The organism is Methylobacterium sp. 275MFSha3.1 (assembly GCF_900108435.1).
GTDB lineage: Bacteria > Pseudomonadota > Alphaproteobacteria > Rhizobiales > Beijerinckiaceae > Methylobacterium.
In genome coordinates this window covers 1-55911 of record NZ_FNWP01000013.1, presented here as the reverse complement: position 1 = coordinate 55911, position 55911 = coordinate 1, and the positions used below count along the sequence as shown (strand labels likewise).

General features: G+C 72.9%; 53 protein-coding genes and 1 pseudogene (1 of these 54 only partly in view). 33 read left to right on the top strand and 21 right to left on the bottom strand.

Annotated elements, in window-relative coordinates; all coding sequences use genetic code 11:
* The 3 genes from BLW78_RS16815 to BLW78_RS16805 all read left to right on the top strand — a co-directional run.
* Positions 1 to 55 carry the final stretch of a BatD family protein gene (locus BLW78_RS16815; RefSeq protein ID WP_091680952.1) on the top strand. 1247 nt of this gene lie to the left of the window's left edge, so 55 of the gene's 1302 nt are visible here — the last part of the coding sequence; its start codon lies beyond the left edge, outside the window; it ends in the stop codon at positions 53 to 55.
* A gap of 96 nt (positions 56 to 151) precedes the next feature.
* Positions 152 to 622, top strand: a complete 471-nt coding sequence (locus tag BLW78_RS16810; RefSeq protein WP_170855175.1) for an EF-hand domain-containing protein — start codon at positions 152 to 154, stop codon at positions 620 to 622.
* Positions 623 to 801: 179 nt separating this feature from the next.
* Positions 802 to 1311 carry a hypothetical protein gene (locus BLW78_RS16805; RefSeq protein ID WP_042672382.1) on the top strand — a complete coding sequence of 170 codons (510 nt, stop codon included), beginning with the start codon at positions 802 to 804 and terminating at the stop codon, positions 1309 to 1311.
* Between the two features lie 113 nt (positions 1312 to 1424).
* On the opposite strand, the gene BLW78_RS16800 is transcribed toward BLW78_RS16805, so the two are convergent.
* Entirely contained in the window at positions 1425 to 2255 is an 831-nt protein-coding gene (locus tag BLW78_RS16800) for a pyruvate, water dikinase regulatory protein (protein WP_020094046.1), read from the bottom strand.
* A 487-nt stretch (positions 2256 to 2742) separates the two neighbouring features.
* Here BLW78_RS16800 and BLW78_RS16795 point away from each other — a divergent pair, with 487 nt between their 5' ends.
* The 3 genes from BLW78_RS16795 to BLW78_RS16785 all read left to right on the top strand — a co-directional run bounded on the left by BLW78_RS16795 (position 2743) and on the right by BLW78_RS16785 (position 4804).
* Positions 2743 to 3933, top strand: a complete 1191-nt coding sequence (locus BLW78_RS16795) for a uroporphyrinogen decarboxylase (protein WP_170855174.1) — start codon at positions 2743 to 2745, stop codon at positions 3931 to 3933.
* Between the two features lie 8 nt (positions 3934 to 3941).
* Positions 3942 to 4373, top strand: a complete 432-nt coding sequence (gene hemJ, locus BLW78_RS16790) for a protoporphyrinogen oxidase HemJ (protein ID WP_091680950.1) — start codon at positions 3942 to 3944, stop codon at positions 4371 to 4373.
* Between the two features lie 65 nt (positions 4374 to 4438).
* Positions 4439 to 4804, top strand: coding sequence for a lysozyme inhibitor LprI family protein (locus BLW78_RS16785; RefSeq protein ID WP_020094049.1), 366 nt, complete (start codon positions 4439 to 4441; stop codon positions 4802 to 4804).
* Positions 4805 to 4814: 10 nt separating this feature from the next.
* Here BLW78_RS16785 and BLW78_RS16780 read toward each other — a convergent pair whose 3' ends face one another.
* The 7 genes from BLW78_RS16780 to BLW78_RS16750 all read right to left on the bottom strand — a co-directional run bounded on the left by BLW78_RS16780 (position 4815) and on the right by BLW78_RS16750 (position 11626).
* Positions 4815 to 5555 carry a cysteate racemase gene (locus BLW78_RS16780; protein WP_091680948.1) on the bottom strand — a complete coding sequence of 247 codons (741 nt, stop codon included), beginning with the start codon at positions 5553 to 5555 and terminating at the stop codon, positions 4815 to 4817.
* A gap of 96 nt (positions 5556 to 5651) precedes the next feature.
* Positions 5652 to 6503 (bottom strand): LysR family transcriptional regulator, encoded by an 852-nt coding sequence (locus BLW78_RS16775; protein ID WP_091680946.1) that lies wholly within the window; start codon positions 6501 to 6503, stop codon positions 5652 to 5654.
* Positions 6504 to 6526: 23 nt separating this feature from the next.
* On the bottom strand, positions 6527 to 7519 hold the full coding sequence (gene hisG, locus BLW78_RS16770) for an ATP phosphoribosyltransferase (RefSeq protein WP_091680945.1): 993 nt from the start codon (positions 7517 to 7519) through the stop codon (positions 6527 to 6529).
* Positions 7516 to 8658, bottom strand: coding sequence for an ATP phosphoribosyltransferase regulatory subunit (locus BLW78_RS16765; RefSeq protein ID WP_091680943.1), 1143 nt, complete (start codon positions 8656 to 8658; stop codon positions 7516 to 7518). Before BLW78_RS16765 ends, hisG begins: the two co-directional genes overlap by 4 nt.
* 184 nt (positions 8659 to 8842) lie before the next feature.
* Positions 8843 to 9085, bottom strand: a complete 243-nt coding sequence (locus tag BLW78_RS16760; protein WP_091680942.1) for a hypothetical protein — start codon at positions 9083 to 9085, stop codon at positions 8843 to 8845.
* 92 nt (positions 9086 to 9177) lie between these two features.
* Positions 9178 to 10725: a histidine--tRNA ligase gene (hisS, locus tag BLW78_RS16755; protein WP_091680940.1), complete on the bottom strand. Its 1548-nt coding sequence runs from the start codon at positions 10723 to 10725 to the stop codon at positions 9178 to 9180.
* A 397-nt stretch (positions 10726 to 11122) separates the two neighbouring features.
* Positions 11123 to 11626: a DUF3429 domain-containing protein gene (locus BLW78_RS16750; RefSeq protein ID WP_012321210.1), complete on the bottom strand. Its 504-nt coding sequence runs from the start codon at positions 11624 to 11626 to the stop codon at positions 11123 to 11125.
* A 502-nt stretch (positions 11627 to 12128) separates the two neighbouring features.
* On the opposite strand from BLW78_RS16750, the gene rho reads away from it, so the two are divergent.
* The 12 genes from rho (at position 12129) to BLW78_RS16690 (ending at position 22997) form a co-directional block, all read left to right on the top strand.
* Positions 12129 to 13415: a transcription termination factor Rho gene (gene rho, locus BLW78_RS16745; protein WP_085986776.1), complete on the top strand. Its 1287-nt coding sequence runs from the start codon at positions 12129 to 12131 to the stop codon at positions 13413 to 13415.
* Between the two features lie 359 nt (positions 13416 to 13774).
* Positions 13775 to 14386 (top strand): Maf family protein, encoded by a 612-nt coding sequence (locus BLW78_RS16740; RefSeq protein ID WP_091680938.1) that lies wholly within the window; start codon positions 13775 to 13777, stop codon positions 14384 to 14386.
* A gap of 12 nt (positions 14387 to 14398) precedes the next feature.
* The gene (locus tag BLW78_RS16735; protein WP_091680937.1) at positions 14399 to 15394 is read left to right on the top strand and encodes a cation diffusion facilitator family transporter; all 996 of its coding nucleotides are present in this window, start codon (positions 14399 to 14401) and stop codon (positions 15392 to 15394) included.
* Positions 15391 to 16239 (top strand): shikimate dehydrogenase, encoded by an 849-nt coding sequence (locus BLW78_RS16730; RefSeq protein ID WP_091680935.1) that lies wholly within the window; start codon positions 15391 to 15393, stop codon positions 16237 to 16239. The genes BLW78_RS16735 and BLW78_RS16730 overlap by 4 nt, the downstream gene beginning before the upstream one ends.
* Positions 16236 to 16874 (top strand): dephospho-CoA kinase, encoded by a 639-nt coding sequence (gene coaE / locus BLW78_RS16725; RefSeq protein WP_091680933.1) that lies wholly within the window; start codon positions 16236 to 16238, stop codon positions 16872 to 16874. Before BLW78_RS16730 ends, coaE begins: the two co-directional genes overlap by 4 nt.
* A 66-nt stretch (positions 16875 to 16940) precedes the next feature.
* Positions 16941 to 17156, top strand: coding sequence for a hypothetical protein (locus tag BLW78_RS16720; protein WP_091681050.1), 216 nt, complete (start codon positions 16941 to 16943; stop codon positions 17154 to 17156).
* Positions 17157 to 17275: 119 nt separating this feature from the next.
* On the top strand, positions 17276 to 18001 hold the full coding sequence (gene dnaQ, locus BLW78_RS16715; RefSeq protein ID WP_056533619.1) for a DNA polymerase III subunit epsilon: 726 nt from the start codon (positions 17276 to 17278) through the stop codon (positions 17999 to 18001).
* Between the two features lie 223 nt (positions 18002 to 18224).
* Complete coding sequence (locus BLW78_RS16710) at positions 18225 to 19457, top strand: extracellular catalytic domain type 1 short-chain-length polyhydroxyalkanoate depolymerase (protein WP_091680932.1); 1233 nt, start codon at positions 18225 to 18227, stop codon at positions 19455 to 19457.
* Between the two features lie 116 nt (positions 19458 to 19573).
* Positions 19574 to 20464: a TIGR01459 family HAD-type hydrolase gene (locus BLW78_RS16705; RefSeq protein ID WP_091680930.1), complete on the top strand. Its 891-nt coding sequence runs from the start codon at positions 19574 to 19576 to the stop codon at positions 20462 to 20464.
* Positions 20465 to 20708: 244 nt separating this feature from the next.
* Positions 20709 to 21107: a DUF350 domain-containing protein gene (locus BLW78_RS16700; protein ID WP_020094066.1), complete on the top strand. Its 399-nt coding sequence runs from the start codon at positions 20709 to 20711 to the stop codon at positions 21105 to 21107.
* Between the two features lie 7 nt (positions 21108 to 21114).
* Positions 21115 to 21837 carry a DUF1190 domain-containing protein gene (locus BLW78_RS16695; RefSeq protein WP_091680928.1) on the top strand — a complete coding sequence of 241 codons (723 nt, stop codon included), beginning with the start codon at positions 21115 to 21117 and terminating at the stop codon, positions 21835 to 21837.
* On the top strand, positions 21837 to 22997 hold the full coding sequence (locus tag BLW78_RS16690) for a glutathionylspermidine synthase family protein (protein ID WP_091680926.1): 1161 nt from the start codon (positions 21837 to 21839) through the stop codon (positions 22995 to 22997). Before BLW78_RS16695 ends, BLW78_RS16690 begins: the two co-directional genes overlap by 1 nt.
* A 22-nt stretch (positions 22998 to 23019) precedes the next feature.
* Here the strand turns inward: BLW78_RS16690 and BLW78_RS16685 are convergent, their stop codons facing one another.
* A complete protein-coding gene (locus BLW78_RS16685) occupies positions 23020 to 23616 on the bottom strand; it encodes an HD domain-containing protein (RefSeq protein ID WP_091680925.1) in 597 nt (198 codons plus the stop codon).
* A gap of 289 nt (positions 23617 to 23905) precedes the next feature.
* Between BLW78_RS16685 and BLW78_RS16680 the strand changes: the two genes are divergently transcribed.
* Positions 23906 to 24883, top strand: coding sequence for a YiiG family protein (locus tag BLW78_RS16680; RefSeq protein ID WP_091680923.1), 978 nt, complete (start codon positions 23906 to 23908; stop codon positions 24881 to 24883).
* 21 nt (positions 24884 to 24904) lie between these two features.
* Here BLW78_RS16680 and BLW78_RS16675 read toward each other — a convergent pair whose 3' ends face one another.
* Both BLW78_RS16675 and BLW78_RS16670 read right to left on the bottom strand, forming a co-directional pair.
* The gene (locus BLW78_RS16675; RefSeq protein WP_091680922.1) at positions 24905 to 25741 is read right to left on the bottom strand and encodes a lysozyme inhibitor LprI family protein; all 837 of its coding nucleotides are present in this window, start codon (positions 25739 to 25741) and stop codon (positions 24905 to 24907) included.
* Positions 25742 to 25817: 76 nt separating this feature from the next.
* Positions 25818 to 26888, bottom strand: a complete 1071-nt coding sequence (locus tag BLW78_RS16670) for a DUF4424 domain-containing protein (protein ID WP_091680920.1) — start codon at positions 26886 to 26888, stop codon at positions 25818 to 25820.
* 483 nt (positions 26889 to 27371) lie between these two features.
* Here BLW78_RS16670 and BLW78_RS16665 point away from each other — a divergent pair, with 483 nt between their 5' ends.
* The 8 genes from BLW78_RS16665 to BLW78_RS16630 all read left to right on the top strand — a co-directional run bounded on the left by BLW78_RS16665 (position 27372) and on the right by BLW78_RS16630 (position 40258).
* Positions 27372 to 27950 carry a peroxidase-related enzyme gene (locus tag BLW78_RS16665; protein WP_056533601.1) on the top strand — a complete coding sequence of 193 codons (579 nt, stop codon included), beginning with the start codon at positions 27372 to 27374 and terminating at the stop codon, positions 27948 to 27950.
* 304 nt (positions 27951 to 28254) lie between these two features.
* A complete protein-coding gene (locus BLW78_RS16660) occupies positions 28255 to 30510 on the top strand; it encodes an ATP-binding protein (RefSeq protein WP_091680919.1) in 2256 nt (751 codons plus the stop codon).
* Complete coding sequence (locus tag BLW78_RS16655; RefSeq protein WP_020094074.1) at positions 30510 to 30971, top strand: response regulator; 462 nt, start codon at positions 30510 to 30512, stop codon at positions 30969 to 30971. The genes BLW78_RS16660 and BLW78_RS16655 overlap by 1 nt, the downstream gene beginning before the upstream one ends.
* On the top strand, positions 30968 to 32695 hold the full coding sequence (locus tag BLW78_RS16650; protein WP_091680917.1) for a hybrid sensor histidine kinase/response regulator: 1728 nt from the start codon (positions 30968 to 30970) through the stop codon (positions 32693 to 32695). Before BLW78_RS16655 ends, BLW78_RS16650 begins: the two co-directional genes overlap by 4 nt.
* 199 nt (positions 32696 to 32894) lie before the next feature.
* A complete protein-coding gene (locus tag BLW78_RS16645) occupies positions 32895 to 36134 on the top strand; it encodes a PAS domain-containing protein (RefSeq protein WP_091680916.1) in 3240 nt (1079 codons plus the stop codon).
* 162 nt (positions 36135 to 36296) lie between these two features.
* Positions 36297 to 36914 (top strand): SOUL family heme-binding protein, encoded by a 618-nt coding sequence (locus BLW78_RS16640; RefSeq protein ID WP_091680914.1) that lies wholly within the window; start codon positions 36297 to 36299, stop codon positions 36912 to 36914.
* 291 nt (positions 36915 to 37205) lie between these two features.
* Positions 37206 to 39812 carry a TonB-dependent receptor gene (locus BLW78_RS16635; RefSeq protein ID WP_091680912.1) on the top strand — a complete coding sequence of 869 codons (2607 nt, stop codon included), beginning with the start codon at positions 37206 to 37208 and terminating at the stop codon, positions 39810 to 39812.
* Positions 39813 to 40027: 215 nt separating this feature from the next.
* Positions 40028 to 40258 (top strand): DUF6894 family protein, encoded by a 231-nt coding sequence (locus tag BLW78_RS16630; RefSeq protein WP_091680910.1) that lies wholly within the window; start codon positions 40028 to 40030, stop codon positions 40256 to 40258.
* A 32-nt stretch (positions 40259 to 40290) separates the two neighbouring features.
* Here BLW78_RS16630 and paoC read toward each other — a convergent pair whose 3' ends face one another.
* From paoC to BLW78_RS16600, 6 genes are all read right to left on the bottom strand, one after another.
* Positions 40291 to 42510 (bottom strand): aldehyde oxidoreductase molybdenum-binding subunit PaoC, encoded by a 2220-nt coding sequence (gene paoC, locus BLW78_RS16625; protein ID WP_091680908.1) that lies wholly within the window; start codon positions 42508 to 42510, stop codon positions 40291 to 40293.
* A gap of 3 nt (positions 42511 to 42513) precedes the next feature.
* Positions 42514 to 43464, bottom strand: a complete 951-nt coding sequence (locus BLW78_RS16620) for an FAD binding domain-containing protein (RefSeq protein ID WP_020094081.1) — start codon at positions 43462 to 43464, stop codon at positions 42514 to 42516.
* Positions 43461 to 44036, bottom strand: a complete 576-nt coding sequence (gene paoA / locus BLW78_RS16615; RefSeq protein ID WP_020094082.1) for an aldehyde dehydrogenase iron-sulfur subunit PaoA — start codon at positions 44034 to 44036, stop codon at positions 43461 to 43463. The genes BLW78_RS16620 and paoA overlap by 4 nt, the downstream gene beginning before the upstream one ends.
* 269 nt (positions 44037 to 44305) lie before the next feature.
* Positions 44306 to 44503: a hypothetical protein gene (locus BLW78_RS16610; RefSeq protein ID WP_012321181.1), complete on the bottom strand. Its 198-nt coding sequence runs from the start codon at positions 44501 to 44503 to the stop codon at positions 44306 to 44308.
* A 138-nt stretch (positions 44504 to 44641) separates the two neighbouring features.
* Entirely contained in the window at positions 44642 to 47101 is a 2460-nt protein-coding gene (locus BLW78_RS16605) for a bifunctional diguanylate cyclase/phosphodiesterase (RefSeq protein WP_091680906.1), read from the bottom strand.
* Between the two features lie 213 nt (positions 47102 to 47314).
* Positions 47315 to 47785 (bottom strand): NUDIX hydrolase, encoded by a 471-nt coding sequence (locus BLW78_RS16600; protein ID WP_091680905.1) that lies wholly within the window; start codon positions 47783 to 47785, stop codon positions 47315 to 47317.
* 245 nt (positions 47786 to 48030) lie between these two features.
* Between BLW78_RS16600 and BLW78_RS16595 the strand changes: the two genes are divergently transcribed.
* Together BLW78_RS16595 and BLW78_RS16590 are read left to right on the top strand one after the other, a co-directional pair.
* A complete protein-coding gene (locus BLW78_RS16595; protein ID WP_056533583.1) occupies positions 48031 to 48504 on the top strand; it encodes a CYTH domain-containing protein in 474 nt (157 codons plus the stop codon).
* Between the two features lie 89 nt (positions 48505 to 48593).
* On the top strand, positions 48594 to 48842 hold the full coding sequence (locus tag BLW78_RS16590; protein WP_020094086.1) for a hypothetical protein: 249 nt from the start codon (positions 48594 to 48596) through the stop codon (positions 48840 to 48842).
* Between the two features lie 42 nt (positions 48843 to 48884).
* Here BLW78_RS16590 and BLW78_RS16585 read toward each other — a convergent pair whose 3' ends face one another.
* The 3 genes from BLW78_RS16585 to BLW78_RS16575 form a co-directional block, all read right to left on the bottom strand.
* Entirely contained in the window at positions 48885 to 49493 is a 609-nt protein-coding gene (locus BLW78_RS16585; protein ID WP_091680903.1) for a hypothetical protein, read from the bottom strand.
* A 283-nt stretch (positions 49494 to 49776) separates the two neighbouring features.
* Positions 49777 to 50004 (bottom strand): hypothetical protein, encoded by a 228-nt coding sequence (locus tag BLW78_RS16580; protein WP_020094088.1) that lies wholly within the window; start codon positions 50002 to 50004, stop codon positions 49777 to 49779.
* Between the two features lie 227 nt (positions 50005 to 50231).
* Positions 50232 to 50840, bottom strand: coding sequence for a PAS domain-containing protein (locus BLW78_RS16575; protein ID WP_056533577.1), 609 nt, complete (start codon positions 50838 to 50840; stop codon positions 50232 to 50234).
* Between the two features lie 170 nt (positions 50841 to 51010).
* Here BLW78_RS16575 and BLW78_RS16570 point away from each other — a divergent pair, with 170 nt between their 5' ends.
* From BLW78_RS16570 to BLW78_RS16555, 4 genes are all read left to right on the top strand, one after another.
* Complete coding sequence (locus BLW78_RS16570; protein WP_056533575.1) at positions 51011 to 51316, top strand: hypothetical protein; 306 nt, start codon at positions 51011 to 51013, stop codon at positions 51314 to 51316.
* An 84-nt stretch (positions 51317 to 51400) separates the two neighbouring features.
* Positions 51401 to 52972, top strand: coding sequence for an ABC transporter substrate-binding protein (locus BLW78_RS16565; RefSeq protein ID WP_091680902.1), 1572 nt, complete (start codon positions 51401 to 51403; stop codon positions 52970 to 52972).
* A gap of 495 nt (positions 52973 to 53467) precedes the next feature.
* Positions 53468 to 54790 (top strand): MFS transporter, encoded by a 1323-nt coding sequence (locus BLW78_RS16560; RefSeq protein ID WP_020094092.1) that lies wholly within the window; start codon positions 53468 to 53470, stop codon positions 54788 to 54790.
* A gap of 143 nt (positions 54791 to 54933) precedes the next feature.
* On the top strand, positions 54934 to 55347 hold the full coding sequence (locus tag BLW78_RS16555) for a VOC family protein (RefSeq protein WP_020094093.1): 414 nt from the start codon (positions 54934 to 54936) through the stop codon (positions 55345 to 55347).
* A 155-nt stretch (positions 55348 to 55502) separates the two neighbouring features.
* On the opposite strand, the pseudogene BLW78_RS16550 reads toward BLW78_RS16555, so the two are convergent.
* A pseudogene (locus BLW78_RS16550) lies at positions 55503 to 55911 on the bottom strand (outer membrane beta-barrel protein); the annotation flags it as partial.

Genomic DNA, 55911 nt, shown 5'->3' with positions numbered 1-55911 from the left:
AGCCGCGCCCGCCGCGGCGGACCGGCTCGCACCGCTCGACGGCCCGATCCGCTGAGCGCGGCGCGGCTCCGCATCTCGTGAAGGCGGGCGCGGGAACGCCCGCCGGGATCGGGATTTGGGCTGCCGGAACCGACCGGCACCGGAGAGCCCCATGCCCGCGACCCCGCACCGATCCGCCCGCGCCGCCACGCGCCGCCCGACCATGGGCGCCCCGACCGTCGCCCTCGCCACCGCCCTCGTGACCCTCCTGGTCCTGCCGGCCGCGCTGCCGTCGGCGGCCCTCGCCCGGTCCTCCGGCACCGAGCGCGCGCTGAAGATGGTCGACACCGACCACGACGGCACGATCGACCTGGCCGAGGCCCAGGCCGCCGCCGGCAAGGTCTTCGACGCCGCCGAGACCGACAAGGACGGCACCGTCGACGCCAGGGAGCTGAAGGGCCGGCTCAGCAAGAAGGACTTGAAGGCCGCCGACACCGATTCCGACGGCACCCTCGACCGCAAGGAATACCTAGCCCTGGTCGCGCAGCGCTTCAAGGCGGCCGATCCCGACAACGACGGCACCCTCGACGCCGAGGAGCTCAAGACTCCGGCGGGGCGCAGCCTCCTTCAGCTCCTGAAGTAAGCGCACCTCCCGGACCTGCCGCCGTTGCACAGTTCATGAGCAAGTATTATTCCTGTGCAACGGCTCACGTTCTGAGCAGGCATCAATATTTTGCACTATCTTGCGTCATCTGAATTGGCCTCGTAGGTTTCGGTTATCCGAGCGGTAAAGCATCGGGTGAACCACCAGGGAGGAGCGCGATGGCACGCGCCAACGAGGTCAAGGACAGGTTTCGCGCGCGGCTGCAGGCGGCCGACGAGCGCAGCAACGACTTCCGGCGGAAGCTGCTCGAGGACGGGTCCCGGGCGCTCCAGCCCGTCATGGGCGTGCTGAACCTGATGGCCGAGGTCCTCAACGAGGAGGACAACGTCCACGGCAGCATCACCGGCCTCGAGGCGAAGATCGATCAGGACAACTTCATCAGCCTGTGCGCGCAGCTGCGCGGCACCGAGTCCGAGCAGAAGATCAAGATCAAGTACGGTCCGGAACTCGGCGGCAGCAACTACATCTCGGTCTCGGGCCTGAACCAGCGCTACAACGAGCGCCTCGTGCCGGGGGCGGCGAGCTGCTCCATCGGCCGGACGGTCGGCAGCGACATCCAGCTCGACGAGCACCGGGGCGACGAGCTGGCCGAGGTGGTCCGCGAGGTCGTCGAGGACTTCTACGCGGCCCAGATCGAGCAGCGCAGCCACTTCGCCTACGCGCGCTGACACCGGCGGCGCCGCGAACCGATCCGCGCGCCGCCGGCATCCGCCGGCCCGCCCCCGTCCTCGGGGGGACGGCCGGACCCCGCCGAAGGGTCAAGCCCTTCGGAGGCCCCGCCTCAATCGGCGATGAACTTCAGCCGGTGGTCGCGGTAGAGGTCGACGATCGCCGCGGCGGTCTCCTCGATGGACCGGCGGGTGACGTCGATCGTCGGCCAGCGGTTCTTGGTGAATAGCCGGCGGGACATGGTGATCTCGTCCGCCACCGCCGAGCGGTCGACGTAGAGGGACGATTCGTCGGCGTTGAGGCTCGACAGCCGGTTCTGCCGGATCTGCACGATGCGCTCGGGCGACGCGAACAGGCCGACCACGAGAGGCTTGCGGGCCCGCTCGATCGCCGGCGGCAGCGGCATGCCCGGCACCAGCGGCAGGTTGGTGGTCTTGAGGCCGCGATTGGCGAGGTAGATCGAGGTCGGCGTCTTCGATGTCCGGCTGACGCCGAGCAGGATCACGTCGGCCTCCTCCAGATTGTCCGGCAGGTTGCCGTCGTCGTGGGCCAGCGTGAAGTTCATCGCGTCGATGCGCTTGAAGTACTCGGCGTTCAGCATGTGCTGGGCGCCGGGCCGCGCCGTGGTCTCGGCGCCGAGATACGCGCGCAGCAGGTCGTGGACCGGCCGCAGCACCGACAGGCACGGCGAGCCGGTCTCCCGGGCGACCTCCTCCAGCCGCTCGCCGAGGTCTCCCCCCACCAGCGTGTAGAGGACGAGGCCCGGCGCGGCCCGGATCTCCGAGATCACCCGGTCGAGCTGCGCGGCCGAGCGCACCAGCGGGTAGACGTGCTCGATCGCCGACACGCCCTCGTACTGGGCGGCGGCCGCGCGCCCGACATTGATCAGCGTCTCGCCGGTGGAGTCGGAGACGAGGTGGAGGTGGAAGTAGCTGCGGCCCATTCCGATCGCCTCTGCGGTCGACCTCTCGGCCGACTGTGCGGTCGCCTCGCGCGGCGCCCACGTTGTCCACCGCCGGCCGCCAGGGGAGTCGATGAGTGTGGATAGGATGCCCCGCCGGGCCGGTCCAGGGCGATCCCGGTGCGCGCTGTCGACTCCGCCGTTCACAGGCAGATGATCGGGACGCGCCGAATCCGGCTCTCTGGACGAATCGGCCGCGAATCCGGCGCCCGTACACGACTCGGCGTTGCCAAGGCGCTGTCGGACCATCCGGTTCTCGCAAGTTGGCGGAAATCCTTTAAAGCCCCGTTAACGGCGCGGCGGCGGGGACCGCCTGTGGACGCTTTTGTGCCCCCGAGATTCGGCCCCCCAGAAGAAAAAACAGACTCCAAGATTCTCTCTTATCTTTTCGAAGGGGCCTGTGTGGGGATCGGCGCGCCTCGACTCGACAGGACGCCCGCCGACGGGCATGCGGGGTGAGGGATACGGGATGGGAGCGACCATGACGGGGACGGAGCGCGAGCCCGGGCAGACGACGTCGGGGACGACGTCCGAGCGCAAGGTGCTGCGGGTCCTCGAGGGCGAGGCGATCGGGCCGCCCCCCGCCTGGATGATGCGCCAGGCCGGGCGCTACCTGCCGGAATACCGGGCGACCCGGGCCGAGGCCGGCTCGTTCCTCGACCTCTGCTACAGCCCGGACTTCGCCGTCGAGGTGACGCTCCAGCCGATCCGGCGCTTCGGCTTCGACGCGGCGATCCTGTTCTCCGACATCCTGGTCGTCCCCCACGCGCTCGGCCAGGACGTGCGCTTCGTGGAGGGCGAGGGACCGCGCCTCGACCCGCTCGACGGTCGGGACGCGTTCGCGCGCCTGCGGGAGGCCGGCGACCCGGCGATCATGACCCACCTCGCGCCGGTCTTCGAGACGGTGACGCGGCTGCGGGCCGAATTGCCGGGCGAGACGACGCTGCTCGGCTTCTGCGGCGCGCCCTGGACGGTGGCGAGCTACATGATCGGCGGCCGCGGCACGCTGGACCTCGCCCCCGCGCGGGCGCTCGCCGAGGGCGACACCGCCCTGGTCGACACCCTGATCGACCGCCTCGTCGCCGTGCAGACCGAGTACCTCGTGCGCCAGCTCGAGGCCGGTGCCGACGCGGTGCAGATCTTCGAGTCCCACGCCGGCACCCTGCCGCGTGCCGTGCCCTCTGCCGTTCCGGCCTCGGGCGGCACGGTCGAGCCCGTCGGCGATGTCGCCGAGAGCGCCTTGCCGGGCGCACCTGCCTCCGATGCCCTCACCCGCTGGTCGCTGCGGCCGATCGCCCGCATGGTGGCGGGCGTCCGCGCCCGGGTGCCGGGGGCGAAGATCATCGTGTTCGCCCGCGGCTCGGGCCTCGACGGCCACGCCCGGGTGGTGCCGGAGACCGGCGCCGACGCCGTCGGCGTCGACTGGGGCGTGGACCTGAAGGCCCTGCGGGACACGGTGCCGGCCGCGACGGTGACGCAGGGCAACCTGCATCCCGACACGCTGATCGTGGGCGGCGCGGCCCTCGACGCGGCGGTGGACGCGGTGCTCGCGGCGACCGCCGGCCAGCCGCACATCTTCAACCTCGGCCACGGCATCACGCCGCAGACGCCGGTGGCCCATGTCGAGCGGATGCTCGCGCGGCTGCGTGGCCAGGGCTGAGGCCGCGCGTGCTGTACGACTGGATCAAGGCCCTCCACGTCATCAGCCTGATCGCCTGGATGGCCGGGATGCTCTACCTGCCCCGGCTGTTCGTCTACCACGCGAGCCTGCCGCCCGGCGCGGAGGCGCAGTCCGCGACCTTCAAGGTGATGGAGCGCCGCCTGCTCAAGGCGATCATGAACCCCGCCATGATCGCCACCTGGGCGTTCGGGCTGGCGCTCGCCTGGATGAGCGGCTTCTACGCGAGCGTCTGGCTGCAGGCGAAGTTCGCGCTGGTGCTCGCGATGTCGGGCATCCACGGCTGGCTCGCCCGGATGGTCAAGGATTTCGCCGCCGACCGGAACACCCGTGGGCACAAGTTCTACCGGGTACTCAACGAGGTGCCGACGCTGCTGATGATCGGCATCGTCATCCTGGCGATCGTCAAGCCGGGCCTCTGATCCCGCGATCCGGCGATCCTGTGATCCCGGCCGGAGCCTTTCCGCGGCCGGCCCGTTGGGAGGCCATGTCGAAGCCTCTCGTCCTCGCCCTCGCGCTGGCCGCCCTCGCGGGCCCGGTCGCCGGCGCGATCACCGCGTCTCCCGCCCGGGCCGCGAGCTTCCCGTGCGACAGGGCCGAGGCCCCCGACGAGAAGGCGATCTGCGCCCATCTCCCCCTCAACGACCGGGACGTCGAGATGGCGACCCGGTTCGAGATCCTGAAGAGCGTGCTTCCGATGGGCGGCCAGGCCAAGCTGCGCGACGACCAGGAGGCGTGGCTGACGGAGCGTCGCGCCTGCGGCGGCGACGTCGGCTGCCTGACGGCCGCCTACGACGCCCGGCTGAAGGTCCTGCGCGGGGTCCTGGCGGAGTTCGCCAAGCAGGGCCCGTGAGGTCCCGCGCTCAGGCCGCGCGCGGCAGGGCCGCGGCGTCGACGCGGCAATCCGGCCGGCACGCCGCCACGCAGGCGCGCGCCAGCGCCTCGGTGGCGTCGACCAGCAGGCCCGACGGGTCGCTCCCGGCGAGCGCGAGCGGGATCTCCGTGCAGGCCATCACCACCCGGTCGCAGCCGGCCTCGGCCAGCGCCCGGACCTGCGCCTCCAGCAGCGGCGTCGCCTCGGCCACCCGGTGCGCCTTCACCAGCCGGATCGCCGCCGACACCGCGGCCTGACCCGCCTCATCGGGCGCGCGGCACGCGAGCCCGTGCCGCGCCAGCCGCTCCGGGTAGAGCCCGGACCGCAGGGTGCCGTCGGTGGCGAGCAGGCCGATCCGGCCGCCGCTCCCGGTCCGCGCCAGGGTCTCGGCCAGGGTCTCGGCCAGGGTCTTGGCCACCGCGTCGACGATGTGGAGGATCGGCAGGGCGGTCGCGGCCTGCAGCGCCGCGTGCCAGTGATGAGCGGTGTTGCAGGGGATCGCGATCCGGGTGGCGCCGCCGGCCTCGAGGCGCGCCAGGGCGGCGCGGAGCGCCGGCAGCGGGTCCGGGCCGGTGCCCAGGATCGCGTCGGCGCGGTCGGGGATGTCGACGGCCGAGCAGACCAGGGTCGGGATGTGGTCCTGATCGCGCCCCGCGGGCGTCGCCCGCACGAGCTTGGCCAGGAAATCCACCGTGGCCATCGGGCCCATCCCGCCGAGTACACCGAGCATCGCCGCCTCCGACCGTCGCGGCCGCCGTGATGGGCCGCGGCGGGGCGGGAATCCAATGCCGTGTCGGCACCGGCCATGCCGATCTGGCACCGGTTCCTAGAGTTCGGCCGCTAGGGCGGCGGCCGCGGCCCAGACCGCCGCGACCGCGCCGCCGCGACCGGCCCTGCAGTAGAGCCGGATCTCCAGCGGCGTGCCCGGCCCGGCCGCCACGAGGCTGCCGTCGGCGAGCTCGCGGGCGACGAGGCTCTCGGGCAGCCACGCGCGGCCGTGGCCCGCGAGGACCATGAACTTCAGGGCCTCCGCCATGGCGTTCTCATTGACGTGAGCGGCCGCCGCCCCGTCACCGGCGAGCGCCGCGACCCGGCCCAGGAACGAGTCCCGGGGGTAGCCGAGCCCGGGCCGGTCCGCGGCCGGCCCCGGCCGGTGCACCGGCACGAGGCTGTCCCGGCCGATGGTCAAGTGCGGGAAGGCGGCCGGGTCGAGGGGGATCGGCACCAGGGGATGGTGGTAGGTCAGCAGCAGGTCGTAGCCGCCCTCGGCCAGCGCCTGCACGCAGGCGTGGAAATCGTCCGGCAGGAGCCGGCTGCCGAGCGGCCCGGTGCGGGCCTCGACGTCGCGGAACCAGCCCGGGAAGACGGTCAGCGCCAGGGTGTGGAGCGCCGCCACCGAAACGGTCCGCGGCGGCGGCCGGATCCGGGCGCGGAGCGCGTCGCGGCTGCCGTGGAGCCGCCGCACGGTCTCCTCGGCGGTCTCCAGGAACAGCCGGCCCTCCGGCGTCAGGGCCGTCGGGTAGGTGCTGCGGTCGACCAGCGCGACCCCGAGCCAGCCTTCGAGCGCCCGGATGCGGCGGCCGAAGGCCGGCTGGGTGACGTGGCGCTCGACCGCCGAGCGCGAGAAGCTGCCGGTGCGCGCGAGGCTCAGGAAGTCCTCGAGCCATTTCAGCTCCATCTCGGCTCCATCGCGCGGCGGTCTCAGAGCCGCGCCAGGAGCCGCTCCGCCAGCGGGTTCTCGGCCGCGAAGGCGTAGTCGACCCGCCGCACCGTGACGGCCCGCGCGCCGGCCTCGACCAGGGCGCCGGCGAGCTCGAACACCGCGGCCTCCCGGCAGCGCAGGACGATCTCGCCCTCCGGCCCCCGCGGCGCGCCGTAGGGCAATTCGGCCTCGTGCAGGCCCGCGATCGTGGCGAGGTCGATCGTGCCGCTCTCCGGCAGGGCGGCGCGCACCTCGCGGGTGGTCCGGGCGCGCTCCTCGGCGGCGATGCGGCCGAGCACCGTGCGGAGCGCGGCCCGCTGGCCCTCGCCCCAGGGGGCCTTCAGCGAGGCGACGAGGTTCGCCTCCGAGCGCAGGATGATGCCGTCGTCCAGCACCTTCAGGGCGTTGGCCGAGAGCGTCGCCCCCGTGGTGGTGATGTCGACCACGATCTCGGCCGAGCCCGCCGCCGGCGCCCCCTCGGTGGCGCCCAGGCTCTCGACGATCCGGTAATCGGCGACGCCCTTCTCGGCGAAGAACCGGCGGGTCAGGTTCACGTACTTGGTGGCGACCCGCAGGCGCCGGCCGTGGCGGGTCCGCATGCCGGCCGCGACCTCGTCGAGGTCGGACATGTCGCGCACGTCGATCCAGGCCTGGGGCACGGCCACCACCACGGTGGCGTTGCCGAAGCCGAGCGGCGTCAGCAGCTCGACCTGGTCGCGCACGTCCGGCAGGGTCTCGCGGATCAGGTCCTCGCCGGTGACGCCGAGATGGGCGGCGCCCGAGGCGAGCTGCGCGGCGATCTCGGAGGCCGAGAGGTAGCGCACCTCGACGTCGGGCACGCCGATGAGCTTGCCCCGATAGTCGCGGGCGCCCGCGCCCTGCGCGAGCTTCAGCCCGGCCCGGCCGAAGAACGCGCTGGCATTCTCCTGCAGGCGGCCCTTGGACGGGACGGCGAGGATCAGCGGCATGGCGGCCGCGTCCGAGGCACTCATCGGCCGGCTCCCGCCACGCGCTCGATCCAGAAGGTGCATCCCACCGCCGGCAACGGCGCCGGGCTGCCGAGATGGCCGAGCAGGCCGTCGTAGCGGCCGCCGCCGACCAGGGTCGGGCCGTCCCGCTCGGTCACCTCGAAGATGAAGCCGGTGTAGTAGTCGAGGTTGCGGGCGAAGCCGCCCTGGAAGCGGAAGCGCTCGATCGGCAGGCCGCGGGCCGCGATGAAGCCGGTGCGCTCCTCGAACAGGTCGAGGGCGGCCGCGAGGGCGTCGTGCCGCAGGCCCGCGTCGGCGACGAGCGCCCGCAGGTCGCGGGCGGCGGCGTCCGGATGGCCGGCGATCGCCCGGTAGCGGTCGAGGAGCGCGCGGTTCTCCGCGTTGAGCCCGGCGCCGCCATGGGCCTGCGCGGCGGCCTTGGCGAGGAAGCGCTCGGCGATCTCGCCGGCGCTGCGCCCGCCCACCGCCGAGATCCCGGCGATCGCCAGCACGTCCTCCACGAAGGCGCGCACGCCCCGCGGGTCCTGGCCCTGGATCGCCGCCAGCAGGCCCGCGTGGGGATCCTCGGGACGGGTGCCCTCGGCGCCGTTGGTGACGGCGTCCAGCGAGCGCCCGGCGGCCAGCGCCCGGAGCGTCCGGCGCTTGGCGGCGGGCGGGACCGCGAGCCCGTCGAGGAGCGCCACGGTCAGGCCCATATCGCCGAGCCGCACCGCCGGGTCGGTCCGGCCGAACAGGGCGAGGCCCTCCAGGGCGAGGCCCAGCACCTCGGCGTCGGCCGCCGGCGTGTCGGTCCGCCCGATCGACTCGATCCCGGCCTGGAAGAACTCGTCGGGCTCGTCGGCGGCGAGCCGGAAGACCGGGCCGCAATAGCTGTAATCGGCCGCCTGCCCGTCGGCCTCTGCCCGGTGCAGGCGGCAGACCGGGATGGTGAATTCGGGCCGCAGGCACAGCTCGGCGCCGCCCGCATCCTGGGTGACGAAGATCCGCCGGCGGATATCCTCGCCCGAGAGTTCGAGGAACGGCTCCAGCGGCTGCAGCACCGGTGGCGTCACGGGCCGGTAGCCCGCCGCCGCCAGATGCGCGGAGAGCCGCGCGCGCGCCGCGTCCCCCGCCCCCGTCTCGCCCGCCTCCGGTCGTGTCATCGCGATCCACCTCGCGGGGCAATCCACCTCGCGGGCGCTCTGTAGCAACCGCGACCGGACTTGGCGACACGCACCCGGGAAGCGTGGGGCCGGCGCGCCGCGCAGGACTGCGCAGACCCCGCGCCGCGGCCGGATTCCGCTACGGCGTCAGTGACCGGACCGGCTCAGAGCGGCTCAGAGTGGCTCAGAGTGGCCGGAGGCTGCCGAGGCGCGCGCCGCGCGGGCGCCGGACCGGCTTGCGGCGGGCGAGCACGGTCAGGGCGGGCGCCCCCGCCATCCCGGCGCTCAGGATCGGCGCGCTGCCGGTCCCGGGCGTGGCCTGCGCGACGGCGCTGGGCAGCCGGCCGAGGACCGGCCGGGCGGCCCAGACGGGTCCCGCGCCGGCGCAGACCAGGCCGAAGGACAGGACGAGGATCTTCGCGCGCATCCCGACATCTCCGCGGCACCGACCGACGACAACGCCGCCGGAGCCTCTGCGTTCGACGTGCGGTTCGACTTACGGTTCGATGCGCGAGTGTCTCAGATCTCCGTTGACGGAAAATGCCGGGCCAGCACGGCGCGGACCTGCGCCACCAGGTCGGCCTCGGGACACGAGAATTGCGCGGGCCGCGCGGCCTTCCACTCGGCGTTGCTGGCGATGGACTCGGCCGCCCGGGCGCCCTCGATCAGGTCCTTGATCTGGACCTCGCCGGCCAGGCGCTCGTTCGAGCCCTGGATCACCGCCACGGGCGCGCGGCGGCGGTCGGCGTACTTCATCTGCGCCTTCATGCCGGCGGCGCCGAGGTAGAGCTCGGCCCGGATGCCGTCGGCGCGCAAGAGCGCGACGAGCCGCTGGTAATCGGCCATGTTCTCCCGGTCGAGGACCAGCACCACCACCGGCCCGGGGGCCTCGGCGCCGGCGATCAGGGGGCTGCCCACGAGCTGGAGCGCCGAGAACAGCCGCGAGACGCCGATCGAGAAGCCGGTGGCCGGGACCGGCTCGGCCCGGAACCGCCCGACGAGGCCGTCGTAGCGCCCGCCGCCCGCCACCGAGCCGAAGCGCACGGTCTGGCCGTCCTCGTTGGTGACCGGGAAGGTCAGCTCGGCCTCGTAGACCGGGCCGGTATAGTACTCGAGGCCGCGCACCACGCTCGGATCGGCCCGGATCACGTCGTGGCCGTAGCCGGCGGCGGCGCAGAGGCGCATGATCGCGTGCAGCTCGGCGATGCCCTCGCGGCCGGTCTCCGAATCGCCGACCGCCTCGTGCCAGCCGGCGAAGAACTTCTCCCAGAACGCCACCTTGTCGGCGCCGTCGCCGGCATCGGCCTGGAACGACACGTAGGCGAGGATCCGGCCGATCGCCGCGGCGTCGAGGCCAGCGCCCTTGGTGAAGTCGCCGCTCTCGTCCTTGCGGCCGCCGCCGAGGAGGTCGCGCACCCCGTCGACGCCCAGCCGGTCGAGCTTGTCGATCGCCCGCAGCACGGTGAGGCGCTGCCCGGCCTTGTCGGGACCGGCGAGCCCGATCGCCTCCATGACGCCGTCGAGCACCTTCCGGTTGTTGACCTTGACCACGTACTGGCCGCCGAGCCCGAGGCGGTTCAGCGTGTCGGCCATCAGCATGCAGGTCTCGGCATCGGCCGCGACGCTGCCGGCGCCGACGATGTCGGCGTCGAACTGCATGAACTGGCGGAAGCGGCCCGGCCCCGGCTTCTCGTTGCGGAACACGTAGCCGACCCGGTAGCTCCGGTAGGGCTTGGGCAGCCCGTCGTAGTTCTCGGCCACGAACCGGGCCAGCGGCGCCGTCAGGTCGTAGCGGAGCGACAGCCACGCCTCGTCGTCGTCCTGGAACGAGAACACGCCGGCGTTCGGGCGGTCGAGGTCGGGCAGGAACTTGCCCAGGGCCTCGGTGTACTCGACGAACGGCGTCTCGAGGGCTTCGAACCCGTAGAGCTCGAAGCTCCTGCGGATCGTCTCCAGCATCCGGCCCTGCGCGGCGATCTCGCCGGCGCGGCGGTCGACGAAGCCGCGCGGCAGGCGGGGCTTCAGGGTCTCGGCCTTCTCGGCCTTCGGGGTCTCGGGCTTGGACATGGGCGCATTCGCTCTCGCGGACCCGGAATCCGGGTCCCGCATCGAATCTTCGATCGTCTCCGGCGGGCGGAGATCCTGCGGCCGGGCTCTAGAGCATGCCGGGCGAAAGGGGAATTCGGTTCGTGGGCGCTCTGGCCGCCCGATCATCCAGCCCGATCATCCAGCAATGTCGTCCTCGCGAGCGGAGCGAAGCGATCCGGGCAGCGCCACGCTTGTCGAGGTCGCGCCGCCCTGGGTCACGTCGCTGCGCTCGTGATGACGGAAAGGGCGCATCGACCGGAGCGGTGCAGCGGAACCCTGCCGGAACTCCGCGCGCGCGCATGCGCCTCTTCCCGGATCGGGTTCCGCTTCGCTCCCTCGGTCCGGCACAGGGCGCGGTTCACCCGGACCAAAGACCTCAGTACGGCGCCGTCAGCTTGAGCCAGAGCAGCGCCGCGAGACTCACCACGGCGATCGGCATCTGCAGCGGGCGCAGGCGGGCATGCGACAGCGGCACCTCGCCGGCGCGCGCCGCGATCGGGTCGAGGATCCCGATGGCCGCGTAGCCGAGGATCAGCATCGCGAGGGCCGGCACCGCCTTGCCCATCACCGCCGCGAACAGGCTGCCCAGCCCGAGGCCGTAGAGGACCAGCATGGTGACGATCTGCGACACCTGCGGGCCGCCCTCGGTCCGGAAGCTGACGCCGCGGCGCACGCCGGCCAGGAACAGCAGGATCGAGGCGGCGTAGAGCAGGGTGAACAGCGCCACGAGGTAGTCGAGGGGTTTGCCGTTCAGCCACCATGCCACGGCGGTGCCGACGGCGATCGGCAGCATCGGGCCGAAGCCGAAGACGATCTCGAGCCAGGGGATCCGGCGCGGCTCGTGCGTGGTGAGGGTGCGTCCGGTGGCGTCGTCGCGCATGGCGGTCTGGGGGAACTCTCGATTCGACGGTCTGCTGCGCCGCAGCACCGGGACAGGGAACGGCCGCGCACCGGCCCGGTTCCGAAACCCGGGTCCGGGCCCGGTTCGACGCGGTCCGTGTAGCGCCGCCGCGGCGCTCCGGCGAGGCCCCGCCGGTCCGTAAACGCGTCACCCGGTCGCCCGCGTCCCCGTCGGCGTCCCGGGCCAATGTCCGGGCCCTTGAGTGCGGGCGAGAAAGGCGTTATCTGTGTGGGGCCCTCATCACAAGGTCTGCGCCGCAGCGCGCCCGTGAGCCGCGAGGGTCCTGCCTCATCGGTTTCGCCAACCTGACCCCGGGCCCCTCGCCGCAGCGCGGCCCGCTCTCCGGTGCCCATCCCCCGGGCACCTGGCACTGAACCGGCCCTCCCACCACCTCCGTCGGTTGCAAGATACCCCCATGACGCCAAATCCCGACGCCCTCGCCGACGATATCGAGACCGCGGAGCCGGCCGACGCGCCGACCATGCCCGCCGCCCTCGAGGGCGTCCGCGAGGTCAAGCTCCAGGACCTCAAGTCGAAGACGCCGACCGACCTGACGGCCTTCGCCGAGGAGGTCGAGGTCGAGAACGCCTCGACCATGCGCAAGCAGGAGTTGATGTTCGCCATCCTGAAGCAGCTCGCTGCCAAGGAGGTCGAGATCATCGGCTCGGGCACCGTCGAGGTGCTGCAGGACGGCTTCGGCTTCCTGCGCTCCTCCGACTCGAACTACCTGCCCGGCCCGGACGACATCTACATCTCGCCGACCCAGATCCGCCGCTTCGGCCTGCGGACCGGCGACACCGTCGAGGGTCCGATCCGCGGCCCCAAGGACGGCGAGCGCTACTTCGCGCTCCTGAAGGTCAACACGATCAACTTCGAGAATCCTGAGAAGATCAAGCACAAGGTCCACTTCGACAACCTGACGCCGCTCTTCCCGACGAAGCGGTTCAAGCTCGAGCTGGACAACCCGACCAAGAAGGATTTCTCGCCGCGGATCATCGACATCGTGGCGCCGATCGGCAAGGGCCAGCGCGCCCTGATCGTGGCGCCGCCGCGCACGGGTAAGACCGTGCTGATGCAGAACATCGCGCAGTCGATCACCCTCAACCACCCCGAGTGCTACCTGATCGTGCTGCTCATCGACGAGCGGCCCGAGGAGGTCACCGACATGCAGCGCTCGGTGAAGGGCGAGGTCATCGCCTCGACCTTCGACGAGCCGGCCACCCGCCACGTGCAGGTCGCCGAGATGGTGATCGAGAAGGCCAAGCGCCTCGTGGAGCACGGGCGCGACGTGGTGATCCTGCTGGATTCCATCACGCGCCTCGGCCGCGCCTACAACACCGTGGTGCCGTCCTCCGGCAAGGTGCTGACCGGCGGCGTCGACGCCAACGCCCTGCAGCGGCCCAAGCGCTTCTTCGGCGCGGCCCGCAACATCGAGGAGGGCGGCTCGCTCTCGATCATCGCCACCGCGCTGATCGACACCGGCTCGCGCATGGACGAGGTCATCTTCGAGGAGTTCAAGGGCACCGGCAACTCCGAGATCATCCTGGACCGCAAGGTCTCCGACAAGCGCATCTTCCCGGCGATCGACATCACCCGCTCGGGCACCCGCAAGGAGGAGCTGCTGGTCCCGCCGGACTCGCTCAAGAAGACCTACGTGCTGCGCCGCATCCTCAACCCGATGGGCGTCACCGACGCGATCGAGTTCCTGCTCGACAAGCTGCGCCAGACCAAGAGCAACGGCGACTTCTTCGACTCGATGAACACCTGAGGCCGTCCCCGGCCGCGGGCATCGCCGCCGTCCCCGCGAGCGGAGCGATCCAGGCAGCGCCGCGGTGGCAAGCCGCGCGCTGGCCTGGGTCACGTCGCTGCGCTCCGGTCCCTCAGGATCGGGGAGCGGATGGGACGGGGGTCGCGCCCGCCGTGCGGGACGCCTGTCCCGCGGCGGCACGAAACGCGATTCCGGCCCGATCGGTCCGTTGACCGTCTCCTAACCGGCCTCTGCCAAGGTTCCATCCGGGCGCCAGGTAGCGTATCGGCCCCGCGACAGCCCCGCCGGCCGGTCCATCCCGGCGGCGGGGCTCGTCGCAGCCGGCTTGCACCGATCCCCGGATCCGTGACACTGGCGCGATGCCCCGCTCGCCCTGGACCGGTCCGGATCCGCTCCTCCTCGCCTCGACCAGCCCGACGAGGCGCCTCCTCCTGGAGAGCGCCGCCCTGCCGGTCGAGACCGCCGCCCCGGACGTCAACGAGCGCGCCCTCGAGGCGGCGAGCGCCGGCCTGTCCCCGCCCGACCTCGCCCTGCACCTCGCCCGCGCCAAGGCCGAGTCGGTGGCGGCGCGCCATCCCGGGCGGATCGTCCTCGGCGCCGACCAGGTGCTCGACCTCGACGGCACCGTGTTCCACAAGCCGGCCGACGGCGCGTCGGCCCGGGCCCAGCTCGCCCGTTTGTCCGGCCGCACCCACGCCCTTCATTCCGCCGTGGTCCTGGCCGGGGCGGTCGAGGACGCCTTCGTGGAGACCGCGCGGCTGACCCTGCGCCCCCTCGATGAAAGGGCGATCGCGGCCTATGTGGACTGCGCCGGCGCGGAGCGCGTGCGGGCGAGCGTCGGCGGCTACCAGCTCGAGGGGCCGGGGATCCACCTGTTCGAATCGGTCGCGGGCGATCACAGCACCGTGCTGGGCCTGCCGCTTCTGCCGCTCCTCGCGCGGCTGCGCGCCGCCGGGCTTCTGGCTTTCTGAGGGAGTACCGCCTTGGCGGGACACGACCATTCGCACGGCGGCCACGGGGGGCATTCCCACGGCGGCCACGCCCAGGGCGGTCATGCCCATGGCGGCCTCGGCGGCCACGCGCACGCGCCGAAGGATTTCGGCACGGCCTTCGCCATCGGCATCGTGCTCAACACCGCCTTCGTGGTGATCGAGGCGGCCTACGGCTACCTCAGCAACTCCATGTCGCTGGTGGCCGATGCCGGCCACAACCTCTCGGACGTGCTGGGCCTCGCGGCGGCCTGGATCGCCGCGATCCTGGTGCGCCGTCGCGCCAGCGCGCGCTTCACCTACGGCTACCGCGGCTCCTCGATCCTGGCCGCCCTGTTCAACGCCGTGTTCCTGCTCATCGCCATGGGGGCGGTGATCTGGGAGGCGCTGGTCCGGCTGGTCCACCCGGAGCCCGTCGCGGGCACGACCGTGATGGTGGTGGCGGCGGTGGGAATCCTGGTCAACGGCCTGACCGCGTGGCTCTTCGCCAGCGGCGCCAAGGGCGACATCAACGTCCGCGGGGCGTTCCTCCACATGGTGGCCGACGCCGCCGTCTCGGCCGGGGTCGTGGTGGCGGGCCTCGTGATCCAGCTCACCGGCCTCGCCTGGCTCGACCCGGCGGTCAGCCTCGTCATCGCCGCCCTGGTGGTCTGGGCGACCTGGGGCCTGCTGCGCGACAGCGTGGCCATGTCCCTCGACGCCGTGCCGCCGGAGATCTCCCCGGACGCGGTGACCGGCTTCCTCCTCGAGCGGCCGGGCGTCGCCGGCCTCCACGACCTGCATATCTGGCCCATGAGCACCACCAGCGTCGCCCTGACGGTCCATCTCGTGATGCAGGAGGGGCATCAGGCCCACCGCCAGCCCAGTAACGGCTTCCTCGCCGAGACCGCCGAGGGCCTGCGCGACCGGTTCGGCATCGGCCACGCCACCCTCCAGGTCGAGGAGGCCGGCGGCCCGGCCTGCCGCCTCGCTCAGGATTGCGCGGCGTGAGCGGCGCCCAGCCCCGCGCCTTCGTGGTCGGCCACCCGATCGCCCACTCGCGCTCGCCGCTGATCCACGGCCACTGGCTCGCCGTGCACGGGATCCCGGGCTCCTACGAGCGGCTCGACGTGGCCCCGGAGGCCTTTCCGGACTTCATCCGCGCCCTGCCCGCGTCCGGCTACCGGGGCGGCAACGTCACCATCCCCCACAAGGAGGCGGCCTTCGCGCTGGTGGACACGCTCACGCCGCGGGCGAAAACCATCGGCGCGGTCAACACCCTGGTGGTCGGGCCGGACGGGCGGATCCGCGGCGACAACACCGACGCGCCGGGCTTCTGCGCCCATCTCGACCACAGCCTGGGCGCGGCCTGGCCGGACCGGGCGGGCGGCACCGCCCTGGTGCTCGGCGCCGGCGGCGCGGCGCGGGCGATCGTGGTCGGGCTCGCCGAGCGCGGCCTGCGGTGCGTCTGGGTCGCCAACCGCACCGCGGCCCGGGCCGAGGCGGTGGCGGCCCTCGCGCCGGGCGTCGGGGCGGCGCTCGCCTGGGACGACCTGCCGGCGGCGCTTCCCGGGACAGGCCTCCTCGTCAACACCACGTCCCTGGGCATGAAGGGCCAGCCGCCCCTCGCCGTCGACCTGTCGCCCCTGCCGGCGGACGCGGCCGTGGCCGACATCGTCTACGCGCCCCTGGAGACCGAGCTCCTGGCGGCGGCGCGGCGGCGGGGGCTCGCCGCCGTGGACGGGCTCGGCATGCTGCTGCACCAGGCGGTGCCGGGCTTCGCGGCGTGGTTCGGCCCGCGCCCCGCCGTCACCCCCGAGCTGCGCGACCGGATCGTGGCGGACCTCGCCGGATGACCCCGAAGGCCGGATCCGGACCCGTCATCCTCGGGCTCACCGGCTCGATCGGCATGGGCAAGTCGGCCACGGCCCGGATGTTCGCGGAGCGCGGCGTCCCGGTCCACGACGCCGACGCCGCCGTCCACGCCCTCTACGGGCCGGGCGGCGCGGCCGCCGCGGCGATCGGCGCGGCCTTTCCCGGCGTGCTCGGCGACGACGGCGGCGTCGACCGGGCGCGGCTGCGCGCCGCGGTGCTCGACGCGCCCGACCGGATGGCGGCGCTGGAGGCCATCGTCCATCCCCTGGTCCGGGCGGCCAGCACGAACTTCCTGGCGCGGCACGCGGCGGCGCCGCTGGTCGTCCTCGACGTCCCGCTCCTCTACGAGACCGGCGGCGAGGGCCGCTGCGACGCGGTCGCGGTGGTGAGCGCCCCGCCCGAGATCCAGCGCGACCGGGTGCTCGCGCGTCCCGGCATGACCGAGGCGGCCTTCGCGGCGATCCTGGCCAAGCAGATGCCCGACGCCGAGAAGCGCGCCCGGGCAGATTTCGTCATCGACACGGGCCGGGGTTTCGCCGCCGCCGAGGCCGCGGTCGCGCGGATCGTCGCGCGCCTGACGGCGCACCGTGCGCCGCCGCACCGCGGCGACGGATGAAACGCCCGGAGGATTGAATATCTGCGGTTGTGTTCCGGGGGGAATACGGACGGCAGGATGGACGTGATGGCGCGGCGCTGGGGCGGGATTGATCGCATTCGGTCGGGCGGCATCCGGGCCGCAACCCTTCTCGCGCTGCTGGCGGCCGGGCCCGCGCAGGCCCAGTACGCCGCCAACTGCCCGCCGCCGAAGAAGGTCGCGGCCGGCGCCTGCGTCACCGCCTGCCCGGGCGGCTACGAGGACCGGGGACCCGTCTGCGTCTACCGCAACACCTCTCGGTAGGGCGAGGCGCTCGACGGTTGGTCGACGGTGATGGACGGGGACGGCCGTGCAGGGCGGGTTAACCGCTCGGGCTTATCCCGCTAGGGTCCGCCCCCACCCCCCCGCGAGTCGCGAGACCCATGCTGCGCGAGATCGTCCTCGACACCGAGACCACCGGCACGGAGGCGAAGGGAGGCGACCGGCTGATCGAGATCGGCGCGGTGGAGCTCCTCAACCACATCCCCACCGGCCGGACCTTCCACCGCTACTGCAACCCGCAGCGGCCGGTCTCCGAGGGCGCCTTCAACGTCCACGGCCTGTCCGACGCGTTCCTCGCCGACAAGCCGCTCTTCGCCGAGATCGTCGGCGAGTTGCTGGCCTTCCTGGCCGACGGGCGGCTCGTGATCCACAACGCGCCCTTCGACGTCGGCTTCCTCAACATGGAATACGCCCGGCTCGGCGCGAACGCCCCGCCGCCGATCCAGCTGGAGGACGTCGTCGACACCCTGCCGATGGCCCGGCGCAAGCACCCGGGTGCGGCCAACAACCTCGACGCCCTCTGCAGCCGCTACGGCATCGACAACACCCGGCGCACCAAGCACGGGGCGCTCCTCGACGCGCAGATCCTGGCCGAGGTCTACGTCGAGCTGCTCGGCGGCAAGCAGACCAGCCTCGGCCTCCTGGAGGCCGCGACAGCCGCCCCGGTGGCCGGCTCGGCGGCCCTGGCGTCGGCGGCTCCGGCGGCGCCCCGCCCCTACCGGTCTCGCCTCACGGATGCAGAGCGCGCCCGGCACGACAGCTTCCGCGCGAGCCTCGGTCCTGCCGCGATCTGGGCCGAGTATATCGGGGCGGACGATCCGGCCTGATCGCCGGTCCGTCCCGCTCTCCGATCCGCACGCCTGCCGCGCGCCGCCGGCTGTTGCCGCATCGCACAGGGGCGTTTATTGCAATGCACAAAACGCCGTCGACGGAGCCTCTCGCGGGGTGACGGAGGCTGGCCCGCGCGGTGCCGGTGCGCTCCCTCGGGGGAGGCACGGGCGCGCCGGATCCGGCCGTGACGGAGATGCTGAGGCAGTGAGGCGCGCACGCATGACCGAGGATTTCGGCAGTCGCGACGGACAGCGCGACGACAAGACCGGCCCGTCACCCTTCGCCGACATGATCGAGGCCACCCGCCTGACCGGCCTCGGCCGGCTTGAGGAGGCGACCGCCCTCATCCAGCGCAGCCTCGGGGGGCAGAAGGCTCCGCCCGCCGATCCGCCGGCCGCGCCGCAGCCTCCCGCGCGCCGCGACGCGCCGGCCGCCGAGACGCGCAGTCCCGCGGCGGAGTCCGGGACGCGGATGCGCGAGGTGGTGGGGCAGGTCGTGCGCGGGCTCGCGCCGGTGCTGAAGGGCCTGGGCAACCCGCTCCGGTCGCCGGCCCCGCCGCCCGCCGACCGGGCGGGCGGGACCGGGGGCCGCTTCGTGTCCCTGACCCATGCCGAGCCCGCCGGCACCCGCGAGTACAAGCTGTTCATCCCGAGCCACCCGGACCGGGCGGCGCCGCTGATCGTGATGCTGCACGGCTGCACGCAGAACCCGGACGATTTCGCCGCCGGCACCGGCATGAACACCCTCGCCGAGCGCGCCGGCGTGTTCGTGGCCTACCCGGCCCAGAGCCGCCAGGCCCACGCCCAGCGCTGCTGGAACTGGTACGAGCCCCGGGACCAGGGCCGCGGCGCGGGCGAGCCGGCGATCATCGCGGGCCTCACCCGCGCGATCATGGCGGAGCACCCGATCGACCCGGCCCGGGTCTACATCGCCGGCCTGTCGGCCGGCGGCGCCGCCGCCCTCAACATCGCTCGCGCCTACCCGGATCTCTACGCCGCCGTCGGCGTGCATTCGGGCCTCGCGGCCGGCTGCGCCCGGGACCTCGGCTCGGCGCTGATGGCCATGCAGGTCGGCGCCCCCGGTCTCGGCACCCCGACATCCTTCGGTACGCCCGCGCCCGCCACCCGCGTCCCGACGATCATCTTCCACGGCGAGGACGACGGTACCGTGAGCGTGCGCAACGCCGATCAGGTGCTCGCCCAGGCCAAGGTCGCCGGGCTGACGCCGCGGTCGGAGACCTTCGAGGGCCGCGGCCACCCCTTCACCCGCACCCGCTACCGGGACGAGGCGGGCCGGGTCGTGGTCGAGGATTGGCGGGTGCGCGGCGCCGGCCACGCCTGGTCCGGGGGCCGCCCCGACGGCAGCTATACGGATCCCGAGGGGCCCGACGCGTCCCGGGCGATGCTCGACTTCTTCGCCGAGCACCGGCTGGGACCGGCGGGGCGCCCGTAAGGGGTTTCCGGAGGGCTGCGCGCGCTGGCGGGTTGTCAGGGCGCGGCCCTGCTGTATCGCAGGGCGCTGCCCCGCCTCCACAAAAGGTCCCGGACCTTTTGCATCCAGGACCTCCCATGAGCACCACCCCCGCGCCGATCCCGACCCTCCAGGGCCTCGCCGAGGTCGCCGACCGGTACGACCTGATCCTCTGCGACGTCTGGGGCGTGCTGCACGACGGCCAGAAGGCCCACACGGCCGCCGGCGAGGCGCTGATCCGCTTCCGCGGCCTCCCGGGCGCGCGGCCGCGCCGGGTCGTCCTCGTCTCGAACGCGCCCCGGCCCGGCGACGGCGTCGGCCGCATCCTCGACCGGTTCGGCGTGCCGCGGGAGGCCTACGACGCGATCCTGACCTCGGGCGACCTCACCCACGACCTGATCGCCGCGCGCCCGGGTGCCCGGATCCGGCATCTCGGGCCGGAGCGCGACCTCGGAATCTTCCAGGGGCTCGACCTCAGCCTCGTCCCGGAGACGGAGGCCGACCTCGTCGTCTGCACCGGCCTGTTCGACGACCGCAGCGAGACCCCCGACGATTACCGGCCAGAGCTGGAGCGCCTGGCGGCCCGCGGGCTGACGATGATCTGCGCCAATCCCGACCTCGTCGTGGAGAGCGGCAACCGCCTGATCCCCTGCGCGGGCCTGCTCGCGGCGGCCTACGCGGAGATCGGCGGCCCCGTGGTCTACGCCGGCAAGCCGCACCGCCCGGTCTACGAGGCGGCGCTCGCCAAGGGGGCAGCGCTCACCGGGGTCCCGGTGGACCCGGCGCGGGTCCTGGCGATCGGCGACGCGATCCGCACCGACATCGCCGGCGCCCGCGGCGTCGGCATCGCCAGCCTGCTGGTGGCCCGCGGCATCCACGCGGAGGAACTCGGCGTCACGGCCGCGCATCACCGCCTGGGCGACGTGGCGGAATGGCTCGGCCGGCAGGCGGTGCATCCGGACGCGGTGATCGAGCGGCTGGTCTGGTAGCGGCCGGTCCTCCGAGGCGGGCCCTTCGAGGCGGGTCCTGCGCGTATTGCCGCCAGTCTAACCCCCTGAAATCCCCGACAAGCTTGACACCGCGCGGGAAATTGCGTGGATTCGCGCGTGTGAATCGGTCCCGCGCGCAGCAATCAGCCCCGATATCCGCTTCGCGTGTCGGGCGATTCGACCGGGAGACCTGTCCGGCCGCGATGCTCGCGACGATCGGAACCGGCGAGACGGCGGGTCTTGCGTGACCCTCGTCTCCGGACTGCCCGATTTCCTGCTCTATCTCGGCACCGCGACCGGGCTGATCGGCCTCTATCTGCTGATCTACACCCTCGCCACCGCGCACAACGAGCTCGCGCTGATCCGCCGGGACGTGACGGCGGCCGCCGTCGCGCTGGGCGGGAGCCTGGTCGGCTTCACCCTGCCGCTGGCGGTGGCGATCTACAACGCGCGGTCGCTGCTCGACTGCCTGATCTGGGGGCTGATCGCCCTGGTGATCCAGATCGCGATCTACTGGCTCGTGCGCCTCGCGGTGCCGGACCTGTCGCGGCGCATCGAGGAGGACCGCGCCGCCGCCGCGATCCTCCTCGGCGCGGCCTCGCTGGCGGGCGGCGTCGTGAACGCCGCCTCGATGACCTATTGAGGGGCCGGTGACGGAGACCGCGCCACCTCCCGCCGCTTCCGGTGACGCCGCCGCCGGCGGGCCCGGGACCGGCTTCGCCGCCACCCGCCGCTCCAAGCGCTCGGCCGCCGTGTCGCTGGTCCTGGTCGCGGGCGCCGGCGCGGCCGCCCTGACGCTCGGCGGCCTCGACCCGTCCCAGCGCGAGGAGGAGGCGCTCGTCTACGGGACGCTCGGCGCCTGCATCGCCCAGCAGTTGCGCGGCGCCGAGGCCTGCATCGCCGCCTACAAGAGCGCGCAGGAGACCTACGCGGCGACGGCGCCGCGCTACGAGACCGAGGCCGATTGCCAGCGCCACCACGGGACCGGCGGCTGCACCCCGGGCGCGCAGGTCACGGAGGCCGCGCGCGGCCGCTACCTGCCGGTGATGGCCGCCTTCATGATGGGGCGCACGGACGCGCAGGACCTGCCGGTCCAGCCGCTCTACCCGCACGCGCCCGAGGAGGAGCGCGACGAGGCCGGGGCCGCGACGGCCGGGCACGGCGGCGGCTACTGCACCGGTGCGGGCGGGCGGGTCGCCTACGCGGGCGGCGCCTCGCGGGTCCACGTCCCCGCCTCGGTCGCCCGCACCACGAGCGCGACCCCGCGCACGATCAGCCGCGGCGGCTTCGGCGGCACCGGGCGTGCGACGGCGTTCTCCGGAGGCTCGAGCGGCCGCGCCGGCGGGTTCGGGGGCGGATCCGGGGGCGGCTGATGCGCCGCGTGCCGGTCCCGGAGCGGCCCGACTGGCGCCAGCACGCCGCGCGGGCCGGCTTCACCTTCCACACGTTCGACGGCGCCCCCTACTGGGACGAGAGCGCCTACTACGCCTTCAGCCTCGCGGAGATCGAGGACGCCATCGAGGCGCCGAGCGCCGCGCTGCACGACCTCTGCCTCGCCTTCGTGGACCGGGCGGTCCGGGACGCGGTGATCCTCGCCTCGCTGCGGATCCCCGAGCACGCCTGGGACGCGATCCGGGCGAGCTGGGACCGGCGCGATCCCAGCCTCTACGGGCGCTTCGACTTCAGCTACGGGGGCGACGGGCCGGCCAAGCTCCTCGAGTACAACGCCGACACGCCCACCGCCCTCTACGAGAGCGCGGTCTTCCAGTGGCTCTGGCTGGAGGACGGGCTGGCGCGGGGGCGCCTCCCCGCCGGCGCCGACCAGTTCAACACCCTGCACGAGGCGCTGGTGGCGCGCCTCGCCGCCGTGGCGCCCCCGGAGGGCGTCGCCTTCGCGGGCTTCCCCGACGCGCCGGAGGATCGCGGCACGCTGGCCTATCTCCAGGACTGCGCGCTCCAGGCCGGCCGCCCCGCCCCCTTCCTGCCGGTCGAGGCGATCGGGCTCGACGCGGACGGGCGCTTCGTGGACGCGGCCGGCGCCCCGATCGGCTGCCTGTTCAAGCTCTACCCGTGGGAGTGGATGTTCGCCGACCCGTTCGGCCGCGCGGTCGGCGCGGCCGCGACCCGGTTCCTGGAGCCGCCCTGGAAGGCGGTGCTCTCCAACAAGGGGCTGCTGGCCCATCTCTGGGCGATGGCGCCGGGCCATCCCAACCTGCTGCCGACCTATTTCGAGGCGGACCCCGCCAAGGCCGCGCTGGGCCGGAGCTTCGTGAAGAAGCCCCTCTACGGGCGCGAGGGCGCCAACGTGCTGATCGTGCGCGACGGCGCCGTCGCGGCGCGCGACGAGGGGCCCTACGGCGGCGAGGGCTACGTGCGGCAAGCCCTGGCGGAGCTGCCCGATTTCGCGGGCCGCCGCGCGCTGGTCGGCAGCTGGATGGTCGGCGACCGGCCCGCCGGCCTGTGCCTGCGCGAGTCGGACGGCCTCATCACCACCGACCGGGCCCGCTTCGTGCCGCACCTCATCGACCCGTGACCCAGTCCCGCGCCGCCGCGGCTCACCGGCCCAGCGCCGCGAGCTCCCGCCGCATGTTCGACCGCGCCGGCCCCTCCAGCTCCGCCCGGGCCCGGGCGGTGACGAACAGCGGCCGGCCGGATGCGAGGGCCCCCCGCAGGAAGGCCGCGCGCCCCTGCCGGTAGGCGGCCGCGCCCACGACCGGGACGAATTCCCGCGCCACGCCGGCGGCGTAGCCGTCGTAGGCGGCGGGCGCCGCACCCAGGATCGCCATGTCCATGTCGAGGAAGAGCGCGACGTCCGCGGCGAGCGCGGCCGCGAGACCGTCCGGGACGGCGTGCCGCTCGGTCGCCAGGATCATCGTCTCGGCCGCCGCCAGCGTGGGCGCCGGGACCGCGCCCTCCGGCAGCGCCCGCAGGAGCGCCGCGCTGCGGCGCTCGTTGTCCGCGGCGCCCGGCCGGTAGACGGCGTCGTGGAACCAGATCGCCAGTTCGACCGCGTCGGGATCGTGGACCATCCCGCGGCGGGCGCGGAACGCCTCCAGCAGCGCGTCGATATGGGCCTGGCCGTGATAGACCCGGTGCGGCTCGGCCAGCCGGGCGCGCAGGTCAGCCAGGATGCGGGGATGGCCGTCGAGCATCGGCCGATCCTCTACCCGATCCGCCGCCGCGGGACGAGGCGGATCGCGCCGCAGGCCCGGGAAGACGCTTCGGGCACCCGCGATGGACTTCCCGGCCTCGCGCTCCGACGCCCCGCGAGATCATCGTCCCCGTGACGATGATCGGGGATGTGATCGTCGAGCGCCCCGATAGACGCGCCGCTGTCGATCCCGAGAGATCTATTGGGCGCGATCGACCCGATCCCGCGTCTGGTCTTCGCGCGGAACGCCGGCTACAGGGGCAGAACCATCCGGAGGATCCCCAGCGCCCATGAGAGCGACGAGCCTGAGAACGACGACTTGGTTGATGCTGACGGCGCTGCTCGCCGCCGCCCCGGCCCGTGCGCAGGCCCCCGCGCAGGCCCCCGCGCAGGCCTCTGCCCCGGCACCGGCGGGGCCGGCGACCAAGCCCGAGAGCGATCCGGCTCAGGAGACGATCCGCAAGCTCAACGCCTATGTCGGGCTCCTCAACCGGACCCTGCGGGCGCAGGAATCGCTCGGCCGCTATCAGAGCTGGGTCAACATGAAGACCGGTCCGACCGGCCGCGAGCGGATCATCTACGGCCTCTACGGGCTCTACGACGTGCGCGGCGAGATCGCGAAGGCGGAGGCCGCGACGGCGCAGCCGCCCGCGATGCCGGACCTCGACGGCGCCGTGAAGACCTACATCGCCGCCTATCAGGCGCTCGCCCCGACGGTCACCGAGGCGGAGGGCTACTACGAGCGGCAGGATTACCGCGCGGACAAGATGGAGCAGGGCAAGGCGCTCCACGCCAAGCTCGCCGTCGCGGGGCCGGCCTTCCTGGCGGCGCGCGCCAAGGTCGACGCCGCGCTGCGGGTCGAGAAGGAGAGGAGCGACGCGCTGGAACTCGCCGCCATCGAGGCGCGGGAGGGCCGCAAGGCGCGCTGGCACGTCGCGAACGTGATGACTGCCTGCCGCAAGGTCATGGACCTGCTGCCCACCGACGCCAAGCCGGTCGTCGACATGGCGGCCTTCGACGCCGCGCTCGGGCGCTACGCCGTCGCCGTGAAGGACATGGACGGGTACAGCGCCGCCAACCCGAACTCCTTCCACGTGTTCGAGAGCCGGCCGCGCGCGCTCCTGGGCAAGCTGCGCGAGTTCGACGACAAGCTCGCCAAGGCCAGGGGCGACGCCCGGCGCGGCGCCGGGCGCGACGTGACCTGGATCGTGAACGACTACAACATGATGGTGTCGACCGCGCAGACGGCCACGACCTTCTCGCGCTGACCGGGGGTGTCCGGGGGCCCGTCAGCGGGCGCTCCGGCCCGGTTCCGTCAGCCGCAGCGAGGTCGCGGCCGTGGTGACGGCCGCCTGCCAGCGCGCCTGCTCGGCCGCGGGGTAGCGGACGCGCAGGGTGACGAAGGCGCCGCCGCGGCCGCCCGCCAGCAGGGTCTTCCGATACAGGATCCCGGCCGCCGTCGTGCAGGAGAGCACGATCCAGCCGGGCTTGCGCGCCGCGTATTCCGGCGGCTGCCGCAGGCAGGTCTTCCGGTCCGCGGCCACGGCGGCGTCGAGATCCTGGTCGAGCACGTCGTTCAGGCCCGACACCGTCAGGTGCAGGTGGCCGTCGGCCGAGCGGAAGGCCTGCCCGTCGCCGTTGTCCGGCGGCGGCTCCGCGACGAGGTCGGCGGGCACGTCGACGGAGAAGCCGAAACGGGCGTTGACCACGTGGCGCAGCGTCGGCGTGTCCGGCAGCGCCCGGCCCCAGTCGCGCCGGACCTGCGCGATCCGCGCGGTGTAGGCCCGCGTCAGGCAGGCCGTGTCCGGGCAGGCATCGCGGACCCGCGCGCGCCAGCGCGCGTGGTCCTCGCCGAAGGTGTCGATCGCCTGGCCGGTCTCGCCGTCGACCCCGCGCGTCTCGCCCACGATCCGGTCGAACAGGCGCCTGAGTTCCTCGTCCAGCCGCGTCAGGGCGGGGTCGGCACAGATCAGCGTCTCGACCCTGTCCCGGATCCCGGCGCAATCCGGCGCCGCCCGGGCGCCGACGGTGCCGAGCGCACAGACTGCGCCGACGAGACCGGATCGGAGGATCGATCGGGGGAACGATCGCGGGCTCAGGCGCGCCGGACGGGCTTGGCTACGCACGGATATCCTCCTGTGGCGGTCTGGACGCGATCGGCCATCGGGCCTTCCGGATCCGGGCAGGATGGCGCGCCGCCGCTCATCGGCCCGTCGTGGTCTTGAGCATCAGGATGTCGATGTCGCGCCGAGGCACGTAATCCGTCACGACGCTCTCGAAGGTCGTCGGGCCGGTCTTGCGGAGTCCGGTGGCGCAGAACGACACGAGCGTCGTCGGATCGCCCTTGTCCACGGTCAGCTTGAACGTGCCGATCGGCCCGGCCCAGTTGCCGCCGGAGGTGATCACGTAGGACAGGTACTGCTCGAAGGCCTGCACCCCCTGCCCGCCCGCCGCCGCGATCCTGCGGGCGAGCCCCTGGGCCGCCTTCAGGAAGGCCGCGTCCGTGCAGTATTTCCGCGCGTACTCGGCCTTCTCGTCGGCGCCCTCGGTCGGGGTCCCGAACGACAGGCTGGAGAGGCCGCCGACGCCCGGAACGTAGCTCTGCCGGACGACGACGTCGCGGCCCGCCGGGAAGACCTGCCGGCGCCAGAACTTCGACCGCAGGGTCCAGACCGGGAACAGGCTCGTCGTGCCCTTGCCCATGTCCTGGGGCTCCAGGAGGCCGTCCGCCACGAGGCCGCGGCGCTGATCGGCGCCCAGGGCGGCCAGCGCGGCCTCGGTCGCCTCGACCGTCGGGACGAGGGGGATGCCGAGGCTCCGCAGCCGCCCGGTCACCTCGACCTCCGGCTTGCCGGCCGGCGTGACGAAGGCGCGCTGCTCGACCTGCGAGTCGACCGGCCGGCCGTCGACCTCGGTGGTGAAGCGGAGGAAGTTGTCGTGCTTCGGGTCGGCGATGCTCAGCATCGCGTCGGGACCCCCGGAGATGTCGGGCATCGGGAACGCGATCGTCGTCTCGACGTCCCGGTCGGTCAGGTTGCGGAAGCGGTAGACGATCCGCACCGCCTTCTCGGACAGGAAGAGGTCCTCGGAGACGAGGGCGATCCGGTCCGTCTTCTTCAGGACGAGACCGCCGGTCGCGAGGGTCGCGACGCTGTCGTCGGCCCTGGCCGGACGCGGCAGGGCCGACGACAGAGCCGTCGACAGGGCCGCCGACAGGATCACCGGCAGGAGCAGGGTCAGGCGCGGGATGCGGGTCGTGGATGGGATTCGCACGGCTGTCGGGCTCGCGGGTTGGATCCGTCGGTGCGGGGCGGGGTGAGAACCGGCGCGTCGCCGGTCAGCGATCGGCGGGCGGGTCTCGGACGATCCGGTCACGCCTCCGGCTCAGTCGCGGAGCGGGCTCGGCAACCGTCGGTCCCGGTGGGAGACGGGCCTCGATCCGCCGCCCCAGGGCGGTGAGCGCTTCGGCGAAGGCGTCATCGGTCGCACACCATCCTCCCCGCGGCGCGCCCGCACGCGCACCGCCGAATCTCGGACGGACCGAATGGAAGCTTTCGGGCAGAGTTGAGGCCGACCGAGAGGGCCATGGCAGGTCGAGGCGTCAGGTCGAGGCGTCAGGTCGAGGCTGTGAGAAGACACCGCCGTCGGCGGCCGCGCGCGATTGCGCCGCCGCGACCGTTCGGTCTATCGGCTGCCCGGGATGGCCGGCGGCCCCGGGCGCCGGCTCGATCCGCGACGATCTGCGAGGAGCGCCCCGTGCCAGCCGAAGACGCCCCGATCGGCCGCTTCCCGATCCCCCGCCTGGAGACGCTGCCGGACGACATCCGCGCGCGGATCGAGGCGGTGCAGGAGAAGTCCGGCTTCATCCCGAACGTGTTCCTGGTGCTCGCCCACCGTCCGGACGAGTTCCGGGCGTTCTTCGCCTACCACGACGCGCTCATGGACCGACCGGGCAACCTGACCAAGGCCGAGCGCGAGATGATCGTGGTGGCGACCTCGGCCATCAACCAGTGCCAGTACTGCGTCATCGCCCACGGGGCGATCCTCCGGATCCGCGCCAAGGACCCGCTGATCGCAGACCAGGTGGCGATCAACTACCGCAAGGCCGACATCACCGACCGGCAGAAGGCGATGCTCGACTTCGCCATGCTGGTCAGCCAGTCCGCCCACCAGGTCGGGGAGCCCGCGTTCGCGGCGCTCAGGGCCCACGGCTTCGACGACGCGGATGCCTGGGACATCGCCGCCATCGCGGCCTTCTTCGGCCTGTCGAACCGGCTGGCGAACGTCAGCAACATGCGGCCCAACCCGGAATTCTACGCGCTGGGGCGCGGCTGACGGCGCGGCGTCCCTCGCCGCCGGTTACCGGACCGCCGGGGCGGTTTCCGGGTGTCCACCACCCCTTCGGAAGGCTCGGCGCCCCGCGGGACCGCCGGAGCCCCGCCGTGCGACCTGGCGTCGCGCGCGGGGAGCGGATGAAGCGGCTCCGGCCCTCTGAGCCCGGCGGCGACCGCGCGCGGGGACGCGGCGCGGACGGGGCGCGCCGTCCTTACCAGTGCTTTAAGCCTATAGGAGCCGCCCGGTCCGGCTGTTAACAGGCGTTAAATTTTGTGGCCGACCCGGTGAGGGGGCGAATCCCGGCTTGAACCTTCGAAGCGGCGCGGCCCAGCGTCTCGACCTGACCGCGTGCGATCGCGAGCCCATCCACATCGTCGGCAGCGTCCAGCCGCACGGGTTCCTGCTCGGCCTCGAGGCCCGGTCCCTCACCATCGTCCAGGCGAGCGCCAACGCCCCCGCGGCGGCCTCCGTCGGCACCGTCCTCGACGCGGCCCTGCCCGACCTCGCGGCCGTCGTCCGCCACCACTTGGAGGCGGCGGAGCCCCAGGACGGCGCCCTCTATCTCCGGACGGTGACGCTGGAGACCGCCGGCGGGCGCCAGGCCTACGAGGTCGCGGCCCACCGGGTCGACGAACTCGTCGTGCTGGAGCTGGAGGAGATCGACGCGGCCGCGGCCGAGATCGGCGTCGACGTGCTCACCCCGCGCCTGCGGGCCTTCGTCGAGCGCCTGCAGACCGCCCGCACCGTCGAGGACCTCTGCCAGTTCGTCGCCGAGGACATCCGCCAGATCACCGGCCTCGACCGGGCCCTGGTCTACCGGTTCGACCGCGACTGGCACGGCACGGTGCTGGCGGAGGCCGGCAACGGCGTCCTGCCCTCCTACCTCGACCTGCGCTTCCCCGCCTCCGACATCCCGGCCCAGGCGCGCGAGCTCTACCGCCGGAACCGGCTGCGCATCATCCCGGATGCCGGCTACGTCCCCGTGCCGATCCGGCCGGCCACCACGCCCTCCGGCCGGCCGCTGGACCTCAGCCAGTCGGTGCTGCGCTCGGTCTCGCCGGTGCATGTCGAGTACATGCGCAACATGGGCACGATGGCGTCCATGTCGGTGTCGATCCTCGTCGACGGCGCCCTCTGGGGCCTGATCTCCTGCCACAACCGCGCGCCCAGGCGCGTGCCCCTCCAGGCGCGCAACGCCTGCGACGTGCTCACCCAGATCTTCGCCCTGCAGCTCTCGGCCCGCGAGCGCGGCGCCCAGTCCGAAAAGCGGCTGGCGCTGGGCGCCGTGCAGGCGCGCCTCCTCGCGTTCATGGCCGAGGAGGACAGCTTCGTCGACGGCCTGCTCAACCACCCCGACGACGTCCTGGCCCTGGTGGACGCGACTGGCGCCGCGGTGGTCACGGCGGACCGCTGCCGGCTGCTCGGGGCGACGCCGACCGAGCGCGAGGTCCGCGCCCTCTATCGGTGGCTGTCCGAGCGCGAGGATGCCGAGGAGGTCTTCGTCTCCGAGGCCCTGTCGGAGGCGTTCCCGGCCGCCGCCGCCTTCGCCGACCGGGCGAGCGGCCTCCTGGCGATCTCGGTCTCGAAGAAGTACGCGAGCTACATCCTCTGGTTCAGGCCCGAGGTCGTGCGGACGGTGAAGTGGGGCGGCAACCCCGTGAAGGCCGTCCGGCCCGACCCGGAGGGCGGCCCGGACCGGCTGCACCCGCGCAAGTCGTTCGAGATCTGGAAGGAGACCGTGCAGGGCCGCTCCCTGCCCTGGTCCGACCCGGAGGTGGAGGCCGCCAAGGACCTGCGCGCCTCGGTGCTCGGCATCGTGCTCCGCCGGGCCGAGGAGCTCGCCGCCATGAGCGAGGAGCTGCAGCGCTCGAACAAGGAGCTGGAGGCGTTCTCGTACTCGGTCAGCCACGACCTGCGCGCGCCGTTCCGCCACATCGTCGGTTACGCGAACCTGCTCAAGACCCGCGAGGGCGCCCAGCTCTCCGACAAGGGCCGGCACTACGTGGAGACGATCATCGAGGCGGCCTTCTCGGCCGGCACCCTGGTCGACAGCCTCCTGAGCTTCTCGCAGATGGGCCGGCACGCCCTCAACAAGGTCTGGGGCGACATGAACGCCCTGGTCGAGGAGGTCCGCCGGAAGGTCCTGCGCGACGTCACCCCCGACCGGACCCTCCGCTGGGAGATCGCGCCCCTGGGCCGCGCCTACGCCGACCCGGTGATGCTGCGGCTCGTCATCGAGAACCTGCTGTCGAACGCCGTGAAGTACACCCGCGGCACCCCGGAGGCGGTGATCGCGATGGGCAGCCTCCCGCCCCGGGAGGGCGAGGCGGTCTACTACGTGCGCGACAACGGCGCCGGGTTCGACATGGCCTACGTCGACAAGCTGTTCGGCGTGTTCCAGCGGCTGCACCGGGTCGAGGAGTTCGAGGGCACGGGGATCGGCCTCGCCAATGTCCGGCGCATCGTCGAGCGCCACGGCGGCCGGACCTGGGCCGAGGGCAGGCTCGGCGCGGGTGCCACCTTCTACTTCACCCTGCCGATCCGGGAGGAGGCCCACTGATGGCGGGACTGAAGCCCATCCTCCTGGTCGAGGACAACCCGAACGACATCGAGCTGACGCTGGCGGCGCTCGAATCGAGCCAGCTCGCCAACGAGATCGTCATCTGCCGCGACGGCGCCGAGGCCCTCGACTTCATCTACCGGCGGGGCGCGCACGAGAAGCGGCAGGCCCAGGACCCCGCGGTGGTCCTGCTCGACCTGAAGCTGCCCAAGGTCGACGGCCTGGAGGTGCTCGCCAAGATCAAGGGCGACCCGGTCACCCGCCAGGTGCCGGTGGTGATGCTGACCTCGTCCCGCGAGGAGACCGACCTCGTGCGCTCCTACGATCTCGGGGTGAACGCCTTCGTGGTGAAGCCGGTCGCCTTCGAGGAATTCTTCGCGGCGATCAAGGAGATCGGCGTGTTCTGGGCCCTCCTCAACGAGCCGCCGCCGTACCGGGGAGGCTGGCCATCGAACGCGTGATCGGACCTTCCGCGGGGCCGCTGCGCGTCCTCCACCTGGAGGACAGCGACCTCGACGCCGAGCTGATCGAGGCCGAGCTGGAGACCCTCGGGCACCCGGTCGCGATCGAGCGGGTGATGACCCGCGACGCCTTCGCCCGCGCGGCGGTCGCCGGCCGGCACGACCTGATCCTGGCGGACTACGTCCTGCCGACCTTCGACGGCGTGAGCGCCCTCGGCATCGCCCGGGCGCAGTGCCCCGACACGCCGTTCATCTTCTGCTCGGGCACGCTCGGCGAGGACGTCGCGGTCGAGGCCCTGAAGAACGGCGCCACCGACTACGTCGTCAAGCAGCGCCTCGACCGCATGCCGCGCACGATCGTCCGGGCGCTCGCCGAGGCGCGGGCCCGCGCCGACAAGCGCGAGGCCGAGGCCGCCCTGCAGGCGCTCAACGAGACGCTGGAGGTGCGCATCGCCGAGCGGACCCGCGAACTCGCCGCGGCGAACGAGGCCCTTCAGGCCCAGATCGTCGAGCGGGAGCGGGCGGAGGACGCCCTGCGCCTCGCCCAGCGCCTGGACGCGGTCGGCCAGCTCACGAGCGGCGTCGCGCACGACTTCAACAACCTGCTGACGGTGATCGCCGGCAACATCGAGTTCCTCGAGAGGGTCGTCTCCGACACCCGCTCGAAGCGCCGCCTCGCCATGATGCGCGGGGCCGCCGAGCGCGGCGCCCGGCTCACCGCGCAGCTCCTCGCCTTCTCCCGGCGCCAGCGCCTGGAGCCGACGCCGGTCAGCCTCAACCAGACGGTCGCCTCGATGCGCGACCTGCTGCAGAGCTCGATCGGCGGCGCGGTCCGGATCGAGACGACCCTTCAGCCCGACCTGTGGCCGGCCCTGGTCGACGCCACCCAGATCGAGCTCGTGATCCTGAACCTCGCCATCAACGCCCGCGACGCGATGGCGGTGGGCGGCCGGCTCGCCATCGAGACCGCCAATGTCAGCGTCACCGGGGCGCCGACGCGGCCCGAGCAGCCGGCGCCCGGCGCCTACGTCATGGTGGCGGTGAGCGACACCGGTACCGGGATGACGCCGGACGTGCTGGCGCGGGTGTTCGAGCCGTTCTTCACCACCAAGGAGGTCGGCAAGGGGTCGGGTCTCGGGCTCGCCCAGGTCTACGGCTTCGTCAAGCAGTCCGGCGGCGGCATCCGGATCGACACGGTCGCGGGCGAGGGCACCTCGATCAAGGTCTACCTGCCCCGGGCCGCGGAGCCCGAGGGCGCCGTGCCCCGCCTGCCGGCCGCGACCGAGGCCGCGCGGACGCACCCGCCCGGGAGCGGCCCCCGGCTCCTCGTGGTCGACGACGACGCCGAGGTGCGCGAGGTGACGACGACCCGCCTGATCGAGGCCGGCTACGCGGTGCGCGAGGCGGCCTCGGGCCTCCAGGCCCTGGCCGCCCTGGAGGCGGATCCGGGCGTCGACCTCGTCGTGATGGACTTCGCCATGCCGGGCATGAACGGGGCCGAGACGGCCCTGGAGGTGCGGAAGCGCTGGCCGGCGCTGCCGGTCCTGTTCGTCACCGGCTTCGCCGACACCACCGCCCTGACCGAGGCCGGCGCCGTCGGCGCCGACGCGATCGTGCTGAAGCCGTTCCGCGTCGGGGAACTCGAGGGCAAGGTCGCCGCCGCCCTGGCGGCGCGCCCGCCGGCGCAGCTCCGGCTGATCTCGGGCCGCGACAGGAGCGCCTGAGGGGGACATCGCGCTGGCGTCCCGCTGGCGTCTCTGGGGCTCTCCCGGGCGTTCTCCACACGGCGTGCGGGCCCCGCACGGCGTCCCGGGCGGCGCGTGCGCGCCGACGCGGTTGCGCGAACCCGCCCGCTGGGGCACCGATGGCGCTGTCCTGTCCCGCCGGTTCCTCGCCCCATGTCCGAGTCACGCGCCTGGTCCGATGCCTGAGACCGTCGGGACCGCGCCCCCGGCCTTCCTCGCGGAGGGCGGTGCGATGGGCGCCCGGATCCGCGCCCACGACTGGTCCGGCTCGCCGCTCGGCCCGCCGGACAGCTGGGCGCCCTGCCTGCGGGCGACCCTGAGCCTGATCCTGGGATCGCGGTTCCCGATGTTCGTGGCGTTCGGGCCCGACCTCGTCTTCCTCTACAACGACGCCTACGCGGAGATCCTGGGCGACAGGCATCCCGCGGCGCTCGGCGCGCGCTTCCGCGACGTCTGGAAGGAGATCTGGCCGGAGATCGGCCCCCTGATCGACCGGGCGCTCGCCGGCGCGGCGACGTGGTCCGAGAACATGCCTCTGACCATGAACCGGCACGGCTACGACGAGCCGACCTGGTTCACCGTCTCGTACGCGCCGGTGCGCGACGAGGCGGGCCGGGTCGCCGGCCTGCACTGCGCCTGCACGGAGACGACCGGCCGCGTCCAGGCCGAGGCGCGCCTGCGCGAGGCGGAGGCCCGGATCCGGGCCCTCGCCGACCACCTCCCGGGCGGCTACGTCTACCAGCTCGCCATGGCCCCCGACGGCGCCGACCGGCGCTTCCTCTACGTGTCGCAGGGCTTCGAGCGCATGACCGGCCTGGCGGCCGGGGACGTGCTTGCCGACCCGGCGGTCGCCTACGACCTGATCCTGCCGGAATACCGCGCCGCCGTCGCCGAGGCGGAGGCCGCCGCGATCCGCGACCTCGCGCATTTCGACGTCGCGGCGCCCATGCGCCGGCCGGACGGCACCCACGTCTGGACGCGCATCATCTCGGCCCCCCGCCGCGTCGGCGACACGCTGGTCTGGGACGGGCTGCATCTCGACGACACGGTGCGCCGCCGGACCGAGGAGCAGCTGCGGGAGAGCGAGCGGCGCCTGCGGCTCGCGACCGAGGCGGCCGAGATCGGCCTCTGGGACGTCGACGTCGTCGCCGACACCCTGTTCTGGCCCGCGCGGGTCAAGGCGATGTTCGGCATCTCGGCCGACGTGCCGGTCACGATGGCCGATTACTACGCCGGCCTGCATCCCGAGGACCGGGCGGCCACGAGCGCGGCCTACGCCTCCGCCCTCGATCCCGCGCGGCGCGCCGTCTACGACGTGGAGTACCGCACCGTCGGCAAGGAGGACGGCGTCGTGCGCTGGGTCGCCGCCAAGGGGCGCGGGATCTTCGAGGGCGCGCGCTGCGTGCGGGTGATCGGCACGGCGATCGACATCACCGCCCGCAAGCAGGCCGAGGAAGCCCTGCGCGCCAGCGAGGCGCAGTTCCGGGTCCTGTCGCAGGTGCTGCCGAACTTCGTCTGGGCGACCGACGCGGCCGGGGCGGCGAACTGGTTCAACGCGCGCGTCTACGCCTACGCGGGCCGGGAGCCCGGCACCCTCGACGGCGCGGGCTGGCGGGGGATCATCCATCCCGACGATCAGGACCGGGTCGACGAGGAATGGCGGGCGGCCGTCCGGTCGCGGGCCGACTACCAGTCCGAGTACCGCCTGCGCCGCGCCGACGGCGCGTATCGCTGGTTCCTGGCCCGGGCGCAGCCGGTCCTGGGCGCCGACGGCGCTGTCACCCGCTGGGTCGGCACCAGCACCGACATCGACGACCAGAAGCGGCTCATGGCCGAGCTCGTGCGCTTCAACCTGACCCTGGAGCAGCGCGTGGCCGAGCGCACGGCCGAGCACGACCGGGTCTGGCGCAACTCGCGCGACCTGCTGGCCGTGGTCGGGGCCGACGGCATCTTCCGCGCGGTCAATCCGGCCTGGCAGACGATCCTGGGGCACGAGCCCGCCGCGGTGGTGGGGCGCAGCTTCCTGGACTTCATCTGGCCCGAGGATGCGGGCGCGACCCAGGAGGCGCTCGAAGCGGCCGCCGCGGCGCGCGACCTGACCGATTTCGAGAACCGCTACCGGCACAGGGACGGCACCCTGCGGCTGATCTCGTGGCGCACCTCCGTCGAGGGCGCGCAGGTCTACGCCTACGGCCGCGACGTCACCGCCGAGAAGGCCCAGGCCGAGGCGCTCCGGCACGCCGAGGAGGCGCTGCGGCAGTCGCAGAAGCTGGAGGCGGTGGGCCAGCTCACCGGCGGTGTCGCCCACGACTTCAACAACCTCCTGACGATCATCCGCTCGTCGGTCGACTTCCTCCGCCGGCCGGACCTGGCGGAGGAGCGCCGGTCCCGCTACCTCAACGCCGTCTCGGAGACGGTGGACCGCGCGGCGAAGCTCACCGGCCAGCTCCTCGCCTTCGCGCGGCGACAGGCGCTGAAGCCCGAGATCCTCGACGTCGGCGCGCGGCTGCGCGGCGTGGCCGACCTCCTCGACACGGTCACGGGCGCCCGCATCGCGGTCGTGACCGAGCTGCCGGAGCGGCCCTGCTTCATCCGGGTCGATCTCAGCCAGTTCGAGACCGCGCTGGTCAACATGGCGGTGAACGCCCGGGACGCCATGGACGGCGCCGGAACGCTGACCCTGCGCCTGCGCTGCGGCGCGGCGCTGCCGCCGATCCGCGGCCATGCCGGCGCGCCCGGCCCGTTCGCGGCGATCGACCTCGTCGACACCGGCACCGGCATCGCGCCGGACGTGCTGGCGCGGGTGTTCGAGCCGTTCTTCACCACCAAGGAGGTGGGCAAGGGCACCGGACTCGGCCTGTCCCAGGTCTTCGGCTTCGCCAAGCAGTCCGGCGGCGACGTCGCGGTCGAGAGCGCGCCCGGCCGCGGCGCCACCTTCACGCTCTACCTGCCGCAGGTCGAGCCCGAGGCGTCCTGCGCCGCCGCCGCGGAGGCCGCCGCCCTCGACCCCGGCGGCGCGGGGCAGCGGGTTCTGGTGGTGGAGGACAACATCGAGGTCGGCCGCTTCGCCACGCAGATCCTGGAGGATCTCGGCTACGCGACGACCTGGGCGACCAACGCCGAGGAGGCGCTGGACCAGCTCGGGGCCGACGGCGCGGCCTTCGACGCCGTGTTCTCCGACGTGGTCATGCCCGGCATGGGCGGGATCGCGCTGGCCCGGCTCCTCCGGCAGCGGATGCCGCACCTGCCGGTGGTTCTGGCCTCCGGCTACAGCCACGCCCTCGCCCAGGAGGGGATCCGCGACTTCGAGCTGCTGCCCAAGCCCTACTCCGCCGACCAGGTCTCGCGCGTGCTGCGCAAGGTCGTCGGCGCGCGGCGGAGGCGGCCGAGGGGCGGGCAGCCGGGCGGGCAGCCCTGACGCGGCGGGGCGCTGCCGGGACCAGCGGAGACCTGACAGAGACCTGACAGAGACCTGACAGAGGCCTGACGCCGCAGCCGGGCGGCGACGGGCGGTCCCGGCGCCATGTTCCCGCGGGAGGTTCCGCGCGCGGGAGACGCCGCGCCCGCCCCCGGAGGTCCCATGGACAGGGTCATGTACGCGCTCGTCACCCTGGCGGAGGCGGTGCTCGGGATCTTCGGCGTGCGGGCGCTCTACGAGCAGCCCGCCTACGCGGTCGTCGAGCGCCTCGACCGCGGGGTCGAGATCCGGTCCTACGCGCCGCGCCTCGCGGTCGAGACCGACGCGCGCGGCCAGGGCGACGGCGACGCCTTCGGGCGGCTGTTCCGCTACATCACCGGCGCGAACCGGGCCGGGGACCGCATCGCCATGACGGCGCCGGTCGAGAGCGGCGGCCAGCGCATCGCCCAGCCCATCGCCATGACCGTCCCGGTGGAGCGGGACGGCACCGGCACGATGCGGTTCTTCCTGCCCCGCGCGGTGGCGGCGGCCGGGGCGCCGGCCCCGACCGAGCCGGGGGTCCGGCTGGTCGAGGTCCCGGCCGAGCGGGTCGCGGCCCTGCGCTTCTCCGGCCGCCTCACCCCGGAGGCGCGGGCCGCGCAGGCGGGCATCCTCGCCGCCGTCCTGGCGGCGGCCGGCCGCGCACCGGCGGGCGCGCCCTTCGTCATGGGCTACGACCCGCCCTTCGCGATCCCGTTCCTGCGCCGGAACGAGGTCGCCGTCCGCCTGCCGCCGCCGTGAGAGCCGGGACCGGTCCTGACGACCCGGCGCGCGGCCTCGGACGCCGCCCCGGAGGACCGGCCCGATTGCGCAATTATCCCGCGATGTCCTTCATAATAATCCCGAAGACTTGCCGCCATCTTCCTCTTTTGTTGTCTTTGCGCCACAGGCCCGATCATTCGAGCCCGCAAGTCGTCCCCCGCAGGGATTAAACAGAATGTGAATTGAGGTCGCGACCCGACCCGAGATCAGTGAGGCGCACGCAGCCGACGCGAAGCGGCGCGTGCCTTCGAATCCAGGTTGGGGGAAGATATGCGGGCCCTGCGAGGCAGCTTGATCGCGTCCGTGGCTCTGTTGCCGGGTGTCGCGCAGGCTCAACAATCCGTCACCCTCGGCGAGATCAGCGTCGTCTCGACGTCGCCGGTGGGGGCGGGCGGCGGCAATTCCAGCGGCGTCCAGAATCTCGATACGCTCGCCCAGGCCGCGCCGACCTTGCCGGCCCCGGCCGCCGGGGTGCGGCTGCGCGGCTCCGAGCAGCCGCTCAACAAGATCCCCAGCACCGTCGAGACCGTCACGGCCCGGCAGATCGAGGTCGATCAGGGCTCCGACAACGTGATCGCCACGCTGGCGCGGCGCACGCCCGGGGTGAACCTCAACGACTCGCAGGGCAATTCGAACCGGGTCGATCTCAGCTACCGCGGCTTCACGGCCTCGTCGGTGCAGGGCGTGCCACAGGGGCTCGCCGTCTACCAGAACGGCGTGCGCATCAACGAGGCCTTCGGCGACGTCGTCAATTTCGACCTGATCCCGCCGCAGGCGATCCAGCGCATCGACGTGGTCACCGGCAACCCGGTCTTCGGCCTCAACGCCATCGGCGGCGCGGTCAACATCCAGATGAAGAACGGCTTCACCTGGCAGGGCACCGAGATCTCGGCCTGGGGCGGCTCGGACGCGCGCACCGCCGGCTACCTCGAGTACGGCAAGATCTCCGGTCCCTGGAGCTTCTACTTCACCGGCGACGGCCTGAACGACCGCGGCTGGCGCTACCAGAACCCGAGCACGATCGGCCGCCTCTACGCGGATCTCGGCTACCGCTCGCAGGATTCGGAGTTCCACCTGATCGGACTCGCCGCCCGCAGCTTCTACGGCGCGGCCGCCGCCACGCCGGTGGACTTCACCCATCTCGACCCGCGGGCGATCTTCACCTACCCGCAGACCCAGACGACGCAGGTGGGCACGCTCCAGCTGACCGGCCGGGTCGACCTCTCGCCGACCTGGGACCTCGCCGGCAACGCCTATTACCGGCGCTTCAGCGAGTTCTACGTCGACGGCAACCAGGGCAACTTCGAGAACTGCAGCAGCCGCAGCAGCTTCCGGGGCTCGCTCTGCTACCAGGACGACGCGTTCAACGTGAACGCGCCGCCCACCAGCCAGGTGGCGGCGCGCCGGGCCTACGCCAACCAGTTCGCGATCCTCGGCCTGAACAACCAGACGATCCCGTTCGTCCGGAACATCCCGTACGGCACGATCGACACGACCCGGACGGAGGCCGAATCCTACGGCGGCTCGCTCCAGGCCGCCAACCGCGACCGGATCTTCGGCCTGAACAACGCCTTCGTGGTCGGCGGCAGCGTCGACGCCTCGAATTTCTCGTTCAAGTCGGCGAGCCAGCTGGGCGTGATCAACCCGAACCTGTCGATTACCGTCGACCCGAACAACCCGTATTACGGCACGATCCCGGGCCTCGGCACGCCGGACATCCGCACGCTGGGGGCGATCGGCCTCGCGCCGGGCAACGTCAGCGGCTCGACCCTGTATCTCGGCCTCTACGCCACCGACACGCTGGACGTGACCGACCGGCTGTCGCTGACCGGCGGCTTCCGGCTCAACTACGCCCGCATCCAGACCCGGGACCAGACCGGGTTCTCGCCGGACGTCACCGGCGTGCACGAGTACACCAAGGTCAACCCGCTCGCGGGCCTGACCTACCAGTTCGACCCGGCGCTGAATCTCTACGGCGGCTACTCGGAATCGAACCGCGCCCCGACCCCGCTGGAGCTGTCCTGCTCCAGTCCGACCCAGCCGTGCCTGCTGCCGAACTCGCTCGTGGCCGATCCGCCGCTCAAGCAGGTCACCGGCCGGACCTACGAGGCCGGCTTCCGCGGCGTGATCCCGGCCTTCCTGTCGGGCGGCGCCCTCACCTACAAGGCCGGCGTCTACCGCACCGACCTGAGCAACGACCTCTACCAGGTCGCCGTCGCGGGCAACGCCGCCCGCGCCTACTACATCAACGTCCCGGCGACCCGGCGCCAGGGCATCGAGGTCGGCGCCGAGTACGCGGTCACGCCCGACCTGCTGGTCTACGCCAACTACGCCCTGGTCGACGCGACCTTCCAGTTCAACGCGACCCTCTCGTCGCCCAACAACCCCCTGGCGAGCACCGGCGCGGCCGGCGGCGCCGTGGGCGGCGACGTGATCCCGAACGGCGGCATCCGTGTCCGGCCGGGCGACAAGATCCCGCTGATCCCCGATCACCAGATCAAGGCGGGCTTCGAGTACAGCATCACCCCGAACTGGCGCTTCGGCCTCAACGTCTCGGCCTTCTCGTCGTCCTACTACCGGGGTGACGAATCGAACCTCAACCGCAAGCTGCCGGCCTACTACGTGATGAACCTGACGACGAAGTATCAGGTCAGCAAGAACCTGGAGATCTTCGGGCTGATCACCAACCTGACCAACAACCGCTACGCCACGTTCGGCACCTTCGCCGAGACGGGCGCAGTGGCCGGCAACCTGTCGATCAACGACCCGCGGACCACGACCCTGGCGCAGCCGCTCTCGATCTACGCCGGCCTCACCTACCGGTTCGGGGCGGATCCGGTCCCGATGGCGCCGGAGCCGATCATCCGGAAGTACTGATCCCGTCCGGGGAGAACGACGGAACAACGGAGCGAGGGGCCGGGGGATCCGCGGCCCCTCTTCCGTTCGAGCCCGCGCGCCTTCGCGCCCGGACGATGAGCCCGGTCTTTCAAACCCAGATGAGTGCGGCCGCCGACCCGATCTGTATCCCTGATCGGCCGCCGGCGAGGCTTGCGGGCGCTCCCGTCCCGGTCATCCCGATCCTGGAGACACCCATGCCGCGCTACTTCATCGACACCGCCGACCACGTCGCCGTCCGGGACGACGAGGGCACGGTCCTCTCGGACCGGGTCGCCCTGCGGGACCTGCTGCGCCGGACCCTGACGGCGCTCCTGCACGACGAGGGCGAGGAGACCGGGGTGAACGACTTCACCGCCAGCGCCTACGACGAGGACGGTCGCCTCGTGATGCGGGCCCGGGCCAGCTTCCACGTCGTGGACCCGTAGGGGACGCCCGGCAGGACGTCCCCGCACCCCGGTCAGGCCGCGTCCGGCATGCGGTCGAGAAGCTTGTCGAGGGTGATCGGGTAGTCGCGCACGCGGATGCCGGTGGCGTTGTAGATCGCGTTCGCGACCGCGGCGCCGACCCCCGAGATGCCGAGCTCGCCCACGCCCTTGGCCTTCATGGGCGAGGACATCGGGTCGACCTCGTCGAGGAAGATCACCTCCTGGTGCGGGATGTCGGCGTGGACCGGCACCTCGTAGCCGGCGAGGTCGTGGTTGGCGAAGAAGCCGCGCTTGGTGTCGACGACCAGCTCCTCCATCAGGGCCGCTCCGGTGCCCATCACCATCCCGCCGATCACCTGGCTGCGGGCGGATTTCGGGTTGAGGATGCGCCCCGCCGCGCAGACCGCCAGCATCCGCCGCACCCGGACCTCCGCCGTATAGGCATCCACCGCGACCTCGACGAAGTGGGCGCCGAAGGTCGAGACCTGCTGGGTCTTCGAGAACTCACCGAACTCGATCGCGTCCTCGGCCACGAGCTCGCCGTCGGCGGCGGCCCGGGCGAGCGGGATGGCGCGGTTGCCGGCGCGAACCTCGCCCTCCTCGAACACCGCGTCGGTGGCGTTGAAGCCGAGCTTCTGCGCGACCGCCTCCCGCAGCTTCACGCAGGCCGCGTAGACGCCCGCGGTCGACGAGTTGGCGCCGAACTGGCCGCCCGAACCCGACGAGACCGGGAAGTCCGAGTCGCCGAGCCGCGCCACGACCCGGTCGAGGGGCACGCCCATCATCTCGGCGGCGGTCTGCGCGATGATCGTGTAGCTGCCGGTGCCGATATCGGTCATGTCGGTCTCGACCGTGACCGTGCCGTCGGCGGAGAGCCGCACCCGGGCGCCCGACTTCAGCACCATGTTGTCGCGGAACGCCGCCGCCATGCCGTGCCCGACGAGCCAATGCCCCTCCCGGACCTGTCCGGGCTTCGGGTTGCGCCTGGCCCAGCCGAACCGCTCGGCGCCGAGCTTGAGGCAGCCGACGAGGTCGCGGTGGGAGTAGCGCAGGTCCGGCTGGGTCGGGACGACCTGCGTGTCGTTGCGGATGCGGAACTCCACCGGGTCGAGGCCGAGCTTCTCGGCCATCTCGTCCATGGCGACCTCCAGCACCGCGAGGCCCGGGGCCTCGCCGGGGGCGCGCATGGCGTTGCCCTCGGGCAGGTCGAGCCGGGCGAGCTTCATGGCGGTCAGGCGGTTCGCCCCCGCGTAGAGGTACTTGGTCTGGTTCACGGCCGTCTCGGGATCGCCCTCCGGCAGGTTGCCCGAGACGCTCTCGTGCGCGATCGCCGTGATGGTGCCGTCCCGCTGGGCGCCGATCCGGACCCGCTGGATCGTGGCCGGGCGGTGCGTGGTGTTGTTGGCGATCAGCGGGCGGGTCAGCGCCACCTTGACCGGCCGCCCGGTGGCCTTCGCGGCGAGCGCCGCCAGCACCGCGTCGGCGCGCACGAACAGCTTGCCGCCGAAGCCGCCGCCGACATAGGGCGCGTCGAGCCGGACCTTGTCCTTCGGCAGGCCGAGCATCTTGGCGAGGCTGCCGTGGCCCCAGCCGATCATCTGGTTGGCGGTCCAGAGCGTGACCCGGTCGCCGTCCCAGGCCGCCGTCGTGGCGTGCGGCTCCATCATGGCGTGGCTCTCGTCGGACGTCGTGTAGGTCGCGTCGAGCGTCACGGGGGCCTGCGCGAAGGCGCCCTCGAAGTCGCCGGTCCGCTCCTCGCCGTTGCCGCCGCTGCCCTCGCCGCTGTCGGCCGGGACCGGCTCGGCGGTCTTCGCCGCGGCGGCGAGGTCGAACGCACCGGCCTCGGGGGCGTAATCGACCGTCACCAGGAAGGCGGCCGCCCGGGCCTGCTCGAAGGTCTCGGCCACCACGACGGCGATCGCCTGATGGTAGTGCTGGATCACGTCGCCGCCGAACAGGTAGGCGACGTTCATCACGCCGCGCTCGATCCGCAGCGTGTCGAGGGTGGTGACGATCCCGATGACGCCGGGCGCCTGCCGGGCCGAGGCCGTGTCGATGCTGCGCACCCGGCCCTTGGCGATGGCGGAGCCCAGCACGTAGCCGTAGGCGGCGTCGGGGGCCGCGTCGTGGCGCTCGTACGCGTAGGGCGCGGTGCCGGTGGTCTTGTACTTGCCGTCGATGCGGTCGGTGGGCAGGCCGACGACCTTGAGGCGGTCGATCGGGTTCGGGCCCGCGGCGGTGTCGAACTTCATGGCTCAGGCCCTCGCTTGGTTGAGCGCGGCGCCGAGGGTCCGCTCGGCGAGCTTCAGCTTGTAGGCGTTCTCGTGGGTGGGCTTGGCGTCGGCGAAGACCCGGTCGGTCACGGCCCGGGCGCCCTTCGGGAGATCGGCCTCGGCCGCCTCGACCCGCCAGGGCTTGTGGGCGACGCCCCCGAAGGCGACGTGGCCGGAGCCGTCCTTGCCCAGGATCGCCGCCACCGAGACCAGCGCGTAGGCGTAGGAGGCGCGGTCGCGGACCTTGCGGTAGATGTGCGTCCCGGGAACGGGCTTCGGCAGCGTCACCGCGGTGATGAGCTCGCCGGGCTCGAGGTTCGTGTCGCGCGACGGGTCGTCGCCCGGCAGGCGGTGGAACTCGGCGATCGGGATCTTCCGCGCGGCGCCCCCGGCGTCGATCGTCTCCACGGTGGCGTCGAGGACGCGCATGGCCACCGCCATGTCGCCCGGATGCGTGGCGATGCAGGCCTCGCTGCCGCCGATCACCGCCAGCTGGCGGCTCACGCCGTCGAGCGCCGAACAGCCAGAGCCCGGCTGGCGCTTATTGCAGGGCTGGGCGGTGTCGTAGAAGTACGGGCAGCGGGTCCGCTGCAGCAGGTTGCCGGCGGTGGTCGCCTTGTTGCGCAGCTGGCCGGAGGCGCCGGCGAGCAGCGCGCGGGCGAGGACCCCGTAATCCGCGCGCACCCGCGGATGGGCCGCGAGATCGGTGTTGCGCACCAGGGCGCCGATGCGCAGGCCGCCCTCCTCGGTCGGCTCGACCGCGTCGAGGCCGAGCCCGTTCACGTCGACGAGGTGGCGCGGGGTCTCGATCTGCAGCTTCATCAGGTCGAGCAGGTTGGTGCCGCCGGCGATGAACTTGGCGTCGGGCGTGGCGGCGACGGCGGCGGCGGCCGCGGCGGGCGTGCCCGGGCGCTCGTACGTGAAGGACTTCATGCGCGGCTCCCGGCGACTTCGGTGATCGCCTCGACGATGTTGGAATAGGCGCCGCAGCGGCAGAGGTTGCCGCTCATCCGCTCGCGGATCTCGGTCTCGGTCACCTGCGGCGCCGCGCCGAGATCGGCCGTGACGTGGCTCGGGATGCCGGCCCTGATCTCCTCCAGGACGGCCACGCCCGAGCAGATCTGGCCCGGCGTGCAGTAGCCGCACTGGTAGCCGTCGTGCTTGACGAAGGCCGCCTGCATCGGGTGCAGGCTGTCGGGCTGCCCCAGGCCCTCGACGGTCACGATCTCGGCGCCCTGGTGCATGATCGCCAGCGTCAGGCAGGCGTTGATGCGCCGCCCGTCGACGATCATCGTGCAGGCGCCGCACTGGCCGTGATCGCAGCCCTTCTTGGACCCGGTCAGGTGCAGGTGCTCGCGCGCGGCGTCGAGCAGGCTGGTGCGGGTGTCGAGTTCGAGCGTGCGCCGCTCGCCGTTCACCGTGAACGTGACGGCGGCGAGGACCGGTGCGTCGGTCCGCGCAGGTCTGGCGCCCGGGTCCTGGGGCACGGTTTCGGCGCTCACCATCAAGTCTCTCTCCGGTTCAGATCACGAAGGCGCGGACGGGATCCCGGTCGCCGGGGCCCGCGGGCGGAACATCCCGGCGGAACATCCCGGCAAGACATCCCGCAAAGCGGCGGCACCCTGGATCGGCTCCAAGGTAGAGCCCGCTCCCGCGATGGTCAGGGGGGGCGGCGCGGCCGGGGACGCGAAAGTTGCGGCGGGCCGCGCCGGGACCCGCCCAAACGAAAGGGCCGACCCGAAGGCCGGCCCCGATCGTCGCGCCGCGGACGCGCCTACTCGGCCGCGGTCATCTCGGCGGTGTAGTGGCCGCACCAGTCCTGGGCGGCGACCACCGGCCAGAGGCCCTTGGACTCGGGCGCGGGCTGGCTGACCGGCGGGTTGAAGCGGCACAGGCCGGCATCGTTCTGCGCGACGGCGCCGTTGCCCTTGTGCTCGTCGAAGAACCGGCAGGTCTCGCACTTGGCGTTCATGGTCGGGCTCCTGTGAGGCCGGCGGCCCGGGGGCCGTCCCGGCGGGGGACGAGAGCTTGGACCTTAGAAGTGATCCAATCTGCGGGGCCAACGTCGGAGCGATCGGGCGGGTTCCCGGCGGCGGATCGGCGATCCCGCTCAGCCGACCGCGGCGAGGCCCGGCTCGGCCCGGGCGGACTCCTCGGCGGGGCCGGCGGGACCGCCGACCGCGGCGGCGTAGTCGGTGATCGGGCGCGGCCTGCCGAACAGGAAGCCCTGCATCTCGCCGCAGGCCTCCTCGGTCAGGAACTTCATCTGCGCGTGGGTCTCGACGCCCTCCGCGACGACGCCCATGCCGAGGCTGCGGCCGAGGCTGAGCACGGCCCGGACGATCACGGCGGCCTGTGGCCCGGTCCCGAGCTGCGCCACGAAGGAGCGGTCGATCTTCAGCTTGTCGAACGGGAAGGCCTGGAGGGTCGCGAGCGACGCGTAGCCGGTCCCGAAATCGTCCATGCTGATCCGGATGCCGTAGCTCTTCAGGCGGCGGAGGATGCCCACGGCCCGCGCCATGTCGTTGATGATGATGCTCTCGGTGACCTCCAGCTCCAGGCGGTCCGGCGAGAGACCGGTCTCGGCCAGGATCGCCAGGACGGTCTCGGGCAGGCCGGGCTTCTGGAACTGGCGGGGCGAGAGGTTGACGGCGACCTTCAGGGGCTGCGCCCACTGGGCCGCCTCGCGGCAGGCCTCGCGCAGCACCCAGTCGCCGAGCGCCACGATCAGGCCGGTCTCCTCGGCCAGGGGCACGAACACGTTGGGCGACACGCTGCCGCGGACCGGGTGGGTCCAGCGCAGGAGCGCCTCGAACCCGACGAGCGCCCCCGTGTGGCCCTCGACCTGCGGCTGGTAGTGCAGGCTCAGGGTGTTGTCGTCGAGGGCCTGGCGCAGGTCGCGCTCGAGCACCCGCCGCTCCTCGGCCTCCTCGTCCATGGCGGGGGTGAAGATCCGGTACGTGCCGCGGCCCTCGGCCTTGGCCCGGTAGAGGGCGAGGTCGGCGCGGCGGTACAGCGGCTCGGCATCCGTCCCGTGCTCGGGGGCCAGCGCGATGCCGACGCTCAGGCCGACGCCGACCCGGTGCCCGCCCACGCTGAACGGGCTGTGGAACAGCGCGATGAGGCGCTCGGCCAGGACCTCGGCCTCGGCCGCGCCGCCGGCCGAGAGCACGGCGAACTCGTCGCCCCCGAGCCGGGCCACCGCCCCGTCCCCCGCGATGCCCCGCAGGCCGGCCGACACGCGCCGGAGGAGCTCGTCCCCGGCCTGGTGGCCGAGGCTGTCGTTCACGCTCTTGAAGCCGTCGAGGTCGAGGTACAGGACCGCGCAGGCGCCGCCGCGCTGGACGATGTCGACGAGGCTGCGCGCGAGGGTCTCGTGGAACAGCGCCCGGTTCGGCAGGCCGGTGAGGACGTCGTGGCGGGCGAGGCGCGCCACCTCGGCCTCCGCGGCCTTCCGCTTGGTGATGTCGGTGAAGGTCCGCACGAAGCCGCCATCCGCCAGGGGCACGGTGCGGATCTCGAGCACGAGGCCGTTGGGCCGCGCCCGCTCGTGAACCTGCGTCTGCCCGGCCTCGCCGCGCTCGATCCAGGTCCGGATCGAGCGGTCCGGGCGCCGGCGCTCGCGGCGGCTCGCCTCGTGGCGCAGCACCGCCCGGTAGCTCGGCCGCGCCTGCATCATCGCCCGGGGCAGGTCGAGGAGCGCCAGAGCCCGCTCGTTGCAGACCCGGACCACGCCGCCGGCGTCGACCATGATGAGGCCCTGGTCCATGCTGTCGAGGGTGGCGTCGAGCAGCAGGGTCTTCTCCCGCAGCATGCGGCCCTGCCGGGCCAGGGCGACGTTGATCCGGCGCAGGTGGTCCAGCATCAGCGTCAGCGCCGCGAAGGCCAGGATCACCGCCATCACGCCGGCGATGCCGCCGGCCAGGACGCCCCGGGCGAGGCCGAGCTGCGGGACCGCCAGGGCCGGGTCCGGCACCACGCGGGCGGCCGCCATGGCGAGGAAGTGCAGGACCGCGATGGCGAGGGTCAGGACGGTCGCGGCCGCGAGCCGGGCCCGCGCGCCCGCGCCGCCGACATGGATGGCCATGCCGGCGGCGGCGAGCCCGCAGCCCACCGCGATCGCCGTGGCGGCCATGGCGGGGTCCCAGGTGAAGTGCCCCGGCAGCCGCACGCCGGCGATGCCGAGGAAGTGCATGCAGGCGATGCCGATCCCGAGCACGAGGCCCGCCCCCGCCCCGGCCCAGCGCGACGGCGTGGCCCGGGCGAACAGGAAGGCCACGGTGGCGGCCGCGATCGCGACGATCAGCGAGAGCAGGGTCGTGCGCGGCTCGTAGCCCAGCACCACGCCGGGATCGTAGCCCAGCATGCCGATGAAGTGGGTGCTCCAGATCCCGGCCCCGATCGAGAAGCCCGAGGCCAGGAGCCAGACCGGCCCGTGCCCGTCGGCGCAGACCTGGACGCGCTGCTCCAGCTTGAGGGCCACCGCGCAGGAGATCCAGCACACGCAGGCGGCCAGGGCGACCACCCAGCCGGTATGTTCCTCGGTCAGGCAAGCGAACGCGCGATACATCGAGGTGCCCCGCCCTTCTGCGACGGCGGGAACCTTAACCCGCGGATACTAATCAGAAGTTGCATTCCGCCCGGACACGGGTCCGATCCGCGATGCGGACGAGGCTCTTCCGGGCGCCGCCGGGCGCCGCCGGGCGCCGGTCAGGCCGCAGGTCAGGAGTTGTATGTTCGGGCGCGGCGGGGGTCCGCCCGCCCGTGCCCGTCGCGGCGCCCGTCAGCCGCGCCCGTCGCCGCGGATCTCGATCGGCCGCGCCGCGAAATCCGTCAGGAGTTCCTGGAGCTCGTCCTCGTGGACGAGGCGCGCCGCCTCCTCGGGCGCGAACCATTGCAGGGTGCGCTGATCCTGTTCCGGCCAGCGCTCGTGCTGGGCCTCGACCCGCAGCGGGTAGACGCGGACCATGCAGGGGAAGGCGCGGCCGTGGTCGAAGCGCTTCTGGTAATGGTACCGTCCGACCGGGTTCGCGGCGATCTGCCCTTCGAGCCCCGCCTCCTCGTAGGCCTCCCGCGCGGCGGCCTGATGGGCCTTCCGGCCGGTCATCGGCCAGCCCTTCGGGATGATCCAGCGTCCCGTATCCCGCGAGGTGATCAGCAGGACCTCGATCCGGCCGTCGGCGCCGACGCGGAACGGCAGGGCCGCCACCTGCTTGAGCGGTTTGACCTGCGCCTTGCGGAGCAGCTTCTTCAAGTTCGGCCGCTTGGATGCCGTCTTCAGCGCTGACCTCGCGGACGGAGAAGGGCGGGATTTCTGATGATGCTTCTGCAATCGACGGCCTCCTCACGCTTTTACATAAGTTTAACACGATCCCATTGCAGCCCGCGCGCATTGGCACCGAGCCATGCCTGTAACGCTGTGCTCATCCCCGCCAGGCGGCTTGTCGCGGGCCGGCTTGTCGGCGAAGGCTGACGCGTCAAACGTCCACGAGGCGCGGCATGGCTGTCGAGATCGAGCGCAAGTTCATCGCGAACCCGTCGGTTCTGGCGCTGTGCCGGGCGGGGACGCCCCTGGTTCAGGGATACCTCTTCACCGACGCGGCCAACACGATCCGGATCCGCCGGGCCGGTGAGCGCGCGCTGATCACGTGGAAGAGCCCGCGCCGCGGCGCCAGCCGGGACGAGATCGAGTTCGCCATCGCGCCGGAGGACGGCGCGGCGCTCCTCGCCACCGTGCCGCCCGGCCGGCGGCTCGAGAAGACCCGCTACCGGGTCGCGCATGCCGGGGCGGTCTGGGACGTCGACGTGTTCGGCGGGAACCTCGCGGGCCTGATCCTGGCCGAGATCGAACTGGAGCGCGAGGACCAGCCGGTGGTGCTCCCTCCCTGGGTCGAGCGCGAGGTCACCGACGACGCGCGCTACCGCAACTCGCGGCTGGCCGCGGGACCGGTGCCGGAGCGGTGGGCGGCCTAGGTCCCCGACGCGCCGGGCGGATCCGTCCGGTCGAACATCTCGAACATCCGGGCCCGTGAACATCCCGGGGCGGCCACGGTTCTCACGGCATGCCCCGGACCCTGATCACCTGGACGCAGGACGAGACCGCCGGCGTGCCGCTCCCGCGCTTCGTCGGCCGGGTCGGGACGGTCGTCGTGGGGATCTGCGCCTACGACGGATCGAGCCGGTTCTGGACCTGGTGGAGCCCGCTGGCCGAGGACATCTGGGGGCACGGCCAGGACGCCGAGGGCGCCCGGCAGGGCTGCGAAGCCTGGCTGCGCGGATGGCTCGAGAACTTCAGGCCGTTCTTCACCTGACGCGGCCGGCCGCGAGGGCGCGGCCGGGCCGTCGGCGCGGGATCAGCGCATGAAGTGCGGCAGGCGCCGCTTCCAGCGCTCGCCGAGCCGCAGCTCGTTCGTCCGCCGCCCTGCCGTCGACCGGGGCGACGGGCCCTGACCCGACGTGGGATCCGACGTGGGACCGGACGTGGGACCGGACGCGGCCGGCGGTGGGACGCGGGCGGGCGCCTCGTCGACGGGCGGGGCCGGCGGCGGGGCGGTCGGCGCGGCCGGGCGCGACGGCGCCGTCTGCACCTGCGGGAGCGCGTCCCGCGCGGCCGCCCGCGGCCGCCCGCGCCGCGCCCGCGGCGCCGGGACGGTCTCGGCGGCGGGGTCCGTCGCGGCCTCGTCGGCGGCCTCGAGGACCGGCTCGGCCGGGGCCTCGAACATCGGCATGAGGCTCGGCAGGACGCGGCGCACCGGTGCGTCCGGCACCTTCCGTTCCGGGCGCGGCGCCGGTGCCGCCTGAGGGGCGGGCGCGGGTGCGGGCGGCGCGAGGGCGGCCTGCGCCAGTTCCGGCCACAGGATCTTGTCCGGGCGCGGCCGCGCCTCGGTGGCAGTCAGCGTTGTGCGGGCCGAACGGGTCTGCTTGACTTCGACCATGAACGGTCGCGCGCTGCGGCGCTTCATGTAAGATGATCCTTGGAAGCATTCGAGCACGCATGTCGGCGGCACGAACACACCGAGGTTAAGCCTGATCTCGGCCGTTGTCCAGAAAGACGACGTCGTACTGGTCAAATTTCTCTTTAGTCGAGATGGACCGCGGTCGTTTCCAGGCCTCGGGTCGTGAAACCGAAGGCGTGATCGCCCGAGCACCTGCGGACACTGCCCCGTCGCCGCCCGGCGAGGGGGCGATCCGCTGCGGGACGATCTGTTGCGGGGCGGGCGTCGCGCGCGATCGGGTCGTCCGGGATCAGGCGGCCTGCGCCTGCGCCGGGCGGCGCCGCAGGGGACCGGGCGCCCCGAACAGGGACTGGTACAGCGCGGCCGGCGTCCGCGCCTCGCCGCTGCCGTCCGTGATCGTCACCTCGGCCATGCCGGCCGCGATCAGGCTCATGCCCTGATCCAGGGCGGTCAGGACCGAGGCGTGCTGGTAGGCGAACCGGCGCGCGGACAGGCGTGCGGTGACGGTGAAGTGCATGACGACGATCCCGGGAAGCCGGACCCGCCGGGTCCGGACGGCAACGGCGCGCGCGACGCGCTCGGGTGAGAACGGGGCTCCGGCAACGCCGCTGCCGGTCCCGCACCTGCTCGCGGTCAATAAAGTCGTTATCTTGACGAAAGCTTGTTCATCCCCGCTTTGCACGAACAAGGCGCACAATTAGCGGCGGGATTTAGTGGTTGCCGCCGCGCCGCTGCCGTCACGCTTCAGTTCAGGCGGCGGCGCCGTTCCGCGACCTGCCGCCGGGCCAGCCGTCGCCCCAGCGCCATCAGCAGCGCGTCCGCCTCGGCCTTCAGGGCCGGATCGCCCAGCGCCGCGACGGCGTCCTGCGCGGCGAGGGCGTGCTCGACCGCCCGGTCCAGGGGCGTGTCGCCGAGGTCGGGCGCGGTCGCGCCGCCGATCGCCTCGCGCGCGCGCAGCGCCGTGATGTCCACGAGGATCCCGCGCCCGCCCGTCGGCCGGCCGCGACGGTCGCTGGTGAAGCGGCCGCGCGCCAGGACCCAGCGCATCCGGCCGTCGACGGAGATCACCCGGTACTCGGCGACGTAGGAACTCCCCGCCGCGACGCTGCGGCGGATCAGGGTGTCGACCCGGTCGCGGTCGTCGACGTGGATGGCCTCCTCGTAGACGGCCAGCGGGATGCCGGATTCCGCCGCGGTCGGATCGACCTTGAACAGGAGGGCCACCAGGGCGTCGACCCGCACCCGGTCCGTCGCGGGGTCCCACGCCCAGTGCCCGATCATGTCGGCGGAATCGAGCGCGATCTGGAAGGCTTCGGGACAGGTCTGACCGACGGACGCGTTGGTCTTGGGCATGGCGGTGTACGTGTGCGGCTCCGGTCCGGTCGATCTACGGGTTCGGTAGCTGCAACCTCAAGACTTCTTTGACGCATTCATGCAACTGTTGCGTGCTGGCCACTCGCGTCCCGCCGGTCTTCTGTATTATGAATGCTCGAGCCAGCCCGCGCGCCAGAGCCTGACCGCCGATGGGATCGAAGTCACCTGTCCGGAGCGGATCCTCCGGGGCTGCGGCGCCCGAGGACGACCTGTTCGAGCGCTCCGCACCGCCGCACGCGCCGGGTGCCGGGCGGCTGCTGCAGCGGATCGCCGACGCGCTGCAGGTTCCGGCCACCTCCCTGTACGGCCCACTGGGCGCGGAGCGGGGCGCCGGCGTCGCGGGCGGGCGTGCCGACGAGGCCGACGCCCTGCTGCATGCCTACCGGCGCATCGACGATCCCGAGATCCGCCGCCGCGTCCTGACCCTCGTGCAGGATCTGGCGGCCGCACGCTGACCGGTGCGCCCGTGATGCGCTTGTGATGCGCTTGGCCCGCCGCGTGCTAACCTGAGCGGGATTGCAACGCTCGGGCGAGTCGGCATGCTGAACAGACGATCCTTCATGGCCCTGTCGGGGGCCGCCCTCGCGACCCCGGCGCTGGCGCAGGGCAGTGCCGCCCGGACGCTCAAGTTCATCCCGCAGGCCGACCTGACGGTGCTCGATCCGATCTGGACGACCGCCTACGTCACCCGGAATCACGGGCTCGCCGTCTTCGACACGCTCTACGGCACCGATGCCGCCTACGCCGCCCAGCCGCAGATGGTGGCGGGCCACACGGTGGAGAACGACGGCACGCTGTGGCGCCTCACCCTGCGGCCCGGGCTGACCTTCCACGACGGCAGCCCGGTCCTGGCCCGCGACTGCGTGGCGAGCGTCGCGCGCTGGGGCAAGCGCGACGCCATGGGCCAGACGCTCATGGCCTACACGGACGAGCTCTCGGCCCCGGATGACCGGACGATCCAGTTCCGCCTGAAGAAGCCCTTCGCGCTCCTGCCGGACGCGCTGGGCAAGGTCGGCTCCTCGATCTGCGCGATCATGCCGGAGCGTCTCGCCAAGACCGACCCGTTCACGCAGGTGACCGAGATGGTCGGCAGCGGCCCGTTCCGCTTCAAGGCGGACGAGCGCGTGGTCGGCGCCCGGGTGGTCTACGAGCGCTTTGCCGGCTACGTCCCCCGCGAGGGCGGCGAGCCGCAATGGACCTCGGGCCCGAAGCGCGTCCACGTCGACCGGGTCGAGTGGAACGTCATCCCCGATCAGGCGACCGCCGCCTCGGCCATGCAGACGGGCGAGATGGACTGGTGGGAGCAGCCGCCGGCCGACCTCGTGCCCACCCTCCGCGGGCTGACGACGCGGATCACCGACCCGACCGGCCTGATCGGCTGCCTGCGGATGAACCAGCTCCAGCCGCCCTTCGACAATCCGGCGATCCGGCAGGTGCTGCTGAAGGTCGTCGACCAGACCGACTTCATGCAGGCGGTGACCGGCACCGATCCCAAGCTGATCCACGTGCCGACGGGCTTCTTCTGCCCGGGCCTGCCCATGGCGAGCGACGTCGGCCTCGACGCCCTGACCAGCAAGCGCGACTACGCGGGCGCCAAGGCGGCGCTGGCGGCGGCCGGCTACAAGGGCGAGAAGGTGGTGCTGATGGGCGCCTCGGACTTCCCGAGCCTGAAGGCGCTCGCCGACGTGGCGGCCGACATGCTCACGCGCGCCGGCTTCAACGTCGACTATCAGGTCATGGACTGGGGCTCGGTGGTGCAGCGGCGCGCCAAGAAGGAGCCGGTCGCCCAGGGCGGCTGGAGCGCCTTCTGCACCTTCTGGGCGGGGCTCGACCAGGCGAATCCCGCGGTCAGCGCCTTCCTGCGCGGGACCGGACAGAGCGCCGCGATCGGCTGGCCCACCAGCGCGAGGATCGAGGCGCTGCGGGACCAGTGGCTGGACGCCCCGGACACCGCCGCGCGCAAGCGGCTCGCGGGCGAGCTCCAGCAGCAGGCCTTCGTCGACCTGCCCTACCTGCCCCTCGGGCAGTACTTCAACCAGACCTCGTACAAGCCGTCCCTGACCGGCGTCCTCGACGGCGTGCCGGTGTTCTGGAACGTCAAGAAGGGCTGAGGGCGACCGCCGGAGGCGGCGCGGGCGGTCGGGATCCGCCCGCGCCGCCCGCGCGCGGCCAGGCGATCCAGCGGCGCCACGCCGGCAGATGGCGGGCTGCCCTGGGTGGCCTCGTCGCGCGCGAAGACGAGGGCCACCCCGAGCGTCGCGGGAGCCCGCCCGGTATCCGGTCCGGCGCTCGTCGACGGCCTCTCCGACCGTATCCGGACGGTCGCGGACGCCGTTGCCCCTCGACAGATCCGCCCCGTTGAAGCCCGGCGGCGCTTCCCAGCCGCGGCGGCCGCGGGTTAAGCAGGGTCGGCACAGGTCACAACCCAGAGATGACCGGCCCGCGAGGAAGCCCGAGACGCCGCGCCTGCCCGCCGCCCGCGCGGCGGCGCCCGGCGCCGTCCCGCCCCGCGCGGACCCGGCCGTGACTCGGAGACGTGACCTGGATCGACCCGGACCCCCGCGGGGGCCGGCCTGACCCCACGACACGCCGCGAGGATAGGCCCGATGACAGGCTCCCCGGACGAGGCCGCCCTGGAACGCTCGGCGATGCGCAGGATCGGCTGGCGGCTCGTGCCGTTCCTGATCCTCGCCTACTTCGTCTCCTTCCTGGACCGCGTGAATGTCGGCTTCGCGGCGATCCAGATGAACCACGATGTCGGCCTCTCGGCGACCGTGTTCGGCTGGGGCGCCGGCATCTTCTTCCTCGGCTACTTCCTGATGGAGATCCCCAGCAACCTGATGCTGGAGCGCTTCGGGGCGCGGCTGTGGATCGCCCGGATCATGGCGACCTGGGGGCTCATCTCCGCCGCCATGGCCCTGGTGCAGGGGCCGTGGTCGTTCATCGGCCTGCGCTTCCTGCTGGGGCTCGCCGAGGCCGGCTTCTTCCCCGGCGTGATCCTCTACCTGACCTACTGGTTCCCCTCCGCCTATCGGGCGCGGATCATCGGAGTCTTCATGATCTCGATCCCGATCTCGTCGTTCCTGGGCTCGCCGATCTCCGGCGCGCTGCTCAACGTGACGGGATTCGGCCTCGCCGGCTGGCAGTGGCTGTTCATCCTCGAGGGCCTGCCGGCGGTGTTCCTGGCCGTCGCGGTCCTGTGGCTCCTGCCGGACGGCCCGCGGGACGCGGCGTGGCTGCCGGCGGCCGAGCGGGACTGGCTGGAGCGGCAGCTCCGGGCCGAGGCGGCGCGCAACACCCGCAGCGGCCAGCCCGCGAAGCCGCCGCTCTGGGACATCCTGCGCGACCGGCGGCTCGCCCTCTTCGCCGCGATCTATTTCGGCTCGACGGCGAGCAGCTACGGGCTGTCGTTCTGGACGCCGCAGATCGTCAAGAGCTTCGGCCTCGGCAACGTCGAGACCGGGCTCCTGAACAGCATCCCGTACGGCTTCGCGTCCCTGGCGATGGTCCTCTGGGGCCGGCACAGCGACCGGACCGCCGAGCGGCGCTGGCACCTCGCGCTCTCGTTCCTGATCCTGGCGCTGGGGCTCGCGGGCGGCACGGTCCTGTCGGGGCTCGGCCCGGTCGTGGCGGCGCTGACGATCGCCGCCATGGGCGTCTACATGCTCAAGGGCCCGTTCTGGGCGCTCGCGACCGAGCAGATGCCGCCCGCCACCGCGGCGGCGAGCATCGCGGCCATCAACGCGGTCGGCAATCTCGGCGGCTTCCTCGGCCCCTACCTGATCGGCGCGATCAAGGACGGGACCGGCAGCTTCACCCTGAGCCTCCTGCCGCTCGTGGTCTTCGCCCTGCTCTCGGCCGCCCTGTCGCTGGTGCCGGGCCGCGCCCCGCGCCCCGATTCGGGCGCGCCGCGGCCGTCGGCCGTCTGAGCCCGCGGCGAACCGAGTCCGGGACCGGCCGGTTGGCCCGGTGCGGCCGCCGCCCGGCGCTGCGCCGGCCCGGACCGGCCCGGACCGGACCGGACCGGACGGGGTCTTGCGGGCCGTGACCGCGCCGCCGCCAGGAGATCGCCGTGCCCGAGCTCAACGCCATCCTGGAGACGGCGCTGTACGTCGCGGACCTCGACCGCGCCGAGGCCTTCTATCGCGACACGATGGGGTTGCGCTGCCTCTTCACCGACTTCCGCATGCGCGCCTTCGACGTCGGCGGCCGCGGCGTCCTCCTGCTCTTTCCGGAAGGCGGGTCCCTGCAGCCGATCGAGACGCCGGGCGGTCTCATACCGCCCCATGACGGCCGCGGCCCGGCCCATATCGCGTTCTCGATCGACGCCGACGCCCTCGCGCCCTGGGAGGACCATCTCGCGGCCGCCGGCGTGGCCGTCGAGGGCCGCACCCGCTGGCCGCGGGGGGGCGTCAGCGTCTACTTCCGCGACCCGGACGGGCACCTGCTCGAGCTGGCCACACCCGGCCTCTGGAAGGGCTACTGAGGCGGCGCCGGGTCAAGTCCGGGTCGAGGCCGGGCCGGATTCCGGCCGCCCGAACGGCGAAGGGGCCGCCTCCTGTGGGAAGCGGCCCCTTCGCGTTTCGGGTCGGGTGCGACGGTCGGGATGCGAGCGTCGCATCCGACCGTCGCTGGTCGGTCTCAGTAGGAGCCGAACTTGTAGTTCAGGCCGGCGCGGACGACGGCGAACTCGTCGGAGCGGCGACCGATGCCGCTGTAGACGACCGGGAAGTTGTTGGCGGCGTTGATGACGAACGCGCCCTGGTTGCGGGTGTTGCGGTCGAGGTTGACGTACAGGCCTTCGACCTTGAGCGTCACGGCCGAGGAGCGGAAGAAGTTCAGGAACGAGTCGGTGGGCAGGGCGTACTCGATGCCGCCGCCGACGGCCCAGCCGGTGCGGAAGCTGTCGTTGCCGGCATAGCCACCGAAGGAGCGGTCGGCGCTGCCCGAGCCGTAGGCGAAGCCGCCGGTGCCGTACACGAGGGTGCGGTCGAAGGCGTAGCCGAGGCGGCCGCGCACGGTGCCGAAGAAGTCGAGGCTGGAGAGGCCG

Excerpts from the sequence above, each read along its gene's own strand:
- BLW78_RS16810 (WP_170855175.1), top strand. The coding sequence starts at position 152 with ATGCCCGCGACCCCGCACCGATCCGCCCGCGCCGCCACGCGCCGCCCG.
- BLW78_RS16805 (WP_042672382.1), top strand. The coding sequence starts at position 802 with ATGGCACGCGCCAACGAGGTCAAGGACAGGTTTCGCGCGCGGCTGCAG.
- BLW78_RS16800 (WP_020094046.1), bottom strand. The coding sequence starts at position 2,255 with ATGGGCCGCAGCTACTTCCACCTCCACCTCGTCTCCGACTCCACCGGC.
- BLW78_RS16795 (WP_170855174.1), top strand. The coding sequence starts at position 2,743 with ATGGGAGCGACCATGACGGGGACGGAGCGCGAGCCCGGGCAGACGACG.
- BLW78_RS16785 (WP_020094049.1), top strand. The coding sequence starts at position 4,439 with ATGTCGAAGCCTCTCGTCCTCGCCCTCGCGCTGGCCGCCCTCGCGGGC.
- BLW78_RS16780 (WP_091680948.1), bottom strand. The coding sequence starts at position 5,555 with ATGCTCGGTGTACTCGGCGGGATGGGCCCGATGGCCACGGTGGATTTC.
- BLW78_RS16775 (WP_091680946.1), bottom strand. The coding sequence starts at position 6,503 with ATGGAGCTGAAATGGCTCGAGGACTTCCTGAGCCTCGCGCGCACCGGC.
- hisG (WP_091680945.1), bottom strand. The coding sequence starts at position 7,519 with ATGAGTGCCTCGGACGCGGCCGCCATGCCGCTGATCCTCGCCGTCCCG.
- BLW78_RS16765 (WP_091680943.1), bottom strand. The coding sequence starts at position 8,658 with ATGACACGACCGGAGGCGGGCGAGACGGGGGCGGGGGACGCGGCGCGC.
- BLW78_RS16760 (WP_091680942.1), bottom strand. The coding sequence starts at position 9,085 with ATGCGCGCGAAGATCCTCGTCCTGTCCTTCGGCCTGGTCTGCGCCGGC.
- hisS (WP_091680940.1), bottom strand. The coding sequence starts at position 10,725 with ATGTCCAAGCCCGAGACCCCGAAGGCCGAGAAGGCCGAGACCCTGAAG.
- BLW78_RS16750 (WP_012321210.1), bottom strand. The coding sequence starts at position 11,626 with ATGCGCGACGACGCCACCGGACGCACCCTCACCACGCACGAGCCGCGC.
- rho (WP_085986776.1), top strand. The coding sequence starts at position 12,129 with ATGCCCGCCGCCCTCGAGGGCGTCCGCGAGGTCAAGCTCCAGGACCTC.
- BLW78_RS16740 (WP_091680938.1), top strand. The coding sequence starts at position 13,775 with ATGCCCCGCTCGCCCTGGACCGGTCCGGATCCGCTCCTCCTCGCCTCG.
- coaE (WP_091680933.1), top strand. The coding sequence starts at position 16,236 with ATGACCCCGAAGGCCGGATCCGGACCCGTCATCCTCGGGCTCACCGGC.
- BLW78_RS16720 (WP_091681050.1), top strand. The coding sequence starts at position 16,941 with ATGGCGCGGCGCTGGGGCGGGATTGATCGCATTCGGTCGGGCGGCATC.
- dnaQ (WP_056533619.1), top strand. The coding sequence starts at position 17,276 with ATGCTGCGCGAGATCGTCCTCGACACCGAGACCACCGGCACGGAGGCG.
- BLW78_RS16710 (WP_091680932.1), top strand. The coding sequence starts at position 18,225 with ATGACCGAGGATTTCGGCAGTCGCGACGGACAGCGCGACGACAAGACC.
- BLW78_RS16705 (WP_091680930.1), top strand. The coding sequence starts at position 19,574 with ATGAGCACCACCCCCGCGCCGATCCCGACCCTCCAGGGCCTCGCCGAG.
- BLW78_RS16690 (WP_091680926.1), top strand. The coding sequence starts at position 21,837 with ATGCGCCGCGTGCCGGTCCCGGAGCGGCCCGACTGGCGCCAGCACGCC.
- BLW78_RS16685 (WP_091680925.1), bottom strand. The coding sequence starts at position 23,616 with ATGCTCGACGGCCATCCCCGCATCCTGGCTGACCTGCGCGCCCGGCTG.
- BLW78_RS16680 (WP_091680923.1), top strand. The coding sequence starts at position 23,906 with ATGAGAGCGACGAGCCTGAGAACGACGACTTGGTTGATGCTGACGGCG.
- BLW78_RS16655 (WP_020094074.1), top strand. The coding sequence starts at position 30,510 with ATGGCGGGACTGAAGCCCATCCTCCTGGTCGAGGACAACCCGAACGAC.
- BLW78_RS16645 (WP_091680916.1), top strand. The coding sequence starts at position 32,895 with ATGCCTGAGACCGTCGGGACCGCGCCCCCGGCCTTCCTCGCGGAGGGC.
- BLW78_RS16640 (WP_091680914.1), top strand. The coding sequence starts at position 36,297 with ATGGACAGGGTCATGTACGCGCTCGTCACCCTGGCGGAGGCGGTGCTC.
- BLW78_RS16635 (WP_091680912.1), top strand. The coding sequence starts at position 37,206 with ATGCGGGCCCTGCGAGGCAGCTTGATCGCGTCCGTGGCTCTGTTGCCG.
- BLW78_RS16630 (WP_091680910.1), top strand. The coding sequence starts at position 40,028 with ATGCCGCGCTACTTCATCGACACCGCCGACCACGTCGCCGTCCGGGAC.
- paoC (WP_091680908.1), bottom strand. The coding sequence starts at position 42,510 with ATGAAGTTCGACACCGCCGCGGGCCCGAACCCGATCGACCGCCTCAAG.
- BLW78_RS16620 (WP_020094081.1), bottom strand. The coding sequence starts at position 43,464 with ATGAAGTCCTTCACGTACGAGCGCCCGGGCACGCCCGCCGCGGCCGCC.
- paoA (WP_020094082.1), bottom strand. The coding sequence starts at position 44,036 with ATGGTGAGCGCCGAAACCGTGCCCCAGGACCCGGGCGCCAGACCTGCG.
- BLW78_RS16610 (WP_012321181.1), bottom strand. The coding sequence starts at position 44,503 with ATGAACGCCAAGTGCGAGACCTGCCGGTTCTTCGACGAGCACAAGGGC.
- BLW78_RS16605 (WP_091680906.1), bottom strand. The coding sequence starts at position 47,101 with ATGTATCGCGCGTTCGCTTGCCTGACCGAGGAACATACCGGCTGGGTG.
- BLW78_RS16595 (WP_056533583.1), top strand. The coding sequence starts at position 48,031 with ATGGCTGTCGAGATCGAGCGCAAGTTCATCGCGAACCCGTCGGTTCTG.
- BLW78_RS16590 (WP_020094086.1), top strand. The coding sequence starts at position 48,594 with ATGCCCCGGACCCTGATCACCTGGACGCAGGACGAGACCGCCGGCGTG.
- BLW78_RS16585 (WP_091680903.1), bottom strand. The coding sequence starts at position 49,493 with ATGAAGCGCCGCAGCGCGCGACCGTTCATGGTCGAAGTCAAGCAGACC.
- BLW78_RS16580 (WP_020094088.1), bottom strand. The coding sequence starts at position 50,004 with ATGCACTTCACCGTCACCGCACGCCTGTCCGCGCGCCGGTTCGCCTAC.
- BLW78_RS16575 (WP_056533577.1), bottom strand. The coding sequence starts at position 50,840 with ATGCCCAAGACCAACGCGTCCGTCGGTCAGACCTGTCCCGAAGCCTTC.
- BLW78_RS16570 (WP_056533575.1), top strand. The coding sequence starts at position 51,011 with ATGGGATCGAAGTCACCTGTCCGGAGCGGATCCTCCGGGGCTGCGGCG.
- BLW78_RS16565 (WP_091680902.1), top strand. The coding sequence starts at position 51,401 with ATGCTGAACAGACGATCCTTCATGGCCCTGTCGGGGGCCGCCCTCGCG.
- BLW78_RS16560 (WP_020094092.1), top strand. The coding sequence starts at position 53,468 with ATGACAGGCTCCCCGGACGAGGCCGCCCTGGAACGCTCGGCGATGCGC.